55 protein-coding genes (1 of these 55 running past the window's edge) are annotated in these 56252 nt (G+C 52.9%); 28 read left to right on the top strand and 27 right to left on the bottom strand.

Annotation, left to right across the window (positions count from 1 at the left end):
• The 4 genes from ACT3R7_RS13350 to ACT3R7_RS13365 form a co-directional block, all read right to left on the bottom strand.
• Complete coding sequence (locus tag ACT3R7_RS13350; RefSeq protein ID WP_441675022.1) at positions 1-744, bottom strand: class I SAM-dependent DNA methyltransferase; 744 nt, start codon at positions 742-744, stop codon at positions 1-3.
• A 105-nt stretch (positions 745-849) separates the two neighbouring features.
• Positions 850-1038, bottom strand: coding sequence for a YrhK family protein (locus tag ACT3R7_RS13355; RefSeq protein WP_192539693.1), 189 nt, complete (start codon positions 1036-1038; stop codon positions 850-852).
• Positions 1038-1490 carry a carboxymuconolactone decarboxylase family protein gene (locus ACT3R7_RS13360; RefSeq protein WP_193092843.1) on the bottom strand — a complete coding sequence of 151 codons (453 nt, stop codon included), beginning with the start codon at positions 1488-1490 and terminating at the stop codon, positions 1038-1040. The genes ACT3R7_RS13355 and ACT3R7_RS13360 overlap by 1 nt, the downstream gene beginning before the upstream one ends.
• Before the next feature lie 51 nt (positions 1491-1541).
• Entirely contained in the window at positions 1542-2345 is an 804-nt protein-coding gene (locus ACT3R7_RS13365; protein WP_441675024.1) for a helix-turn-helix domain-containing protein, read from the bottom strand.
• A 152-nt stretch (positions 2346-2497) separates the two neighbouring features.
• Here ACT3R7_RS13365 and ACT3R7_RS13370 point away from each other — a divergent pair, with 152 nt between their 5' ends.
• Positions 2498-2920 carry an MAPEG family protein gene (locus tag ACT3R7_RS13370; RefSeq protein WP_193092841.1) on the top strand — a complete coding sequence of 141 codons (423 nt, stop codon included), beginning with the start codon at positions 2498-2500 and terminating at the stop codon, positions 2918-2920.
• Between the two features lie 26 nt (positions 2921-2946).
• Here the strand turns inward: ACT3R7_RS13370 and ACT3R7_RS13375 are convergent, their stop codons facing one another.
• Both ACT3R7_RS13375 and ACT3R7_RS13380 read right to left on the bottom strand, forming a co-directional pair.
• Positions 2947-3930 (bottom strand): GlxA family transcriptional regulator, encoded by a 984-nt coding sequence (locus ACT3R7_RS13375; protein WP_193092840.1) that lies wholly within the window; start codon positions 3928-3930, stop codon positions 2947-2949.
• Positions 3905-4471: an isochorismatase family protein gene (locus ACT3R7_RS13380; RefSeq protein ID WP_193092839.1), complete on the bottom strand. Its 567-nt coding sequence runs from the start codon at positions 4469-4471 to the stop codon at positions 3905-3907. Before ACT3R7_RS13380 ends, ACT3R7_RS13375 begins: the two co-directional genes overlap by 26 nt.
• A 186-nt stretch (positions 4472-4657) precedes the next feature.
• On the opposite strand from ACT3R7_RS13380, the gene ACT3R7_RS13385 reads away from it, so the two are divergent.
• Positions 4658-4975: an antibiotic biosynthesis monooxygenase family protein gene (locus ACT3R7_RS13385; RefSeq protein ID WP_193092838.1), complete on the top strand. Its 318-nt coding sequence runs from the start codon at positions 4658-4660 to the stop codon at positions 4973-4975.
• A gap of 38 nt (positions 4976-5013) precedes the next feature.
• Here the strand turns inward: ACT3R7_RS13385 and ACT3R7_RS13390 are convergent, their stop codons facing one another.
• Both ACT3R7_RS13390 and ACT3R7_RS13395 read right to left on the bottom strand, forming a co-directional pair.
• Positions 5014-5619 (bottom strand): YqaA family protein, encoded by a 606-nt coding sequence (locus ACT3R7_RS13390; protein ID WP_226940285.1) that lies wholly within the window; start codon positions 5617-5619, stop codon positions 5014-5016.
• Between the two features lie 9 nt (positions 5620-5628).
• The gene (locus ACT3R7_RS13395; RefSeq protein ID WP_192539686.1) at positions 5629-6444 is read right to left on the bottom strand and encodes a DUF1206 domain-containing protein; all 816 of its coding nucleotides are present in this window, start codon (positions 6442-6444) and stop codon (positions 5629-5631) included.
• Positions 6445-6610: 166 nt separating this feature from the next.
• Here ACT3R7_RS13395 and ACT3R7_RS13400 point away from each other — a divergent pair, with 166 nt between their 5' ends.
• Entirely contained in the window at positions 6611-7453 is an 843-nt protein-coding gene (locus ACT3R7_RS13400) for an AraC family transcriptional regulator (protein WP_193092837.1), read from the top strand.
• On the opposite strand, the gene ACT3R7_RS13405 is transcribed toward ACT3R7_RS13400, so the two are convergent.
• Positions 7442-8035: a LysE family translocator gene (locus tag ACT3R7_RS13405; RefSeq protein WP_193092836.1), complete on the bottom strand. Its 594-nt coding sequence runs from the start codon at positions 8033-8035 to the stop codon at positions 7442-7444. The two genes, ACT3R7_RS13400 and ACT3R7_RS13405, sit on opposite strands and share 12 nt — an antisense overlap.
• A 175-nt stretch (positions 8036-8210) precedes the next feature.
• Here ACT3R7_RS13405 and ACT3R7_RS13410 point away from each other — a divergent pair, with 175 nt between their 5' ends.
• On the top strand, positions 8211-9074 hold the full coding sequence (locus tag ACT3R7_RS13410) for a bifunctional transcriptional activator/DNA repair enzyme AdaA (RefSeq protein ID WP_192537819.1): 864 nt from the start codon (positions 8211-8213) through the stop codon (positions 9072-9074).
• Positions 9075-9107: 33 nt separating this feature from the next.
• Entirely contained in the window at positions 9108-9623 is a 516-nt protein-coding gene (locus ACT3R7_RS13415) for an O-acetyl-ADP-ribose deacetylase (protein WP_192537820.1), read from the top strand.
• A gap of 7 nt (positions 9624-9630) precedes the next feature.
• Here the strand turns inward: ACT3R7_RS13415 and ACT3R7_RS13420 are convergent, their stop codons facing one another.
• Positions 9631-10551 (bottom strand): glutaminase, encoded by a 921-nt coding sequence (locus ACT3R7_RS13420; protein ID WP_193092834.1) that lies wholly within the window; start codon positions 10549-10551, stop codon positions 9631-9633.
• A gap of 578 nt (positions 10552-11129) precedes the next feature.
• Between ACT3R7_RS13420 and ACT3R7_RS13425 the strand changes: the two genes are divergently transcribed.
• The 3 genes from ACT3R7_RS13425 (at position 11130) to ACT3R7_RS13435 (ending at position 16626) form a co-directional block, all read left to right on the top strand.
• On the top strand, positions 11130-13343 hold the full coding sequence (locus ACT3R7_RS13425) for a S8 family serine peptidase (RefSeq protein ID WP_226940284.1): 2214 nt from the start codon (positions 11130-11132) through the stop codon (positions 13341-13343).
• Between the two features lie 228 nt (positions 13344-13571).
• The gene (locus tag ACT3R7_RS13430) at positions 13572-14948 is read left to right on the top strand and encodes a cytochrome P450 (protein WP_441675026.1); all 1377 of its coding nucleotides are present in this window, start codon (positions 13572-13574) and stop codon (positions 14946-14948) included.
• Positions 14949-15177: 229 nt separating this feature from the next.
• A complete protein-coding gene (locus tag ACT3R7_RS13435; protein ID WP_193092131.1) occupies positions 15178-16626 on the top strand; it encodes a cobyric acid synthase in 1449 nt (482 codons plus the stop codon).
• Between the two features lie 5 nt (positions 16627-16631).
• On the opposite strand, the gene ACT3R7_RS13440 is transcribed toward ACT3R7_RS13435, so the two are convergent.
• Positions 16632-17024, bottom strand: coding sequence for a RidA family protein (locus tag ACT3R7_RS13440; protein ID WP_193092130.1), 393 nt, complete (start codon positions 17022-17024; stop codon positions 16632-16634).
• A gap of 111 nt (positions 17025-17135) precedes the next feature.
• On the opposite strand from ACT3R7_RS13440, the gene ACT3R7_RS13445 reads away from it, so the two are divergent.
• On the top strand, positions 17136-17699 hold the full coding sequence (locus tag ACT3R7_RS13445) for a hypothetical protein (protein WP_193092129.1): 564 nt from the start codon (positions 17136-17138) through the stop codon (positions 17697-17699).
• 30 nt (positions 17700-17729) lie between these two features.
• Here ACT3R7_RS13445 and ACT3R7_RS13450 read toward each other — a convergent pair whose 3' ends face one another.
• The 3 genes from ACT3R7_RS13450 to ACT3R7_RS13460 all read right to left on the bottom strand — a co-directional run bounded on the left by ACT3R7_RS13450 (position 17730) and on the right by ACT3R7_RS13460 (position 21852).
• Positions 17730-18911, bottom strand: a complete 1182-nt coding sequence (locus tag ACT3R7_RS13450; RefSeq protein WP_193092128.1) for a vWA domain-containing protein — start codon at positions 18909-18911, stop codon at positions 17730-17732.
• Between the two features lie 3 nt (positions 18912-18914).
• Positions 18915-19769, bottom strand: coding sequence for an AAA family ATPase (locus ACT3R7_RS13455; protein WP_193092127.1), 855 nt, complete (start codon positions 19767-19769; stop codon positions 18915-18917).
• A 100-nt stretch (positions 19770-19869) separates the two neighbouring features.
• Positions 19870-21852: a sigma-54-dependent Fis family transcriptional regulator gene (locus ACT3R7_RS13460; RefSeq protein ID WP_193092136.1), complete on the bottom strand. Its 1983-nt coding sequence runs from the start codon at positions 21850-21852 to the stop codon at positions 19870-19872.
• Between the two features lie 358 nt (positions 21853-22210).
• Between ACT3R7_RS13460 and ACT3R7_RS13465 the strand changes: the two genes are divergently transcribed.
• The 3 genes from ACT3R7_RS13465 (at position 22211) to ACT3R7_RS13475 (ending at position 25981) form a co-directional block, all read left to right on the top strand.
• Positions 22211-24007 (top strand): NAD(P)/FAD-dependent oxidoreductase, encoded by a 1797-nt coding sequence (locus ACT3R7_RS13465; protein WP_193092126.1) that lies wholly within the window; start codon positions 22211-22213, stop codon positions 24005-24007.
• A 472-nt stretch (positions 24008-24479) separates the two neighbouring features.
• A complete protein-coding gene (locus ACT3R7_RS13470) occupies positions 24480-25088 on the top strand; it encodes an OmpW/AlkL family protein (protein ID WP_192537829.1) in 609 nt (202 codons plus the stop codon).
• Positions 25089-25204: 116 nt separating this feature from the next.
• Positions 25205-25981, top strand: a complete 777-nt coding sequence (locus ACT3R7_RS13475) for a TatD family hydrolase (protein WP_193092125.1) — start codon at positions 25205-25207, stop codon at positions 25979-25981.
• A 51-nt stretch (positions 25982-26032) separates the two neighbouring features.
• Here ACT3R7_RS13475 and pepQ read toward each other — a convergent pair whose 3' ends face one another.
• From pepQ to ACT3R7_RS13510, 7 genes are all read right to left on the bottom strand, one after another.
• The gene (pepQ, locus tag ACT3R7_RS13480) at positions 26033-27331 is read right to left on the bottom strand and encodes a Xaa-Pro dipeptidase (protein WP_193092124.1); all 1299 of its coding nucleotides are present in this window, start codon (positions 27329-27331) and stop codon (positions 26033-26035) included.
• A 14-nt stretch (positions 27332-27345) separates the two neighbouring features.
• Positions 27346-28257, bottom strand: coding sequence for a LysR family transcriptional regulator (locus ACT3R7_RS13485; RefSeq protein ID WP_193092123.1), 912 nt, complete (start codon positions 28255-28257; stop codon positions 27346-27348).
• A gap of 46 nt (positions 28258-28303) precedes the next feature.
• The gene (locus ACT3R7_RS13490) at positions 28304-29350 is read right to left on the bottom strand and encodes an ABC transporter ATP-binding protein (protein ID WP_193092135.1); all 1047 of its coding nucleotides are present in this window, start codon (positions 29348-29350) and stop codon (positions 28304-28306) included.
• Between the two features lie 17 nt (positions 29351-29367).
• A complete protein-coding gene (locus tag ACT3R7_RS13495) occupies positions 29368-30384 on the bottom strand; it encodes an ABC transporter ATP-binding protein (RefSeq protein ID WP_192537832.1) in 1017 nt (338 codons plus the stop codon).
• A 7-nt stretch (positions 30385-30391) separates the two neighbouring features.
• A complete protein-coding gene (locus ACT3R7_RS13500; protein ID WP_192537833.1) occupies positions 30392-31339 on the bottom strand; it encodes an ABC transporter permease in 948 nt (315 codons plus the stop codon).
• Complete coding sequence (locus ACT3R7_RS13505) at positions 31336-32385, bottom strand: ABC transporter permease (protein ID WP_193092122.1); 1050 nt, start codon at positions 32383-32385, stop codon at positions 31336-31338. Before ACT3R7_RS13505 ends, ACT3R7_RS13500 begins: the two co-directional genes overlap by 4 nt.
• A 156-nt stretch (positions 32386-32541) precedes the next feature.
• Positions 32542-34113 (bottom strand): ABC transporter substrate-binding protein, encoded by a 1572-nt coding sequence (locus tag ACT3R7_RS13510; RefSeq protein WP_441675030.1) that lies wholly within the window; start codon positions 34111-34113, stop codon positions 32542-32544.
• A 294-nt stretch (positions 34114-34407) separates the two neighbouring features.
• On the opposite strand from ACT3R7_RS13510, the gene ACT3R7_RS13515 reads away from it, so the two are divergent.
• A complete protein-coding gene (locus tag ACT3R7_RS13515) occupies positions 34408-34905 on the top strand; it encodes a hypothetical protein (RefSeq protein ID WP_192537836.1) in 498 nt (165 codons plus the stop codon).
• A gap of 13 nt (positions 34906-34918) precedes the next feature.
• Here ACT3R7_RS13515 and ACT3R7_RS13520 read toward each other — a convergent pair whose 3' ends face one another.
• Positions 34919-35308, bottom strand: coding sequence for a glutaredoxin family protein (locus tag ACT3R7_RS13520; protein ID WP_441675032.1), 390 nt, complete (start codon positions 35306-35308; stop codon positions 34919-34921).
• Positions 35309-35579: 271 nt separating this feature from the next.
• On the opposite strand from ACT3R7_RS13520, the gene mpl reads away from it, so the two are divergent.
• Genes mpl through ACT3R7_RS13535 form a run of 3 tightly spaced genes read left to right on the top strand, consistent with a single transcriptional unit; the run spans position 35580 to position 38238 of the window.
• Positions 35580-36965, top strand: coding sequence for a UDP-N-acetylmuramate:L-alanyl-gamma-D-glutamyl-meso-diaminopimelate ligase (mpl, locus tag ACT3R7_RS13525; RefSeq protein WP_193092119.1), 1386 nt, complete (start codon positions 35580-35582; stop codon positions 36963-36965).
• Positions 36962-37621 carry a flavin prenyltransferase UbiX gene (locus tag ACT3R7_RS13530; protein ID WP_319643930.1) on the top strand — a complete coding sequence of 220 codons (660 nt, stop codon included), beginning with the start codon at positions 36962-36964 and terminating at the stop codon, positions 37619-37621. Before mpl ends, ACT3R7_RS13530 begins: the two co-directional genes overlap by 4 nt.
• Positions 37618-38238, top strand: coding sequence for a LysE family translocator (locus ACT3R7_RS13535; RefSeq protein WP_193092118.1), 621 nt, complete (start codon positions 37618-37620; stop codon positions 38236-38238). The genes ACT3R7_RS13530 and ACT3R7_RS13535 overlap by 4 nt, the downstream gene beginning before the upstream one ends.
• 22 nt (positions 38239-38260) lie before the next feature.
• On the opposite strand, the gene ACT3R7_RS13540 is transcribed toward ACT3R7_RS13535, so the two are convergent.
• The 3 genes from ACT3R7_RS13540 to ACT3R7_RS13550 are packed head-to-tail and all read right to left on the bottom strand — an operon-like array spanning position 38261 to position 41460.
• Positions 38261-39658: a bifunctional DedA family/phosphatase PAP2 family protein gene (locus ACT3R7_RS13540; protein WP_496199240.1), complete on the bottom strand. Its 1398-nt coding sequence runs from the start codon at positions 39656-39658 to the stop codon at positions 38261-38263.
• A 27-nt stretch (positions 39659-39685) separates the two neighbouring features.
• Positions 39686-40615 (bottom strand): GGDEF domain-containing protein, encoded by a 930-nt coding sequence (locus ACT3R7_RS13545; RefSeq protein WP_192537842.1) that lies wholly within the window; start codon positions 40613-40615, stop codon positions 39686-39688.
• Positions 40612-41460, bottom strand: coding sequence for a hypothetical protein (locus ACT3R7_RS13550; RefSeq protein WP_193092116.1), 849 nt, complete (start codon positions 41458-41460; stop codon positions 40612-40614). The genes ACT3R7_RS13545 and ACT3R7_RS13550 overlap by 4 nt, the downstream gene beginning before the upstream one ends.
• 196 nt (positions 41461-41656) lie before the next feature.
• Between ACT3R7_RS13550 and ACT3R7_RS13555 the strand changes: the two genes are divergently transcribed.
• From ACT3R7_RS13555 to lipB, 11 genes are all read left to right on the top strand, one after another.
• On the top strand, positions 41657-42964 hold the full coding sequence (locus ACT3R7_RS13555) for a glutamate-5-semialdehyde dehydrogenase (protein ID WP_193092115.1): 1308 nt from the start codon (positions 41657-41659) through the stop codon (positions 42962-42964).
• A gap of 13 nt (positions 42965-42977) precedes the next feature.
• A complete protein-coding gene (gene nadD / locus ACT3R7_RS13560) occupies positions 42978-43649 on the top strand; it encodes a nicotinate-nucleotide adenylyltransferase (protein WP_192537845.1) in 672 nt (223 codons plus the stop codon).
• A 78-nt stretch (positions 43650-43727) separates the two neighbouring features.
• Positions 43728-44114: a ribosome silencing factor gene (gene rsfS / locus ACT3R7_RS13565; RefSeq protein ID WP_192537846.1), complete on the top strand. Its 387-nt coding sequence runs from the start codon at positions 43728-43730 to the stop codon at positions 44112-44114.
• Positions 44111-44578: a 23S rRNA (pseudouridine(1915)-N(3))-methyltransferase RlmH gene (gene rlmH / locus ACT3R7_RS13570; protein ID WP_018917311.1), complete on the top strand. Its 468-nt coding sequence runs from the start codon at positions 44111-44113 to the stop codon at positions 44576-44578. The genes rsfS and rlmH overlap by 4 nt, the downstream gene beginning before the upstream one ends.
• A gap of 71 nt (positions 44579-44649) precedes the next feature.
• Positions 44650-46557, top strand: a complete 1908-nt coding sequence (gene mrdA / locus ACT3R7_RS13575) for a penicillin-binding protein 2 (protein ID WP_192537847.1) — start codon at positions 44650-44652, stop codon at positions 46555-46557.
• A gap of 3 nt (positions 46558-46560) precedes the next feature.
• On the top strand, positions 46561-47721 hold the full coding sequence (gene rodA, locus ACT3R7_RS13580) for a rod shape-determining protein RodA (RefSeq protein WP_192537848.1): 1161 nt from the start codon (positions 46561-46563) through the stop codon (positions 47719-47721).
• Between the two features lie 43 nt (positions 47722-47764).
• Positions 47765-48793 carry a lytic murein transglycosylase B gene (gene mltB, locus ACT3R7_RS13585; RefSeq protein ID WP_193092114.1) on the top strand — a complete coding sequence of 343 codons (1029 nt, stop codon included), beginning with the start codon at positions 47765-47767 and terminating at the stop codon, positions 48791-48793.
• A complete protein-coding gene (locus ACT3R7_RS13590; RefSeq protein ID WP_193092113.1) occupies positions 48790-49818 on the top strand; it encodes a septal ring lytic transglycosylase RlpA family protein in 1029 nt (342 codons plus the stop codon). The genes mltB and ACT3R7_RS13590 overlap by 4 nt, the downstream gene beginning before the upstream one ends.
• 61 nt (positions 49819-49879) lie before the next feature.
• Complete coding sequence (locus ACT3R7_RS13595) at positions 49880-51079, top strand: D-alanyl-D-alanine carboxypeptidase family protein (RefSeq protein WP_193092133.1); 1200 nt, start codon at positions 49880-49882, stop codon at positions 51077-51079.
• Between the two features lie 56 nt (positions 51080-51135).
• Positions 51136-51447, top strand: coding sequence for an HP0495 family protein (locus ACT3R7_RS13600; protein WP_018917305.1), 312 nt, complete (start codon positions 51136-51138; stop codon positions 51445-51447).
• Entirely contained in the window at positions 51448-52098 is a 651-nt protein-coding gene (gene lipB, locus ACT3R7_RS13605) for a lipoyl(octanoyl) transferase LipB (RefSeq protein ID WP_193092112.1), read from the top strand.
• Positions 52099-52224: 126 nt separating this feature from the next.
• On the opposite strand, the gene lipA is transcribed toward lipB, so the two are convergent.
• A complete protein-coding gene (gene lipA / locus ACT3R7_RS13610) occupies positions 52225-53277 on the bottom strand; it encodes a lipoyl synthase (protein WP_018917303.1) in 1053 nt (350 codons plus the stop codon).
• A gap of 181 nt (positions 53278-53458) precedes the next feature.
• A complete protein-coding gene (locus ACT3R7_RS13615) occupies positions 53459-54445 on the bottom strand; it encodes a LysR family transcriptional regulator (RefSeq protein ID WP_192537853.1) in 987 nt (328 codons plus the stop codon).
• Between the two features lie 228 nt (positions 54446-54673).
• Here ACT3R7_RS13615 and ACT3R7_RS13620 point away from each other — a divergent pair, with 228 nt between their 5' ends.
• Positions 54674-56252: the 5' portion of a DUF3141 domain-containing protein gene (locus ACT3R7_RS13620; RefSeq protein WP_193092111.1), read on the top strand. Its footprint extends 1109 nt past the window's final position; 1579 of the gene's 2688 nt are visible here — the first part of the coding sequence; its start codon is at positions 54674-54676; its stop codon lies beyond the right edge, outside the window.

Genomic DNA, 56252 nt, shown 5'->3' on the forward strand with positions numbered 1-56252 from the left:
CTAGGCTTTTACGCAGACAAAAATAGCGTTCCCCGAGGTAGTGCTCCACGGCGTGATAGCTTCAAAGTTGTGCTCGAACACATGAACTTCAAAGTAAGGCTCAAGCAGGCTGATTAACTCGGCAAAGCTAACCGCGACCATGGGATGTTCGTCATTCCATATTTGGGTGTCGCGTGCATTGGTTTTTTCAATGCTGAGCTTGAGAGCCTGTTTTTCGCCGCTACCGCTGTAATACCACCCCGAGCGAAATGTGAATGCATCGTCGGCTTTTTTAGCGGTGTGTTTCACAAACAGATCGTTATCGATTTTATGTTTATCGACTGCGTTAAAGCAGAAAACCCCGCCGCGTTTTAAGGCGCTATGCGCACTTGAAATACACGCCTTGAGCTTTTCAATCCCGTCGCTGTAGTGAATCGAATACAGGAAGCAGGTAATCAGATCCTGCGGCTCGTTTACCTGAAAGCTACCCATATCCTGGCATGTAAACTGGGCTTCGGGGCAGCGCGTGGTGGCGATATCCAGCATGGGCTGGTTGATATCCAGGCCGCTACTCAGGTAGCCATGATCAATAAAATGACGAACGTGGGGGCCGGTGCCGCAGGCAAGATCAAGATGAGCATTGCCGCCGTTACCGAAAATTTGATGAAGCCTGCGAACCGCGTCACTTTGCGCCGGGTAGTCGATGTCCTCGCACATTAAATCGTAATAGCCAGAAAGATCGGTATAGAGTGCATTAAAGGACATGGCGGCCTGGGTAGCTTGGAATTGAGGGTGGCGCATAGTAAACGAGTGGGGTGGGTTTGAGAAGTAACGCGCCCTATTGGCTAGGCGCGTTATATGTGAGCGAGGTTACTGCCCGCTTTTTATGTTTATGAAATAGATAATAAACATAATTAGTGACCCCACCACAAAGCACCAGACACCGATGGTTGCGTAGGTTGCAAAGGTGGGTAGAAACATAAAGCTGCCAAAGAAAAAGCACAGGCTGGAGAAAATGCCCAGTAGGTTAGGCAGCTGTTGACGCAGCGTCATTACCATCAGCTTATCTCCGGTGTGAACTGAAAGCTCACTGCTATGCGGTTCCAGCTGTTGATCTCCAGAATAACGCTGGTGAGTTCCATCAGGCCTTGTTCGCCAAACGCGGTGACGGCGTTTTGATAATCATCATCGCTGACCATTGCCTGGCTGATGAGGGTAAGAGCTTCTGCCCAGGCAAGCGCAGCACGCTCTTCAGCAGAAAAGCAGGGCGCTTCTCGCCAGGCGGGCAATACATCCAGACGCGCCTGGCGCTCGCCATCATCGCGCGCCTCTTGGCTGTGCATATGCTGACAGTAACAGCAGTGATTAATTTGTGAGACGCGTAGGTGAACCAAATGAATTATCGTTTGATTAATGACTGAATCAGCCTCGACCTTGCCCAAGGCAATAAGATGCTTCGGCAGGCGAGGGCATAGACTATAAACGGCTTCAGGTGATAGGCGTTGCAGCATGGAAATGCTCCGGTTAATAAGTTGAAATACGAGCTTAAAACCGGAAGACTTCTACGCCTTGTAAATTTGCGACAATTTACGCTTTCGATAGGCCGCTGGGGTTTCATAGGTGAATTTATGAAAGGCATGAGAAAAATGCGCTTGGTCGAAGTAGCCGCACTGTAGGGCTATCTCCGCAAGGGGAAGGTGGCTAGTGGTTAACAGCTGTCGGGCATTATACATCCGTGCATAGCTCACTAAATGGCCGGGTGAAACGCCTACTTCCTGCTTTAATTTGCGCTCCAGCGTGCGCCGAGTAAATCCCAGGTTGGCCATTAGCTGCTGCAAAGGCAGTTGCAGCCGGCTAATTTCGTAAGCCAGGTTTTGAGTGCGGCTATTGCTGGGCGATTGGCATTCCAGCCGGCTCATCAGCCAAGCCTCTAACAGGGCAAGCCCTTCTACTGTATTAACCTGGTACAGGCGTTCGACAACCGGCATCAGGCTATCCAGCCATGGCGGTTTATCATCAATGCCTAGTGAATGATGGATATCTGAAAACTGCTGTGGCTCCAGGCCCAATAGAGCGTAGGCGCCTGCCGCCTTGAATCGAATGCTTAAGCGAGTTTCTGACGGATTAAACGTTTCAAGCAGGGTGCTTTTATTAAAGCAAAACGTGATGGTTGGCTGGGAACTGGCAAGTCTGATCGTAAGGCTGGAACCGGCATCAGGGTAAAGTTTTTCGGTTCTAGGTGGAACAACACTGCCTTGCCCGGCCATTGACCAAAGACATTGTACCCATGGGCGAAGACGCGGGTCAGGCAGGCGCTGTTGTAAATTCAAACAGGTGGCGTTGCTGGGCAATATAAATAGGGCCATGGCGTCACCCCTTTGTCGTTGATGAACGGGCCTCATCGCATGACCAGTATTAAACCGCAAACACATGGGCTCGGAAAGTGGCTATGCTTGAGCAGTGAGGCTTTCACTACGCAATCATGCGTTAACCTGGATTGAATATTACCGGAGGCATTATGGATGAGGCCGTTTATTGGTATGCGCTAGCGACGGTGCTGCTGTTTGCGAAGATGTTTGCCACGTCGTTATATCAAGGCTTTCACCGCATCACGAAAATGACCTTTAAAACGCCGGAGGATGCGGCAATGGCGGGCAAGTCGCCTGCGCAAGAGGAGTTGCCGCAGGTACAAAAGGCCAGCAAAGCCTGGTCGAATGATCTTGAGAACATTCCCATTTTTCTGGGGCTGGGCGCAGCTTACGTTCTGGTGGGCGCCTCTTCAGGGCTTACCATGTGGCTCTTCATGCTATTTACCGCTTCGCGCTACTGCCATACGCTGTGTTATCTGAACTCGCTACAGCCTTGGCGAACGATTTCCTATGGTGTGGGGATCCTGTGCATGATCGTCATGTGCATTCAAATCCTGGTTACGCTGTTCTAGCCATTGGCGCTGCTGCTATAGGCGAATTAAATCGGTAGGGATCGCTGGGAGCGGCGCCATGCGCTTGGCGGCATACTTTCCTGGCGCGACCAGGTTCTGCGCAGCTGGCGCTCGTCACCAAACCCGGATTCAGCGGCAATACGGGCGAGTGTCCAGGTGGTTTCGGTCATTAACGCTTTGGCGCGCTGAAGTCTTAAACCCACGATGTAATCGCCTACCAGCATGCCGGTGAGATGTTTAAACCGTCGTCGAAAGTGACGTTCGCTCATGGCGGCTTGTGCGGCGAGCGTTTCCATCCGCCAGGGTTGTGAGGGGGCCGCACAAAGAGAGTCTTGCACCCGGTGAATTCGTTCATCCACGTGGTTGCGCCCCTCAAGCCAGGCGCCCAGTTGGGGTTCCTGCCCGCTGCGGCGAAGGTAAAGCACCATCTCCCGGGCAACGCTCAGGGCCAACTGATGGCCGCATGTGCGGGTAAGCCAGTAGAGCATGGTATCCACGCCGGTCGAGATACCCGCACTGGTTAAATAGTGCCCGTCTTCGATAAAGATGCAGTCGCGCTGTACCTTGGCCAGAGGCGCGTTAGCACGTAGCTGGTCAAGCAGCGTGTGGTGCGTGGTGCAGCATCGCCCGTTCAACAGGCCCGTTTCAGCAAGCAGCAGGGTGCCTGAACAAACTGTCATCAGCGTATCGGCATGCTGGGCATTCGCTTTGAGCCAGCCGACACAGGTTTGCTGTACCAATGGCTCAATGCTGTTGCGATACTGCCCTGGGATTAGAAGCAAATGCTGATGGGGTAGCTGCTCTGGCAGTGGGTCTATGCCACTAAGCGATAGCGGCCCGAGCCATTGCAAGGCGTCCTGCGGGCCGATATAGCGTACGTCAATCTCGATTGACAGGCGGCATGCGCATTGCAGTACCTGAAGCGGACCAATCAAATCGAGCGGCACTTGCCCTGGCATCATCAATACTGCAATTCGTAACGGTTCACTCACGCTGGGTTTGCCACTCATTGATTAAATCCAAGGTGCTGACGATACGCGCAAAGCGCTCTTCAAGTACCAGCTCCGTGCGTGCCTTGATATCTTCCGCCGACCAGGTGATGCCTTGGCGCGTCATGGGGAAGGTCAGCGTTGCATCGCTGACGAAATCGACGCTAAAGCCCAGGTCTGACCCAACCCGCGCCGTTGTTTCACAGCACTGTTCGGTTCGAATGCCGCTAATCACGAGATGGGTAATCCCGCGTTCACGCAGCCAGCTTTCAAGTGACGTATCGCTAAAGGCGTTATGGACACGTTTGTTAAACGTGATCGCCACCGCATCGTTAAAATCTTCAAGCGGACAAACCAGGCCCTGTTCCGGGTCAAATGCGCCTTGGCTGCCGGGCGCTTCATGCAGTATTCGCACCACGGGGATCTGATGGGCCTTGGCTGCGTTTAATAGGGCGCGCTGGTTTGGCCGCCACGCTTCAGCTAGCGATTCTACCCAATACTCACGCGCGGGAAAGGAAGATTGCACGTCGATCATGAGTAGCGCGGTGTTTAAGAGTGACATGGTAGGCCTCAGTTGCATGAAAGTGAGGCCATAGCGTAGAGGGTTCAGGTAGTGCTAACGATACGCTCAGCGGTCATGAAGCGGACAATATCGGACATTGATGCAAACTAGATTATTGCGCTAGACAAGGCTCATCAAGCCATTAAGATACGTGTACCGATATAGCTTTAGCCCAAGAGAGATTCCATGCCCCTTATCGCTACTACCCCTGAGCCGCCTTACTACGCAGTGATTTTTACCTCTGTGCGTACGGATATCGAAGATGGCTACGATGACATGGCGGTACGCATGGTGGAGCTGGCCGCCCAGCAGCCAGGGTTTCTAGGCGTGGAATCGGCACGCAATGAGGTGGGAGTCACCGTTTCCTATTGGGCGGATCTGGACTCGATAAAAGCGTGGAAGGCACATGCCGAGCATAAAGAAGCGCAACGGCTTGGCCATCAGCAGTGGTATCAGCATTTTAAAACCCGGATTGCCAAAGTGGAGCGGGATTACGGCATATAGCAATATGCCGCTTATTTAATCTCCCTATTCCCGCCTATCTACATCACCAAGCTGGCTAATGCTTGTAGGCCCAGTACAAACAACAGCACTATCACACCGCCTACCAGGCTGGTTAGTAACGCGTGGCGCTTCCAAAGCACCAGCACACTATGGCCAAAGCGATAAACCAGCCAGGCTAGCCCATAGTAACGAAGACCGCGGGCAATGAATGCGGCCAGCACGAACAGCAATATCGGATAGCCTGAAAGCCCAGCGGTGATCATGGCCACTTGAAAGGGAATCGGCACAATACCGATAACTAAAATTGCCGCAAAGCCGTACTGATTGAAAAACGTTTGGAAGGCTTGGTAGCTCTCCTGCATGCCCATGAATTCGATAAACCAGTTGCCTATTGATTGGAATAGCAACATGCCTACGCCATAACCCACCAGCGAGGCGATCAGACAACCCGCTGTGGTAACCGTCGCCAGCAGCCAAATACGCTGCCTGTTAGCCGCCATCAGAGGGATGAGTATTAGCTCAAGGGGAATGGGCAGGATGATGGTTTCTAGAAAGGAAAGCGTGCCGAGTAGCCATAGCATATTCTTTGAGCCGTTAATGCGCTCGAACCACGCTTTAGTGCTTTTTGAGATAATAGCTATCATGGCTCAGGTCTACATCGCCGGGTTGATGCGGCGATAAATAGACGCCAATACACTATAGGCGCCAAACGCGAATAGCCCTATAGCGACAAAAACCAATAACCACTGGCCATAGGCCTGGCTTCGCAGCGTACTGAATACCTCTTCTGTGCCGCCTGCTTCGCTAGGGCTTATCTGATAGGCAGCGATAAGAAAGAAGCTGCCGACAATAATAAATACCAGACCACGAATCGCTAGGCCAAAACGGCAAACCGGGTAAGCCCAGCGCTGGGTTTGATGCGGCATGTCGAAGTTTTTGTCGAATTTAGCTTTTAAGCCCTTGAGGCCATGGGCTATGCCCGCACCAATAATGACGAGCCCTACAGCACCTACCAGCCAGCGTCCAAAAGGCTGTTGCAGCAACCAACTGACGATGCCCTCAGATCCACCTGAATCACCAGAAGAGCCACCCAGGCGAAAGATCAGGCTAGCAGCGTAGAAGGCCAGCAGTGTATGAGTGACGGCACTGACCATTAAGCCTGTTCGAATGGCGAGCCCTTTCGCATTTGTGCCGTGATGATCAGCATCTTTAACCGCCTGGATGGTGCGCCACATCGCGTAGCCAATAAGGCCCAGGGCTATGATCGCCAGCATAATCTTGCCAAAAGGCGCGGTTAATACGCTTTCCAGAGCGCCCCGGCTGCCTTCGGTCTGGCCACCTTCGCCCAGTGCTGCAAGCGCGGCAAGGCCGCCGACCAGCAAATAGACAACGCCGCGAGCCGCGTAACCCATACGGGCAAACAGAGTAATAGCATCCCGATGATCACGTACAGGTGTTCGCTTGGCCATGGTGTCCTCCTGACTGAATGGCTTAATTCAATATCCGTATTAATGCGGCTGTCCATACTGGGCCGATCGCATGTTATTGTCTAGCGTGAGTAATGAGGTAGCTGATATCTAGGTGTTAACGGCCATTTGTTATTCATCATTTCACTTATTGGCTTGGATATAACCTATGCCCCCGCGCTCTTCTTCATTAGCGGCCCCTGTTTTTTGGCGTGACCCTGGGATGCCGCATATTGAGCTTCGCAAAATCAGCGATGCCCGCCAGGTATGTTATGCGCCGCATAGCCATACTCATTGGTCGTTTGGGGCAGTCACCGCCGGTAAAAGTACTTTTCGCTATCGCGATTCGTTTTATCAAATTAGCGCGGGCGATTTAGTGTTAATGAACCCACATTGGGTGCATGCATGTAATCCAATTGAAAATGAGCCTTGGGCTTATCTGATGCTGTATGTGGATACCCTCTGGCTTACCGACTTGCGTTATCAGGCAGGGCTGCTGGCTTCATCCCACTGGGAGGATATTGAAACGGCGGTGATATCGCAGCCAAGGTTCTATCACGCTTACCGGGCGATGGCCGCTTGTCTGCTGGATAATCAGCGCAGCTCGCTTGAGAAGCAAACGGTAGTAGTCGATTATTTGCTGGAAGTATTGCAGTGGCTTTCCCGAAAGCCCCATCAGCCCCTCCAAAAAGCGCCAAATGAGCTTTTGGCAGTAGCCGCGTATCTGAATGCACATGCAACAGAAGAGTTATCTCTAATGGATCTTTGCAACTTCTCTGGGTATAGCGCTGGGCATCTTATTCGTACGTTTAAGCAACACTTTGGTTTAACGCCCCATGCGTATCTGGTTAACCGGCGAATCCAGCTAGGCCAGCGTGAGCTCAAGCTCGGCAAGCCCATCGTTGAAACCGCCTTGAAGGTAGGCTTTAACGACCAGCCCCATTTTCAAAGAACCTTCAAGCAGTTGGTTGCAGCTACTCCCAACCAGTATCGACACTCGCTAAGTGAATAATAAATATAGGCAGCTTATCGCCAATAACACTGCGAGCAGCCGATTAATGGCGACTAGTAGCCGGGGCGTTTGAATATAGCGCTTTAAAAAAGCACCCGCATAAACCCAGCTTGCAAGCGATAGCCAACAAATGGGTAGGTACAGCGCGGCGAACATAGAAATTTGTGTCAGGTCATTACCGCTTGTATAAGCGCCAATACCTGAGACAGAGGCAATCCATGCTTTAGGGTTTAGCCACTGCATAAGCGCGCCCGTCATAAATCCAGGCGGTTTGGGCGTTGTTTGCTCAGGCAGCATGCCGTCATCCATTGCTAACTTAATACTTAGATAAAGCAAAAATGCTATCCCTGCCCACCGGAGTAGCTCTTCAAGTAAAGGCACTGTGGTAAGCAAAGAGTAAAGACCAGCGCCAACGCCTATAAACAACGCTATAAAGCCCAGCGTGGCGCCGGTCACAAAGATTAACCCTTTAGCGATAGGGTAGTGCGTACCGCTACTTAGGCATACCAGATTCACCGGGCCAGGAGAAATAGACGCGGCAAGGGCAAAGGCTGACATGGGTAGTAATAGTGAAGCGCTCATGATGATCCTCCAAAACAGTAAGAGGAGTGTGCGATAACGTGAGGGCGGCGTATTGTATAAAATTGATATGCGCAAGATTCGGGTCGGCAGGCGGGCATAAAGCGCTTACGCTAGAACGTACTTTTATCTAAGTATTTAGATAAAAGTACATGGGTATCAATCTGAGGAACCGGCAATGGATGATTACGCGCGTATCGAAAAGGCGATGGCCTACATGGTGGAGCGAGCCAAACTGCAGCCCAGCCTGGATGAGGTTGCCGCCCATGTCCATTTAAGCGCCTATCATTTTCAGCGTCTGTTCTGCCGCTATGCCGGTATTTCGCCCAAGCGCTTTTTGCAGGCCCTAACCTTGGAGCGAGGTAAGCAGCTATTAAAAGAACCCCGCGCGTTACTTGATGTGGCTCACGAGCTTGGCCTAAGCGGGGGTTCGCGGCTGTACGATCACTTTGTGCAGCTGGAAGCGGTGACGCCTGGGGAGCATAAACGCCAGGGGGAGGGCGTGCATATCGAGTACGGCGTGCATGCAACGCCTCTGGGTAGCGTGCTGGTAGCAGTCACCCCACGCGGCATTTGCCGCATGGGTTTTGTGGATGCCACCAGTGCCGATGAACTGCTGGCGCGGCTTGCTAAGGAGTGGCCGCGAAGCACGCTCGATCATCGTCCTGAGGCGACGGCGTATGTGGTTGAAGCATTGTTTGCAACGTCTAAAGCTAAGCCCGGTACGCTATCGCTTCACGTGACCGGCACCAATTTCCAGGTGGCCGTATGGCGAGCGTTACTTACTATTCCGGAAGGCCAGCTGGCAAGCTATACGCATATTGCTCAGGCGCTGGGCATGCCTAAATCGTCGCGAGCTGTGGGCAATGCGGTGGGGGCCAACCCGATTGCGCTGTGGATTCCCTGCCACCGGGTGATTCAACAAAGCGGGGCGTTGGGAGGCTATCGTTGGGGCATCGCTAAAAAGCAAATGGTGCAAGCCTGGGAGCTTGCACAGCTAACGGCTCAAACATCTGAAGCAGAACCTGTCGCTATCTACTAACTTTCCACCTAATCGTTAACATGGAGGTTGTAAATGAACATCACCGTTATTCAAGCTGATATCACCACGCTAGATGTTGATGCCATCGTCAACGCTGCCAATACCTCGCTTTTGGGCGGTGGTGGCGTGGATGGCGCCATTCACCGTGCCGCAGGGCCTGAACTACTGAAAGTTTGCCGAACGCTGGGTGGATGCCCAACCGGCGATGCAAAGCTGACCAAGGGCTTTAAGCTACCGGCGCGCTACGTAATTCATACTGTTGGCCCGGTATGGCATGGTGGAACGCGCGGTGAAGCTGAGCTGTTGGCATCGTGCTATCAACGCTCCTTGGCACTAGCTGAATCGGTCAGTGCGCGCTCGGTAGCATTTCCAAGTATCAGCACAGGTGTATACCGTTATCCTATTGAAGAAGCTGCACGGATTGCTGTCTCTACTGTGGGCGAGGCACTACAACAGGGTTCGACCGTTGAGGCGGTTACGTTCTGCTGCTTTTCTGCCAAAGATTTAGCCGTGTATGAAGCGTGTCTTAGCCAATTAAAACCCCAATAGGCTAGGCTCAATGGCCAAACACCGACCAACCGGTACGCTGAACAAACATTTCAAGCGCTTTGGTGCCCAGCAGGCTATTGCCGTAGTCGTCCAGGCCCGGTGACCAGACGGCAATTGAGCCTTGGCCTGGGGCGATCGCCAGAATGCCGCCGCCAACGCCACTTTTACCCGGCAGCCCGACGCGGAAAGCGAATTCGCCGGATGCATCGTAATGCCCGCACATCATCATCAGCGAATTGATACGCCGTGCCCGTTGCGGAGAAACCACACGAATAGTGCTGGGCTGGTTGACGCCATCGGAGGCCAGGAAAAGCCCTGCATGAGCAAGCTGTTCACAGCTCATGGCGATGGCGCATTGGTGGAAATAGGTGCCCAGGATTTTATCAACGTCATGGCGCAGGCGACCAAAGGCTTTCATGAAGTGAGCAAGAGAGGCATTGCGATCGCGATGGGCCATTTCAGAAGCGGCAACCACATGGTCAAAGCAAATGCTTTCATCGTCAGCAATATAGCGTACGAAGCTTAGCAGCTCGGCAAGCGTCTCTTTGGGCTCATGGCCCATCATAATGGCATCGACCACGGCAATGGCGCCGGCATTGATAAACGGATTGCGTGGTTTGCCGCCTTCATGCTCAAGCTGCACGATAGAGTTAAACGGATCACCAGATGGCTCACGACCTACATTGGACCAGAGCGCATCACCCATTTTCCCCAGTGCAATCGTCAGCGTAAACACCTTCGAGATACTCTGAATTGAGAAGGGGGTAGTGGCGCAACCGGCTGAGTAACGCTCGCCTTTTACGGTAGCAAGCGAAATGGCAAATTGTTTGGGGTCTACGTGAGCAAGCTCGGGAATATAGTCTGCAACCTTACCCCGTTCTGTTTCGGCAGCCATCGCCTCAGCGATCTCGTTGAGTAAATCTTGCATTTATAGCCGTTGATATCAGGTAAGAGAAGCCTGCCACCGTAACCGAAAAAGGAGGGAATGTCTGCCTGCTAAAGGGCATGAGAGCTCGGGAGTGTGATGCATGTTGCCAGGCAAGTGATGGACTTCTTTTAAATTTCATAGCTACTTTTTGGTATTACAGAATTGTTAAGAATATTTTTATTCAGATACTTGGGTAACTATATATTCATTTATTTGTGAAATAAGCCATATAAATCGTATGATACGTTGTAAGTGTAACGAAAAGTAAAGCATTATTTTGTATGTGCTAATATAAAAAATGCTCTTAAAATATTGTTATTTATAGTTATATGTCATAAATAACTAATGCCTTTGCGTTTGTAGTAAAAGGTATGTTGCTAGTGAAAAGTATTATCAATTCCAACGATAGGGTTGAACTCTAATAATTTGCTTTAAACGTTAAATTTTGTTAAATGTAAACTTAGGTTGCTGACTGTAAGAAGTTATTGTTTAATGCTTGCGCATTCTCCCCGATGTCCTAACATATTAGCGAGTGTTAATTAAAATGACTCTGAAAGACTTCTTTCGGGTACCTACTCATGGGTAACCGAAATCCTCTTGTGCTGGCCATTGGAATGGCGCTAGGAACCATTTCTTTAACAGGTTGTAGCTCCGGCGGTGGTAGTAGCGATAGTGGCGTAGACCCTACACAAGGTGTTCATAACGCAACTCCCAGCCTTGCTCCCAGCAACTTATCTTCCGGTACTATTTCCTTTAATGAGGAAAGCTCTACATCACCAGCAGAAATACGCTTGGCGGTAGTTGATAGCGCTTTTGATATCAATAGCATACCTAATAACCACCTGGTGATTGATACGCTTAATATTCATACCAATACTCGTGACGTAAGTGGTGGTAATGAATGGCATGGCAACGCGGTGGCTTCGACGATTACAAGCGGCGCGTTAGGTAGTGCTCGACTTGATCTGATTAAGATTGAGCAAGATGGTGTAAACCGTAGCAGTGCGATTAACTACGCCATTGGTGAGGCCGCTTTGCGTGGTGCCCGCGTCATTAACGCCAGTTTTTCTCAGCGCTTACAGGCCAGTGACCCGCGCCTTTCCTTTAATGGTGTCACCACTCAGCAATCTTTTGCTCAAGTCGTTAATGCCAATGAAGGCAAGGGGGCTGTCTATGTCGTCAGTGCGGGTAATGAAGGTTTGGCTATCAATACAGCAGGCCGTCCTCTTTACGATAGCCAGCCAGCACTTTATGACATGACGCTGATTGCCGTTGGCACCACCAAAGATGGCAATATTCATCCATCTAGCTCATTCCCCGGTGATGATCAGCGGCTGCAGGAGCGGGCTATCGCCACCGATTATGTGTATCGGCAGGTAGGTGCCCAGGGTACGTCGTTTTCTGCTGCGCGCATTTCTGAATATGCAGCAGGTATCTTAGCGCGCTGGCCGCACATGAATGCTCAGCAGGCTAGTCAGCGGCTACTTGAAACGGCAAGCAAGGAAAGTATGCTGTTCGGGAAAAGTGATTGTGGCAGCAACGCTACTACTAACTGTGGCACTTATTATCTTGGCCAAGGTATCGCCAATATCGATGCGGCGTTAGCGCCGGAAGGTAAGTTGGTGGTTGCCCAAAGTGAGCAGGTGGCCGCAGGCGGTGAGCTAGCTGAGCGTTCTGATATTCTCTTATCTAGCGCTTTTGGTAACTCCTTCATTGAAGCGGGTACGTTGGATAACGTTACCGCGTTTGATAGTTTGGGCCGGGATTATCAGATTGATTTGGGCGCGCGTGCCCAGCCACGAACCCGCCGGGCAACCCAGCTTCGTGGGCAGATGGAGCAGCTCTCCACGTATTCGGCTGCGTCGCTGCAAACGGAGTCGGTGAGCATGGGGCCTTATCGCTTTACCTCCAGTGTTAATGGAGCCGGTGATTTGCTCAGCAGCCGGTTCGATGGCGCTATAGGCAACGCCTACTTAAGCGCTTTCAACTTTTCGGGTGCCCAGGCAAGCCCAATGAGTGCTTACGCCGAATCGGGAATTATGCCGATGATCTCTTTTCAAGGTGGGTCTGCATTGACTCAGTCGCTTGAAAGCGTCAATGGCGTAAAAGCCCATTACGGGTTAGGCGATAGCGTGAGCCTTATTGCCACGCACTGGACGGGCAATGAGTTGGACGCGGGGATCGATAGCGATTATCGAGCTAACCGCTCTGACGTTGGCTTTGAGTGGCAGCTAGCGCCTGCGTTAAGCATGACGACTCAGGTAGGCCGCTTAGAAGAGTCCAATGGCCTGTTGGGCGCCAGTGGGTCGGGTGCATTGGGTTTGGGCGATCATAACGAAATGACCTTTGCCGGTGTAGCCGTCCAAGCGGCACTGGGTAACGGGTTTAGTACGTTTGCTGAATTTGAACAAGGTCGAGGAAATGCCCAGGGCAGCGGACTATTGACCCACATCCGCGACGTTCATACGCAAAAGGCAGCGCTAGGATTGCAATGGCAGAACGAAAACGAGCGGGCAGCGTTTTCACTGCATCAACCGCTGCGTATCGAAAGCGGTATTGCCACCCTGGATGTGCCCGTAGGACGCACGCTTGATGGCAGCGTTATTCGTGAAGACCGAGAAGCCTCACTTTCGCCATCGGGTCGTCAGGTGGACATTGAGTTTGGCTACTCGTTTTCTCCCCAGCCCAACAAACAATGGCAATTCAACTTACTCCATACCCTAGAGCCAGATCACATTGCCGGTGCTCCTTCCGATACGGCGGCCATGATTAGTTATTCTGCTTTATTGTAAAAATTAACGTTATAGATCCGATTATTAGCCGGCAGAAATGCCGGTTTTTTTAGTTCATTTCACTTTGAAAAAAAATCTAAAATTTTTAATTCTTCCAACGATTTTTTTTACATAGCTCAATCTCTTAACAAATATTGGCAAGTTGTTAGCTTTTAAGAGCGAAACTTGCACTGTGTTAAGCGGCATCTAGACTTAGCTCTTAATGAAGTTGTTAAAGGGAGAGGGCTAGTGGTAAAGGAAACCGTCACTGATTCACTACCTACCGCATCATTTAGCGAGACGCTATCGTTCTTGTTTAAGGTAATGGCCCCTAATATTGCTAAGGGAGTGATCGTTCGCCGTCCAGGCGTTGTCCATTTTGCTGAGCGTTGGGCGCTGGATAAACGCTCCGTAAAACAGGTGCAGGCGTTCAGCAATAAATATGGCAAAGGCCCGCTACTTTTTAAAACACCTTTCAAACCCATGGCACTGGTATTAGACCCAGACGATGCCAATCGGGTGATGGAGGAAACGCCCGAACCGTTCGCAACGGCAGAAACTGCAAAACAGAGCGCGCTTTCCCACTTTGAACCGGATATGGCGTTGATCTCGCACGGAAAGGCCCGCAAAGAGCGGCGACGTCTAAATGATGACGTATTACAAAGCGGCTGCCCGATGCACCGCTTTTCTGCGCATTTTACCCAGGTGGCTGAGGAGGAGGTGGACGCGCTCCTAAAGACCGTTTACCACCATAATCATCAGTTGGATTGGCCATTATTTTTTGATGCCTGGAATCGTATCGTACGCCGCGTGGTGCTCGGTGACGCTGCCCGGGATGATTACCCGCTCACCCAGGAACTGATTCAACTGCGTAAGGCAGCTAACTGGGGTTTTATGCGCCCCAAGCGTAAACGTCTACGGCAAAAATTTCATGACCGTTTAGCGCATTATGTAGAGCAAGCTGAACCCAATAGCTTGGCGGCGAAACTATCGGGTTACGCGCCTCAAGGCCAGGCGAAGCCGTTGGATCAGATGCCCCAGTGGCTGTTTGCTTTTGAGCCTGCCGGCATGGCGACGTTTCGAGCGCTGGCGTTAATTTGTGCTCATCCAGCCCAAGCGGAACGGGCCCAGGCGGAGGCTAATCAAAAATCGCAGCCTCAATCCGATAACCCCGTCTTAAAAGCCTGTGTGCTGGAAGCCTTGCGGCTCTGGCCAACAACGCCTCTTATCTTGCGCGAAACAACCGAGCGGACATGCTGGTCACAAGGTGAAATGCCGACGAATACTACGCTGCTTATTCATGCACCGTATTTTCATCGGGACGATCGCCAGTTGGAAATGGCTAACCGCTTTGCGCCCGATATTTGGCTAGACCCAGAGCAGTTTAAACACTGGCCACTGTTACCCTTTAGCGGAGGTCCTGGTATTTGCCCTGGAAGACATATAGTGCTGCTGGTGACCAGTGCTGTATTGGCTGCCCTGATTAAAAATCATCGGTTCAGCCTAGATCCGCCGGACAGACTGAAGGAGGATGAGCCAATGCCCGCGCTATTGAGCAATTTCCATCTCTGCTTTCGCGTTAAACACGTGGACTCTATAACAACCCAGGAAGACTCTGCATTATAAAGATATGGTTATATAGACATTGTCATCAATACCTTGCTGTCAAGGCGCTGTTATCACAACAGCATTTTAATCGTTCATCTCGCTGTCGGTAGCGGCAAGAATGGCAAGTGGTTGCCAAAGGTTTATGACCTAGCCCGGCCTGCTTCTTCATGCATGTGCATTGCATCCTTGCATGGCGCTCGCTAAAGTTCCGTCTTCTTTGAGTTTACGAATGCACGGAGCAGGGCGCATGGCCACCTTAATGATCCAAGGCACCACCTCAGATGCGGGCAAAAGCACGGTGGTTGCAGGGCTATGCCGCGCTTTAAAACGTCGTGGCATCTCCGTTGCTCCTTTTAAACCTCAAAATATGGCGCTAAATAGTGCTGTAACCGAAGACGGCGGGGAAATCGGCCGTTCTACTGCTTTGCAGGCGCAAGCGGCAGGCGTTGCTCCGCATAGCGATATGAACCCTGTGCTGCTCAAGCCTGAAACCGACCGTGGCGCCCAGGTTATTTTGCGCGGCAAGGTCTACGGGCACATGGACGCGCTGGATTATCATGCCTTCAAACAGACCGCCAAAGAGAGCGTAATGGCGGCCTGGCAAGCGCTTGAACGCCGCTTTGATGTGATTATTGCCGAAGGGGCAGGCAGTCCTGCTGAAATTAATCTACGCAAGGGCGATATTGCCAATATGGGGTTTGCTGAAGCGGCCGATTGCCCTGTACTGCTGGTCGGTGATATTGACCGAGGGGGCGTATTTGCTCAGCTAGTCGGCACGCTTGAATTACTCAGTCAAAGCGAGCAGACCCGCACGCGGGGTTTTATTGTTAATCGTTTTCGTGGCGATATTGGCTTACTCAACCCAGGCCTTGAATGGTTGACCCAGCGGACAGGTAAACCCGTGTTCGGCACTTTGCCCTATCTGCAGGGGTTATTGCTGGATGCCGAAGATAGCGTTGGCTTAATTCAAAAAACCGCGCAGACAGCGCCATTAAAAATCATCGTGCCAGCCTTGCCGCGTATTAGTAACCATACTGATTTTGACCCGCTGCGCCTTCACCCTCAGGTGGCGCTAGCGTTTATTGGCCCGGACCAACCGATTCCGCCTGCCGATGTAATTATTTTACCGGGCAGCAAAAGTACCGCCAGCGATTTGGCGTGGCTTAAACGCCAGGGTTGGGAGTCGGCGATTCAACGTCATCTTCGTTACGGCGGCAAGCTGCTGGGTATCTGTGGCGGCTTTCAAATGCTGGGGCAATGGGTAGACGATGCAGCCGGTCTTGAAGGCGAGCCGGGGCACGTACCGGGTCTAGGTTTATTGCCGCTTACCACGCAAATGGTGCCAGGCAAGCAGCTGCGTAACGTAAGCGGCGTTTTGATAGTCGGTGGTGCTGCCGTGACCGGTTATGAGATTCATAACGGGGTAAGCGATGGGGCGGCGCTAGCAAACCCGCTATTTGAGCTAAATGGTCGGATGGAAGGGGCGGTCAGTCAGGACGAGCAAATAATGGGCACGTATCTGCATGGTCTGTTTGATCACCCAGAAGCTTGCCAAGCGCTTTTAGAGCGCTTGGGGCTGGTGCACGCCGAACCGGTTGATTACCTGGCTCATCGCGAGCGGGAATTGGATCGCTTGGCGGATTTGCTGGAGGCGCATTTGGATATGGATGCCATTTTAGGGCTTATTCAATCCTGAGATGTTTAGCCACGGCTGGCACGCTTAGCCATCAAGGTAATTTCAAGATGACTATCGCCGCAGATAGAGGGCGACTCAGTGCACGTGCGGGCCGGGTAGCAACCTGGCTCGAAGAATTCGGCATAAATAGTGTTCATCGCGCTGAGGTCTTTTAAATCAGCCAAATGGATGTCAACACGCACCACATCCGCTAAGCTGCCTTCTTCTTGGTTCAGCATGCGTTCAAGCTCGCGCATTACCAGACGCGTTTCTTTCTTGATATCGCCTTTGGCAGCGTGGCCGTTAGAAAGGTCGGCAACGGTCAGACCTGAGATAAACACATAGTGATCATCAATCACCATGTGACTTCCCGGAAAATCTGGCTTGGGTAGCGTAGGGTCGTTGATAAACTGTGGCATTTATCCTCCATAGGGCAACAAAAGTGCTCAATTTTGTGACTATTCGTATCCCGATCAGTTCACATGCATTAACGTAGCTAATACGGTTAGCAACAGCTTAAAGAGAGCGTAATGAAGGTAGTTCAGATTAAAGACGCAGGGCAGCGAGATGCCTGTTTAGCGCGGTTATGCGCTGAAGTATATGGTCAGCAGGCAGGGTTAACGCCGCTGGTGGTATTTACTGGTACGCGTAACGTCCTGTTTACCCAGGAGATCGCGCGTTTAGTGGCGGGCGTTGATGGTGCCGGTAAGCCGTTAGCGCTAGCGTTATTGGTACTGGATGAAGCGGGTGAAGGCATGACGATTACCCACGCCTGTGAGCTGGAGTCGGCTGGCGCCAAACAGCGTCTAATCAGCGAGCTGTCACTTAAAGCTCCGCTGCGAGTTGAGGTTGATAGTGCCGAGCAGGAAGCCATGTATCAAGCGAGCGGCATCAAGCGCTGGTTTGATGGGCAGGATAACAAGCGTATCGGCTTGAGTGCTCGTCATCCGGTCAGCGATCCAGGTGAGCTAGCTGCCACGGTCGCGCTGGATGAGGCGTTGATTCTGCGGCGCTTCAAGCACGATGCCAAAGCGTTTGAAAGCGCCAAGCAGGACTTTCTAAACGGTTTAAACCAGTTTCCCGCAACGCTTTAAGAACATGCTTAACCAGTGAGCTGGCCGAGGCTACTTTTTGGCCAGCTCGCGCATCGCGCTTTCCAGCCCTTCCAGCGTCATGGGGTACATACGGTCTGTGATAATTTCACGGATTAATTGCGTGGAGTATGTGTACTCCCAGACACGGGGCGGCATAGGATTAAGCCACGCCAAGTGGGGGAACGTCTCGCAGACGCGTTTAAGCCACAGGCCGCCGGACTCTTCATTAAAGTGCTCAACGCTGCCGCCCCGGTGAGTAATCTCATAGGGTGACATGGCCGCATCGCCAACAATGACTACCTGATAATCAGCGCCATAAGTGTGCAGCACATCCATGGTCGGGATGCGCTCGCTGCCGCGCCTTGAATTATGCCGCCATACGCCTTCGTATAGGCAGTTGTGAAAGTAGTAGTGTTCAAGATGCTTGAATTCCGAGCGGGCAGCCGAAAACAGCTCTTCGCAGACACGAATATGGTCATCCATTGAGCCGCCTACATCCAGAAATAGCAGCACTTTAACGGCGTTATGGCGTTCAGGGCGCATCTGGACGTTCAATAAGCCGCCATCTCGGGCCGTTTCGCGGATGGTGCTGTCGACGTCGAACTCTTCTAAAGCGCCCTGGCGAGCAAACTTTCGCAGCCGGCGCAGAGCCATCTTGATATTGCGCGTGCCAAGCTCCAGTGAATCGTCATAGTCGCGAAAACGCCGCTCATCCCATACCTTTGTTGCGCGGCGATGGCGTGAGCCTTCCTGGCCAATGCGAATGCCTTCAGGATTATAGCCATAGGCGCCAAACGGGCTGGTGCCGCCGGTACCAATCCATTTATTACCGCCTGCATGGCGCTCTTTCTGCTCTTTCAGGCGCTTTTTAAAGGTTTCGATCAGCTCTTCCAGGCCACCTAGTGATTTAATCTTGGCTTTCTCTTCTTCAGAAAGCTGTTTCTCGAATTCACGGCGCAGCCAGTCATCTGGAATCAGTGCCTCGATGGCGGCGTCCATGTCTTCAAGGCCTTTAAACCAGGCGGCAAAGGCACGATCAAAACGGTCAAAGTGGCGTTCGTCTTTTACCATTACCGTGCGGGCAACCTGGTAGAACGCTTCCATATCGGCAAATACCACGCCACGTTCAACCACCGCGTGCAGGTCCAATAACTCACGCAGCGAAACAGGCACGCCCGCACGCTTTAAAGTTTCGAACAGACCAATAAACATGGCTTAACGACCTGTGCCTTTCTGACGGCGTAACATAAACGCCAAGCGTTCAAGCAGCTGTGTATCCTGCTCGTTTTTAACCAGCGCGCCGGCCATGGGCGGCAGGGCTTTGGCCGGGTCGCGGTTGTAAAGCGCTTCCTGGGCAATTTCATCGGCCATCAGCAGTTTTAGCCAATCCACTAGTTCTGAGGTCGAAGGCTTTTTCTTTAGGCCAGGGGCATCTCTGAGTTCAAAGAATACGTTTAACGCTTCGCTCACCAGCCGGGGCGCAATATCAGGAAAATGCACATCCACAATCGCCTGCATGGTGTTGCGGTCAGGGAACTCGATGTAGTGGAAAAAGCAGCGGCGAAGAAAAGCATCGGGCAGCTCTTTCTCGTTATTGGACGTAATGATAATGATGGGGCGCTGCTCGGCGCGAATCGTTTCACCGGTCTCATAAACGTGAAACTCCATGCGATCAAGCTCTTGAAGCAGGTCGTTGGGAAACTCGATATCGGCCTTATCGATCTCATCGATCAGTAGTACCAAGCGCTCACCGGCGGTAAAGGCTTCCCATAGTTTGCCGGGCTTGATGTAGTTGGCAACGTTTTCCACGCCCTCAACACCCAGTTGAGAATCGCGCAGGCGACTAACCGCATCGTATTCATAAAGGCCTTGGGCCGCTTTGGTGCTGGATTTGATATGCCAGGTAATCAACCGAGTGCCTAGCGATTCGGCCAGCTCTTCCGCCAGTAGGGTTTTACCGGTGCCCGGCTCGCCTTTGATAAGCAGCGGACGCTCAAGAACTACCGCGGCGTTAACCGCCTGTTTAAGTGCGTCAGTGGCAATGTACGAAGAGGTGGATTCAAACGCCATGGGGGAGCCTCCGCTTGTCGAAAATCGCATTGTCAGAATTTCAAACAAGTGTACGTGAGGGTAAACGTCAAGGCTAATGGACTGTTGTTTCCGCTCTTATTTAGGTGCGCCAATTAGGTGGCACAATCCCTTGGCGTTGCATTTGTCTGTAGACCGTGGGACGCGAAATACCCAGTATCCGGGCGACTGCGCTTACATTCCAGTGGTGATCACGCAGCAGCGAGACTAACTGCTGGCTGGGCTCTGAGCTTTTAGCCTCAGCATGGTGAATAGGCTGGCGGGTAATACGTTGGCTAAGACACTGCTCGGGTAAGTCCTCAACGGTGATCTCGTTATTTTCTGCTGTGGCTAGCGCAAAGGCGAGCGCGTTTTTGAGCTGCCGAATATTACCAGGCCAGGCATAAGCTAAGAGCGCACTAATAGCATCCGCCCTTAGGCGTGGCGTTTCATTTGCCGCTCGCGCGCAGACTAAATCGTTAAATACACGACGAATCACATAAAGTTTATCGGCGCGTTCGCGTAGGGTCGGTAAACTCAGCTGTGCACCATTTAAGCGATAATAAAGGTCTTCTCTAAACTCACCGCGCTCAATCAGCGCTTCGATGTTGCGATGACTTGCTGTAATAACCCGCATATCCACGTGGATTGGGGTGCTGGCTCCTAGAGGCATTACTTCGCGCTCGGATAAAACACGCAGGAGTCGTGTTTGCAGGGACAGCGGCATATCGCCAATCTCATCCAGAAAAAGAGTGCCGCCGTTGGCCTGGGGTATCAGGCCACGCATACCTTTAACACGGCCGCCGGTAAAGGCGCCCGGTTCATAGCCAAACAGTTCACTCTCGATTAGCGATTCAGGAATAGCGGCGCAGTTTACTGCTATAAAAGGCCCTTCTGAGCGGTGTCCGCTATTGTGAAGTGCGCGGGCGACTATTTCTTTACCTGTACCTGTTTCTCCACTAATCAACACGTTAACACTAATTTCGTTGCGTAGCCGCTCGGCCAGTTTTTGTACTTTACGCATGGCGGGATCATCGCCGCCTAAATGAGCTAAAGGTTCAGATAGCGAATTGGTGGGCGCTTGTAAGCGCTCTGCAGTGCGCGGACGGCGCGGTTCTAATAGGCTAATAAAGTAAATGACACTGTCGGCCCGAGCGCGAAACGCGCGCAGCTGGTCATCGACAGCGCTATTAATATTGAGCACATCGGCAATATCACATTCAAATAATTCGCTAAGATGGGTAGTGGATATAGCCGACCAGGGGGGCCAGCGTTGATGATGGTTGGCAAGTAGCTCACGGCCTACTGCATTAGCGGCAATTATCTGGCCGTTCTCCTCAATGGCGATTAAACCGCGCCCGTTAACATGCACAAATTCCCGAGAGGTATCCAAGCGCACCATGAGACAGTCGCGGTAGCGCTGTAAAAAGTAGGCGTCCTCAATCATGCGTGCGTACAGAGTTACCAATGAAAGGCTAAAGTTTTGGCTTTCATGCTGGGTAGGAGAGTGTAAGGCTGAGATATCCAGCACGGCCATCACATTGCCTTGAGGGTCAGTAATGGGAGCTGCCGTACAGGTAAGCGCAATGTGGGAGGCATCGAAATGCTCCTCTCGGTGACAAATAATCGCTTGGCGGTCGTGAAGACAGGTGCCTACTGCGCATGTCCCTGCAAAGCGCTCATCCCAGTCGGCACCTAAATAAAGCCCAGCTTTGCGTAACTGCTGGTCTTGGTCGGTATTGCCTCGAAATTCCACCGTAATACCGCGATGGTCAGTAAGCAGTAGCACGTAGCCTAACGTGGCAATTTGACTATACAGTTGGTCGACCCCGGCTCTGGCTACGTGCAAAAGCTCGTCGACCGACTCTCGGTGTTCAATGAGCGTTTGCTGCGGCACAACTCGTGCTGGGCGCGGTTGAGTAGGGTCTAGCTGGTATTCATTTAGGCAGCGCAGCCAAGAGTTGCGAATGGTCTGTTTGGCCGGTAAATGGGGCTTATCCAACCCGTCGCCGAGCTGAAAAATATGTTCAATGTGTTGGCGCTGGACGGGCTGAAGCCGTGCGGGCAGTGGTGCATTCATCGGCATAGTGTTGCTCACCTGGCGCAGTTGTTCTTGTTCTTTCAGCCTAAGCATTGTGACGCCGGTGTCAACGCAGCTTTATTACTCCGTTAGTCGGGCGTTACACCTGTAATGCTGGGTTGTAAACAGTGTTACAGAAAATACGCCTCTAAGTAACGTCAATATCTCTATTTTTTTGTTATTTTTCAGTTGCTTATTTAATTTTTGGTTGGGTTGGCACGATGGGTGCTTAGGTATGCTGTGAAGCATTATAAAAAGCAGTTGTGAAGACTATTGTGAAACGGTTCTTAAAACGGTCTTTGAAAACAGTTCTGGCAAGACGTAAGCGTTAACACAATAACAATCGTGAATCGGAGTCCTTGTTATGACACAGCAAACCGCCACAGCTATCGCGCAAGCTTGGTTAAGTGAATTTGATAACGCCTTACAGGCTAAGGATATTCAGCGAGTGCTCGCGCTATTTGGTGATGAGTGCTACTGGCGAGACTTTGTCTCCTTCACCTGGAATTTAAAAACCTGTGAAGGCAAAGACGCTATTCAAGCCATGCTAAAGGCCACCCTGGATAACACGCGACCATCCAATTGGAAGCTAGACGGTGAAGCGGCCATGAATGGCGATATTTGCGAGGCGTGGTTTACCTTTGAAACAGCGGTGGCGACTGGTAAGGGATATTTACGCTTAAAAGAGGGTAAGTGCTGGACGCTACTAACGACAATGCAGGAGTTAAACGACTTTCCTGAACCGCGCAGACATAACCGCCCCAAAGGAGCTGAACACGGGGCCAACAAGCAGCGTGAAACTTGGCAGGAAGCTCGCGAGCGGGAAGAATTAGAGTTAGGTTATTCTCAGCAGCCCTACTGCGTGATTATCGGTGGTGGACAGGGTGGCATAGGCTTAGGCGCGCGGCTTAAGCAAATGGGGGTGCCAACAATTATCATTGAGCGAAATGAACGTGCCGGTGACTCCTGGCGTAAGCGTTATAAATCGCTCTGCCTACATGATCCAGTATGGTACGACCATCTGCCTTATATCCCTTTTCCAGAAAATTGGCCGGTATTTGCCCCGAAGGATAAAGTGGGTGACTGGCTGGAAATGTACACCAAGGTCATGGAGCTCAATTACTGGAGCTCTACCGAGTGTCAGAGCGCTCATTATGACGAGGCGGCCCGAGAGTGGGTGGTTAAGGTTAGGCGAGACGGTGTTGAGGTTACTCTGAAGCCTAAGCAATTGGTCATGGCCACAGGTATGTCAGGTATGCCCAACGTACCGAATTTTCCAGGCGCGAATGATTTTGAAGGTGAGCAGCAGCATTCAAGTCAACACTCTGGACCGGATGCCTACACAGGTAAAAAATGCGTTATTGTCGGTTCTAATAATTCCGCTCACGATATAGCCGCTGCTCTCTGGGAGCATGATGCTGACGTGACTATGCTGCAGCGCTCATCTACTCATATTGTGAAATCAGACTCGCTCATGCAAGAGGTGCTGGGGCCGCTTTACTCAGAGGAAGCCGTTGCCAGCGGTATTACTCATGACAAAGCCGACCTTCTTTTTGCCTCTATCCCTTATAAAGTACTACCGGATTTTCAGCGTCCGGCATTTAACGCGGTACGCAAGCGCGATGCCGCCTTTTATAAAAAGCTAGAAGATGCTGGCTTTATGCTTGATTTTGGCGACGACGACTCTGGTTTATTTTTAAAATATTTGCGCAGAGGTTCAGGGTATTACATTGATGTAGGAGCCTGTGACTTGATCGCCAACGGCGATATTAAGCTGCGCAGCGGCGTGGGGATTGAGTGGGTTAACAAGCGCTCCATCACGCTGAGTGATGGCAGTGAATTACCCGCCGATTTAATCGTTTACGCTACGGGCTATGGTTCTATGAATGGCTGGGCAGCGCGGCTTATATCTCAGGAGGTGGCCGATAAAGTGGGCAAATGCTGGGGACTGGGTTCTGATACCACTAAAGATCCTGGCCCGTGGGAAGGGGAGCTTCGCAATATGTGGAAGCCAACCCAACAAGATTCGCTCTGGTTTCACGGCGGGAATCTGCACCAATCGCGCCATTACTCCCACTATTTGGCGCTGCAGCTAAAAGCTCGAATGGAAGGGATGGAGACGCCAGTCTTTGGTCTGCAGCCTGTTCACCATAGTGCTTAAAAGCGCGCATTAAAGTACACATGAAGAAGGTTGTACGTTTATAAGGCAACACTACTTAAAAATGGGCTGCGCTGGTGCAGCCATAGCTTATAAAGAATTTGTTAGCCATCTGTAATTGTTATAATTTTTTATATGCTAATGATTTTTATGATTTTTTGTAAAAGTGGCACACGGTTCGCTATGTATTAGGCAAGCAGCAAATGAACAGAGTAATCAGCAATAGTCGGTTGCTTTCCCTTCTTTGCAACACCGGCGCGGTGAACATGCCGCGCGGTACACAGAGTGAGCTGGCGTGCTCCACCTAGGCCTCCTTCGGGAGGTCTTTTTTTATGTCTAATGAAAATTAAACTTGTACAAAAGTATAAAAAAATTCCACACATAATTTGGAAACACTGTTCGAATAGTATATATTGTATAGGCAAGCCGGTTGTCCGGCGCTGTTCCCAGCTAAAACGCAAAGAGGATGAACCAAATGCGCAACTTAAAATTGATTTCAGCCGCTGTGATTACTGCTGGTTTTGCCCTGGCAAGCCAGGCGGCGTTGGCATATAACGCAGGCGATGCATTTGTCCGCGGTGGTTACGCTAAAACGGATACCGGTTCAGGCAACGGTAATATCCTTGGCGATGAACTGAATGTTCAAAACGAGAGCGGCTTCACCTTCGGCGCTGGTTACCTGTTTACCGATAAAGTGGGTGTTGAGCTCAATAGCTCTGAGAAATTTGAGCACCAGCTGAACACTGCTAATGCAGGCGATATCGGCAGCATCGACCGCTTGCCCGTTAATCTGCTAGTGAACTACTACCCGCTGGGTGGAATGGATTCACGCGTACAGCCTTACGTTGGTGCGGGTCTGAACTACACGCGTTTTTCTGGCGAGCCGGAAAACGTTGATGTTAAAGCAAGCTATGGCGCTATCGGCCAGGCAGGCGTTGACCTAGCGGTAACTGAAAATATTCTGTTGAACGGTTATGTAAGCTATGCCGATGTCGACACTGATGTACGCGTTGGTGGTGACACGGTAGGTAAAGTAGACATGAACCCGGTAACGATCGGCGGTGGTGTTACTTACCGCTTCTAACGTCCTCTGATTGATCGACGTTAGTCATCTCAAAACGCTCGGCAAACGCCGGGCGTTTTTGTGTATGTTCGATTTACCCGCTTTTAAGCTATCTCTAACGGTAAAGGAGTAGCCACATGACCACATTCTTCGTTGATACCCATTGCCACTTCGATTTCCCCCCCTTCGCGGATAATGAAGCGCAGAGTCTTGCGTGGGCGAGCGAGGCCGGGGTCGAAAAAATCATTGCGGTGGGCGTAACAGCCGAGCGCTTCGGCGGGGTGATGGCGCTGGCCGAGCGCTTCGACCCGGTTTACGCCGCGCTCGGCATTCATCCGATGGCAATCGGCGAGTTCGAAGAGGCGCATCTCGACCGGCTCGAGGTATGGCTTCGCCAAAGACCTAGCAAGCTAGTGGCGATCGGGGAGATCGGGCTGGATCTTTACATCGAGGACCCGCAGTTCGAAAGGCAGGAGGCGCTGCTTCAATCGCAGCTGCGTCTGGCGCGAAAGTTCGAGCTGCCTGTGATCCTTCACTCCAGGCGCGCCCACGACAAGCTCGCGATGCACCTAAGGCGAGTCGAGCTACCAAGGACCGGGGTAGTGCACGGTTATGCCGGCAGCGAGCAGCAGGCACGGGCTTTCATCGAGGCAGGGTATTATATCGGCGTGGGCGGCACGCTAACGTACGAGCGGGCCACCAAGACCCGCCGAACGCTTTCGCGCCTCCCGCTTTCATCGCTTTTGCTCGAGACCGACTCGCCGGATATGCCGGTGCAAGGGTTTCAGGGCGAGCCCAATCGCCCTGAGCGTATTCGCCACATCTGGAATAGCCTTTGTGAGATTCGCGAAGAGTCGCCGGAGGAGATTGCCGAGGCCATTCGCGACAATACCCGCCGGCTTTTCAGGATCTGATTGGTTAAAATCGTCAGCGTCAGAGGGACGACCCCTTCGAGTCTGGGAGGCTCAAGGCGTCAGGTTCTCGAAGCTGGATTCGGTGACCAGCACGTTATCTTCAATACGGATCCCACCACAAGGCAGCAGCTGATCAACCAGCGTCCAGTTAATGGGCAACGCTTTATCACGCAACGGTTTCAAGAGCATGGGTATAAAATAGAGCCCCGGTTCGATAGTCACGACCATGCCAGGCTTGAGCGTGCGTGTTAAACGCAGCGCAGGATGCTCAGTGGGCGCAGGAGCAGGGGTGCCATCTGGATGTCGTAAGCCCGCGACGTCATGGACCTGAAGACCCAGCGAATGACCTAGCCCATGTGGACAGAAAGCACGCGTAACGCCTTCTTCAACGGCTTGCTGGGCGCTGCCTTTAAAAAGATCGTGAGCGACCAGGATATTTCCCAGAGAGTGGTGCATCTGTTTATGCAGCCCAACGTAATCAACGTTGGGCACGATGCTCTCAACCATCTCATCTTTCAGGCGATGCAGGGCGTTCACCAGTTCGCCAAAAACGGCGGGCGCATCGGGCCCGGCATAGGTACGCGTTATATCCGCGCAGTAACCTCGAAAGCGCCGCCCGGCATCCACCAGCAGGCTAAAACGCTGTTTGGGAGGCGTTAAGTCATAGTGTTGGTAGTGCAGGACACCGGCATGGTTATTCAAGCCAATAATATTTTGATAGGGAACGTTTGATTCGCGCTGTCGGCTAGCGGCAAGGTATGCCAGTTGAATATCAAGCTCACCCGAGGCACCAATAAATGCGGTTTGCGCCGCCTGATGGCCTGCAATGGCCAGCCGGTTGGCTTCTCGCAGGCAGGCTACTTCATAAGGCGTTTTGAACATACGCAGCTCATCAAGTGCCTGAACAAGCGCATTAGGAGCCACGTCCGCCTTCAGCGCCTGGCTGATATCGGTACTAACGCTTTCAATATCGCCAATTACGACGGCTTTGCCCGTAAACGTCGGAGCGGTTTTAGTGCTGCATAAATGCACATCTATGGCGGATACCCAGGGCTCTTCCGGGAGCTTTGTAGGTAGATGCCAAAAATCATCCGGCGCATAAAGATAGAGCTGAGGGCGCGTATTCGGCGCAATGACCAACCAGCTGTGCTGAATATCCGCAAGCCCCACCCAGTGCATAAAGTGGCCATAGGTCTGAAAAGAGGCGGCATGATCGTCAGCAAAATGGTAGTCAGCGTGACCGCTATAAATCGCCAAGCTGTCAAAGCCGGATTTAGTTAGCACCTGTTCATATGCGCGTTGCAAATGAGCGATATGTTCAAGCTGCAGGTTGAAAAGCGTCGTTGACATGCAAGCGTATCCTGTTAACTACGTGAAGGGGCGAGTTCGCTCCAGAATTTATCCAATTCGGCGTGGCGCTGAAGTTGATGTCGATACAAGCGCAGCTCCATGGGTACATCCCAGCGGCTATCGCCTGCTCTTACCAGGGTGCCCTGGGTAAGCTCTTTCGCGACGCTGCGCTCGGGAAGCCAGCTCATGCCGTACCCAAGCAGTACAAGCTCTTTAATACCGGCTGCGTATAGGTTTTCGCTTTGCGCATTCAGGTAGGTGCTGTGTGGCAATCTGGCCAAATGAGCCTTTATCGCAGAGCCGAGCAGGCCTCGCTTTGGATAGGCGAGCCAGGGCGAGGGATGAGCGCGTGTTCCCGGCAATGCCGCACTGGGCTCGCCTTGCGAACTTAGGCCGGTAACCGGTATCAGTCGTTCATGACCGATGACCTTGTAAGTGCTGGCGCTAGTATCGATTTCCAGATCGCAGCGCCCCACAGGCCAGTAACAAATGGCTAGGTCGCACTCCGCGCGTGCCAAGGCTTGAAAATAATCGTTGGCTACCCAGCCGGTGGCTCGCAAGTAGGGCTGTACCCGATCCTGCCAGCCGGTCGAGGCGAGCCATTCCGGCAGGAAATGGCCAAGCAGGCTCTGCGGGGCCGCCACCATAATGCGTCGCTGCTGGCCGGCATTAATTTCCCGCAGGCGATCACGCGTCAAGCGTACCCGTTCCGTTACCTGCTCGCAGAGCGTAAGAAACTCCTCGCCCGCGGGTGTTAACGAAAGTGGTAACGTCTGACGATTGATCAGCGTAACGCCCATTTCTTCTTCCAGCAGTTTAATGCGCCGAGAGAAGGTGGGCTGGGTGACATGTTGATCGTCGGCTGCGCGCGAAAAATGCCGTGTTCTGGCCAGGGCAATAAAGTCTTCTAGCCAGCGAATTTCCATGCGATACCCCGCAGTGAGATGACTTGCTTGGCCAATGAATACCTAATCATAGGCGGCCTTCCTCAACAGCGTGACACGCAACCCGCGTACCGTCATCCTGCATTTGCAACTGGGGAATTTCCTGGATGCAGCGCGCGTTAGCGTACGGGCAGCGGCCATGAAACACACAGCCGCTAGGTAGATTGACCGGGGTCGGCACTTCGCCCTTAAGGCGAATATGCTGTGGTCGGTCATCTTCAAGGCGTGGAATCGAAGAGAGCAGTGCCTGGGTATAGGGATGACGAGGTTTGGCAAACAGCGTTGCAGTAGTGGCTATTTCGCACACGGTACCTAGGTACATGACCGCGACGCGTGTACCAAAATGCTCAACAACGGCCAAGTCGTGGGTAATGAACAGGTAGGTTAAATTGCGCGCGTTTTGGGCTTCCATCAAGAGATTCAACACCTGCGCCTGAATTGACACATCCAAGGCCGAAATGGGCTCGTCGGCGACGATAAACTCAGGATCCACCGCCAGCGCACGGGCAATGGCAATACGCTGGCGCTGGCCGCCGGAAAACTCATGACCAAACCGCTTTCCCCAGTCGGGGTCGATACCCACCGAGCCCATAACGTCTTTAACTTTGTCGGCAATCTGTTGCCGATTCCAGTTTGGATGGTGCAGGCGCAGGGGTTCTTCCAGCGTTTGCTGAATGGTCATGCGCGGGTTAAGCGAGGCGTAGGGGTTTTGAAAAATCATCTGCATGCGCTTGCGATAGGGCAGCAACTGACGCGAGCTTAAATGATCGATTCGCTGGCCGTCATAATGAATTTCGCCTTCTGAAGGTGAAAGCAGCCCCATCACCGTACGGGCAACGGTGGATTTACCGCAGCCGGACTCACCCACCACGCAGAGTGCTTCGCCACGGTTGATCTCGAGGTTGACCCCGTTAATGGCGTGAACGTGCTCCTGGTGACGAATAAGCTTGCCGCCTTTAAAGCGCAGCTGGTCAAGAAAATCACCTGATAGCGAAAAGCGCTTTTTAAGATCGCGAATTTGCAACAGTGGCTGGGCTGTATCGACGTTTTCAGTGGGGATGTGGTTGGCTGCCATGGCGCTTGTCTGCGTGCTCATTGGCTTTCCTCCTTTAAACGACGATCTTCCATTAGTTCAGCCACCATATGACAGGCGACCTGGCAGTTACCCGCCTGCACAAAACCAGGTACCTGTTCAATACAGGCAGGGCGGGTTTGGCCATCGGCGCGCTTGATAAAGTCGCAGCGCGGATGAAAGGCGCAGCCGCTGGGCAAATTGGAGAGCGACGGCATGCTGCCGCGAATCTGATTCAGCTTCTCGCCTGGCGTGGCCATTTGGGGTAGGGCGTTGATCAGCCCTTGGGTGTAAGGGTGCTGCGGGTCGTTAATGATCTCGCGCGTGGGGCCTTGCTCGATCACACGCCCGGCGTACATGACCAGCATGCGCTGGGTAACCTGGCTTACCACACCCAGGTCATGGGTAATCAAAATAAGCCCGACATTGTGCTGCTCGCAAAGATCCAAGAGCAGCGCCATGATTTCCGCCTGGATGGTCACATCCAGCGCAGTGGTTGGTTCATCGGCAATGATGATATCTGGGTCAAGCAGCAGGGCAATGGCGATAATAATACGCTGGCGCATCCCGCCGGAAAGCTCGTGCGGGTACTGGTCCAGGCGCTTTTCCGGTGAGGGGATTTGCACTTGGCGCAGCTTATCCAACGCGATGGTACGGGCTTCTTTTGAAGAAATGCGGCGGTGGGCTTTCAGACACTCGACCATCTGCTCGCCAATCGACAACACCGGATTAAGGGTCATCATCGGATCTTGGAAGATCATCGAAATACGGTTGCCACGTATTTTACGCAGCCCGCGCTCCGACATGGTGTTAAGTGTTTGCCCTTCAAAGGTGATACTGCCACCCGCGATAAAACCTGGCTTGGCAATCAGGTTAAGCAGCGAAAAGGCGGCCACTGATTTACCCGCACCAGACTCGCCTACAATGCCCAAGCGTTCGCCGCGTTCAAGCGTAAAGCTTACATCGCGTATTGCCTTGACCTCGCCCTGACGCAGGGCAAAGCGTACATCTAACTGGGAAACTTCAAGTAATGCCATGATGTCCTCAGCCCTTATAGAGTCGTGGGTTCATGACATCGCGCAGCCAGTCGCCCAATAGATTGATAGACAGCACTAGCACGACCAGTACCGCACCGGGAATTAATGTGATCCACCAGGAACCCGACTGAATGTAGTCAAACCCCGCTTTGATTAACGAGCCAAGTGATGGGTGAGTTTCGGGCATGCCCAGCCCCAAAAACGACAGCGCTGCTTCAGAAATAATTGCGTTGGCAATCTGTACGGTGGATATAACAAAAATCGGGGAAAGCGTGTTGGGCAACACATGGCGGAACATAATCCGCTTGCTGCGCAGCCCCATGACACGGGCGGCGTCCACATACTCTTTGTTTTTCTCTGCCAGCACTGAGGCACGTACCGTTCGAGCGTACTGTGGCCATTCGGCCAGGCCGATAATCAACACCAGCATGAGAACCGCGTACTGGCTATAAAAGGAGCTGCCCATGGTGGCTTTCACCACGGCGCCCACCACGATAGCGACCATTAGAGTGGAAAAAGACAGCTGGATATCTGCCAGGCGCATAAAGAATGCATCAACGCGACCCCCCAGATAGCCTGCCATCAGGCCAAAGGTCACGCCTAGAAGCGCTTGCAGAATAACGGCGCCAAAGCCGATTAAAAGCGACACGCGCGTACCGTATAAAACGATCGACCAAAGATCGCGTCCTTGAGCATCGGTACCCAGGATATAGCGCTCGTCGGTACCATCAATCCAGAAAGGCGGCAGCTCAGAGGCAAGAATATCGATCTGGCGCAAATCATAGGGATCGGTCGGTGCAATCAGCGGCGCGGCAAAAGCGGCTACTACCAGACAGATAAACACGGCAAGGCATAGCTGCGCGGTACGGTCGCGCTTAAAGCTGTACCACAGAAAGGAGTCGCTAAAGCGCTGGAAGCGGCTAGGTGCCTTGGTTGGCTTGGTTGTCATCGTCATGCGGGCTTACCAGTCAGTTTTACGGTGGGGTTCACGTAGCCGTAGATCAAATCCACGATGGTGTTTGTCACCACGAAAATGACGCCGACAATCATCAGATAGGACACGATGAGCGGGATATCAGCACGGTTGATCGCATCCAGGAACATAAGGCCCATGCCTGGCCACTGGAAAACGGTTTCAGTCAGGATGGTGTACGCCACCATGGTGCCAATTTGCACGCCGCCCACGGTTATGACCGGCAGCATGGTGTTTTTAAGCGCATGAACAAAATACACGCGGCGCATGGAGATACCCTTAGCGCGGGCATATTTCACGTATTCAGACTGCAGTACTTCCATCATCTCAGCGCGAATTAAGCGAATAAACAGTGGCAGCATAATGGAGGCAAGTGAAATGGCGGGTAGCACTAAATGCTGCAAACCGCTCCAGGAAGCAAGGTTCGTATCCCAATGGCCGACCACATGCACTAAGTCGTAGCCACGCCCAAACGACGGCATGTTGCCTTGGGTAGAGAGCAAACCATTAAGCCATGCGCCCCAGCCGGTACTTTCGGGGAATATCGACACGGTGATGCCGATGGCAAATATTTGAATAAGCACGATAGCGGTTAAAAATACCGGTATCGAGATACCAATGATCGAAACGCCCATGAAAAATCGCGAAATAATCGAGCGCGGTTTAATTGCACTGTATACCCCGATAGGCACCGAAAAAATCACGATAATTAACGTTGCCGCAAACACCAGTTCAAGCGTTGCTGGCAAATGGCGGGCAATAACGCTGAGCGCCGGTTCGCGGTAGAAGTAGGAGTAGCCAAAGTCTCCCTGCACCGCATTCTTGGCAAAGCGCACATACTGCACCATGAACGAATCATTAAGGCCTAAGCGCTCGCGTAAGGCTTCGCGTTCACTTTCGGGGACCGACTGTCCAACCATTTGTTGTATCGGGTCACCCAGGTTGTCCTGAATGGCGAAGGCCAGCACGCTGATGACGAACATCACCAATACCGCGTGCATCAGCCGCTTGATTAAAAAGGCAATCATGGCGTACGCCACCTATGTAATAGTGTTTAACAAAGGAAGTAGAAACAAGTTTTAGTTAACGTTTTGCAACGGGTTTTGACACAGCACGCGCTTCGCTCTCCAGGTAGCTGGAGAGCGAAGCATCCGTGCAGGTAACTTACAAAGCGTTAATCAAACTTAGCGATTGATGACGAGATCGCCCAGGTAGGGGAAGTCGATGGCGTTAACAACAGGCTCAACGTCTACGCCCTCAGCGGCAGCGTAAGCCAGGTTCTGCCAATGCAGCATAATGAAGCCAGCATCTTCATACAGCATGGCTTCGGCTTCACGCAGCATTTCGTTACGTTTTTCAAGATCGGTGGTGCTGTCGGCTTCGGTAACTAGTGCATCAATTTCTTCATTGCAGTAGTTGCCGTAGTTGTATTGACCCGCACCCGTTTCGTCATCGATACAGAAAGACAGATACTGGAAGAAGTTAGCCGTATCTTCGGTATCTGAGTGCCAACCCAGCATTGCGATATCCGACTGGCGGGTATCATACTCAGGCCAGTATTGGGCCAGCGGCATGGTGCGCAGATTCACCTGGATGTTGATGCGCGACAGCATGTTGGCGACAGCCTGGGCAATCTGTGCGTCATTAACGTAGCGGTTGTTCGGCGCGATCATGTCAACGCTAAAGCCATCTTCATAGCCCGCTTCCGCCATCAGCTCCTGGGCGCGCTCAAGATCGTAACGCGGTACCAGGTCCGGGTTATGGCCTGAGTAGCCTTCCGGTGAGAACTGGCCGGCCGGTGTGGCAAAGCCGCGCATTAAACGGTCAGCGATGCCTTCCTGATTGATGGCAAGGTCGACGGCTTGACGAACGCGAACGTCCTGAAATGCTTCAACTTGTTCTTCGTTAAGCTGGAAACCGATAATACGGGTACCCGGTACTTCGAAAAGATTGACATCACTTGCTTCGCGCACGCGCTCCAGATCATTGGGCGGTACTGCGTCGATAAAGTCGACGCCGCCAGACAGCAGGGCGGCTACGCGTGAAGCGTTTTCAGCGATGGGGGTTAACACGATGCTGGACACATTGCCTTCACTTTCCGTGTCCCAGTAATCTTCAAAGCGCTCAAAATCAACGCGCACGCCCTGGCGGCGGTCAGTCAACACAAACGGACCGGTACCGGAGACGTTACGTGATGCAAAGGAATTGCCGGCTTTAACGATTTCCGCTTTATCACCGCCACCCTCAGCTTCACCGGTGTAGAACTGGCTATCCATCGGGAAAATATACGTTGCCAGGTTAAGCATCAGCGGATAAGGCTCGGCAGTGGTAATTTCCACCGTGTAGTCATCAATGGCTTCAGCGCTTTCGATAGGCTCAAAAATCGCCTTATAGTCTGGGCTCTCTTTTAGACGCTCAATGGTCCACACTACGTCTTTCGCTGTGAACTCATTACCTGAGTGAAAGGTAACGCCTTCACGTAGCGTCATGCGCATGTGTGTATCGTCTTTTTGCTCCCACTCGGTGGCCAAGCGTGGCTCAAAATCGAAATCTTTGGTCCAGCGCACGAGAGGGTCGAAAGCAAGGTGAGAAAAACGCAACATGCCGCCTGATAGCTGTTCGTGAATATCGAGGGTTTCGGGATCAGCCGAGTAGCCTATGCGTAAGGTTTCAGCACTGGCTGTCAGGGGTAGCATTGCACCACCTGCTACCGTGGCACCGATAATAGAAGCCAGTAACGTTTTCTTGAGCGTCATAATTGTTCCCATTTTTTGATGGTTTTATTGTTCGCTTTAACGCTTAAATGCATTACAAAAGCGAGTAAAACATACACGGTCAGCTTGTAAGCTAAGCTATTAACATAGAGAGTGACTCTTACGTCGCACAATCGAAATAATGACAGGCTCTATTCATCTACTGAATGATTACGCTTATAGCGGCGCATGACGCAACAAATGTTAGACAAAAGTCTTATCTAAAAAATAAACGAGCGTTTGGTTATTTTCCGTACGCACACCAACAAGGCGTTAAAAGGTTGTAAGAAGGTTGTGATGAAAACATGTAGCTGGAGCATATTACTGCTAGCCGGATTACTTCCGTTAACCACGCAGGCCACGAGCATTGAAGGAACGCTTGAGGGCGAGCCGCGTGAGTGGTTTATTTTAAGTGAGGGCCGGGATTCAAATGCTTCTTTTATAGAAGTAGGCGATCAACAGCAGGTGACAATTTCCGGGTTTATCGAGCCTGATAACTGGAATGCCCATGAAGCGCTCTCGATCAGTTTAAGTATCGAAGATAATCAGCTTATCGACTCCCAGGTCGTGCACTTGATCGGCAACACCGCCATGCCGCCTCTTTATACTTCAGAAGGGGGCAGTGTCACCGTCACGTTGGAGCATTTTGAACAGCAAGGCAGTCAGGTTCACGTTACCGGACATATTCAGGGCATCATGGCATTACAGAGTGATTTAGATGCAGCGCCAAGCCAGGATGAGGGGATCGACATCGATGTGCAGTTCGATGTTGAAGCCTATCGTGTCGAGTTCTAAGCCGGGTCGCGTTCTAAGCGCCGAACTGTTGATGTAGCCACTTATTAATATCATCCGACTCATACAGCCACTCTTCACGGCCATCTTCATGGTGAATTTTCAGGCAAGGCACCTTGGTTTTACCGCCTCCTTCAACCAGCGCCTGCTTGTGAGTCGGATCAAGCTGGGTATCCCGCAGCTCAATGGTGAGGCCCAGACGGGCTATTTCTTTGCGTACCTTGATGCAAAATGGGCAGGTGCGAAACTGATAAAGGGCTAAACGCTGACAGGCTTGATCGACGCGTGCCTGCTCTTCGGGAGGGCGTTCAATGGCGCTCGGCGTGGTGAGTTTTTCCGAGATAATCATTATCGGTGCCAGCACCAAACGAACACCTCGAAAAAAATAACGAATTAAAACGCGCATTGTAAGCTCCCTTGCAGGCCCTAAGCATATGGCCTGCGTTTGTCGATAGGTATGGCAGTCAATCTTAGGTATGGCAGTCAATAAGAATGGGCGCATCCTGCAACAATCGAGCGCATTTGTCACTTGGCTGACCACCTTTGACCTGCGCTTAGCATGAAGACGGCCAGTTTTGGAGTTTAAATCCAACGCTTATGGATGAGCATTCCAGCCGGGCATGCTAGTCTTTTCAGCTATTTGTTTGCTGTTTACTATGTTGTTAGGGGCGCACGCCATGCATCTTCACATTATCGGTATCTGCGGCACCTTTATGGGTAGTCTTGCGCTGTTGGCACGTGAGCAGGGCCACCAGGTCAGCGGATCGGATGCAAATGTCTATCCGCCCATGAGTACGCAGCTGGCTGAGGCAGGCATTACGCTAATGGAGGGCTATCGTGCAGAGCACCTTGAGGCGTCTGTCGACTTGGTTATCGTAGGCAATGCGTTATCGCGCGGAAACCCGGAAGTAGAGGCGCTGCTTAACTGTGGCTTGCCCTATACCTCTGGTGCCCAGTGGCTTGCCGAGCATGTTTTGCCAGGGCGGCGCGTAATTGCCATTGCCGGGACCCACGGTAAAACCACCACCGCCAGTTTATTGGCCTGGCTACTTGAGAGCGCTGGCCAAGCGCCGGGTTTTTTAATCGGCGGCGTACCGCGTAACTTTGGTGTTTCGGCGCGCCTGGGCGACCCTCAAGGCCCCTTTGTGGTTGAAGCCGATGAGTATGATACGGCTTTCTTCGATAAGCGCTCCAAGTTCGTTCACTATCGCCCAGATATTGCCGTTCTCAATAACCTTGAGTTCGACCATGCGGATATTTTTTCAGACTTAGCGGCCATTGAGCGCCAGTTCCATCATCTCGTGCGCACTGTACCAAGCCAGGGCCGCCTGCTGGTCGCCGACGAGCAGCCAGCTCTTGAGCGCGTTCTGGCAATGGGCGCCTGGACACCGGTTGAGTACTTTGGCGAGCAGGCCGAAAGCGCTTGGCAGCTCTGCCTGGAACGTCCCGATGCCAGCCGTTTCCAGGTCATTTACCGTACGCCGGAAGGTGAGGAAGACAGTGTTGTTGAATGGCCGTTAAGCGGTGCCCACAACGCGCGTAATGCGTTGGGTGCGCTGGCCGCCGCCCAACAGTGCGGCGTTGACTTGGCCCGCGCCTGTGCGGCTCTGTCACGCTTTGAGACCCCGCGGAGGCGCCAGGAGGTGCGTGGCGAGGTGAAAGGCGTTCAGGTGATTGATGACTTTGCCCATCATCCCACCGCAATCGCCGCCACCTTGGAAGGCTTGCGAGCCACCACGACCAAGGGGCGCTTGCTGGCGGTCATCGAGCCACGCTCCAACACCATGCGTCTGGGAGCGCTGCGTGATCGGCTTAAAGAAAGTATTGCCGATGCCGACCAGGTCTACTGGTATCAGCCGGAGGGGATTGACTGGTCGATGGACGAACTGGTCGCAGAGCAGGGCGCCAAGGCCCATCTGTACCGTGAGATCGATGCATTGGTAAGCGCGGTGGTTAGCCAGGCGGAGCCGCTGGATCGTATCGTTGTCATGTCTAACGGTGGTTTTGAAGGCGTACACGAACGTTTGTTGAGCGCACTAGCGGCAAAGGAATCCATGGCGTGAGTAAAGATTTGTGCTTTAAAAAACCGGTTACCGTCGCGTTAACAGGTGCATCCGGCGCGCAGTACGGCTTGCGGCTGATTGACGTGCTGGTAGAGGCTGGCCATGAAGTGTGGGTCATGATCTCCAAGGCGGCGCATATGGTCGTTGCGACAGAAACCGATATCACGCTACCCGCGCAGCCAGATAGGCTGGCCAAGGCATTGAGCGAGCGCAGCGGCGCGCAGCCGGGGCAGATCCGCTGTTTTGGTCGGGAAGACTGGATGGCCCCCGTGGCATCAGGCTCCGGTGCGGCATCCGCCATGGTCATTTGCCCCTGTTCAACCGGCACGCTTTCCGCGGTGGCAACCGGAGCCAGCAACAATCTGATAGAGCGCGCGGCGGACGTGGCGATTAAGGAGCGGCGAACGCTGGTGATGGTGCCTCGGGAAAGTCCGTTTTCGCCTATTCACCTGGAGCATATGTTGGGGTTAAGTCGATTGGGCGTGGTGATTCTACCTGCCGCGCCCGGGTTCTATCATCGTCCGCAATCAATTGAAGATCTTATCGATTTTATCGTCGCGAGAATTCTTAATCAGCTGGGAATTCAACATACTTTGATGCCCCGTTGGGGCGAGCTTGATGCTGACGCAGGCGATACTGCTAAGGATGACCAATGACCTGGGCAACGCTGTCGATATTTGTGCCAACGTTTCTATTCGTATCGCTGACGCCTGGCATGTGCATGACCCTTGCGATGGTGTTAGGCATGACCCAGGGCGTAAAGCGTACGCTTTGGATGATGATTGGTGAGCTTTTGGGCGTGGGGTTGGTGGCAGCCGCTGCGGGGGCCGGCGTCGCTGCATTAATGTTGCGTCAGCCCGAGCTTTTTATCGCCTTTAAATGGATTGGGGGCGCTTATCTAGCCTATTTGGGCGTGATGATGTGGCGCTCTCGTGGGCGGATGGCCATACCCAATGAGTTAAATGCCGGCCCGCCCGCTGGTCGTCTGCAGTTAGCCATGCAGGGATTTGTTACCGCGGTGGCTAACCCCAAGGGCTGGGCTTTCTTTATGGTGCTGCTGCCGCCTTTTCTGGACAGCAGCCGCCCTCTTGCCAGTCAGCTTAGCCTGCTTATCACGGTGATCCTGCTAATTGAATTTGCCAGCATGCTGGTTTATGCCACCGGCGGTAAAACGCTGCGTAAAACGTTGGGTAAGAGCGGCAATGTTCGGCTTCTTAACCGAATTGCCGGCTCGTTGATGATAGGCGTGGGCGCGTGGCTGGCGCTAGGCTAACGCGTTGAGCTAAAGCTCTGAGCTATACCGGTGGAAAGAAGCCAACCCGCACGCTGATCAGGATAAGTGAGGCTACGCTTAATAACTGCCATGGGCAGGGAGTTAACGGTTGGCGCGGATAGCGTTGCCAGCTTAAGCGTACCAGCGCGCACACCACCAAGCCCAGCAGCGCGCCGCCGATCAGGTCACTAAACCAGTGCACGCCGATAACTAAGCGGGATAGGGCCATGGGAACGGCTAAGGCAATTGCCGCCCAGTAAACCCAGGCGCGTTTTTGGCGCGAGAGTTCTGAGGCTACAAATGCCGCCAACAGCCCCAGAACCACCACCGATGTTGAGGTATGGGCGCTGGGGTAGGAGAGCGATCCGGTTAGATAGTCCGGCGTGTCTGGGCGGGCACGGCCAAAATATGCCTTGCCAAAAGTATTCAGAAACGCGATGCCACCGACGGCTAACCCCCAATGCAGTAGGGCATCAATCCGCTTATTAAACAGCATCCATAAGCCCCACGGCGCAAGAAGCGTGGCGATGCCCAGCTTGTCACCTATCTTGGCAAATACCGCCCCAATTTCAATTAACGTATCGTTTTCCAGCCAGGTGAACAGCCGCTGTACATAGAGGTCGAGCATTAAAGGACCGTCGTGGTGTATCACCATCAGCGTCCAGCCAGAGAGGCTGGTGAGTGCAACGATAAACAGCAAGAGTGAGGCGAGAGGAACTTCGCCAGACTGACTCATGGAAAGCCATGGGCGACGCATCAACGGGACTTTTCGCGCCAGGCGGGCCATAGCGAGATATAGGCGCCCATGACGCCCCACCTGGGCACGGCCCCAGGAGAACACAACGGCCAAGACCACAATGCTGGCTGCCATAATGAGCAGGGCTAACTTGATCCCCGGCGGCACGTTGAGGTGCTCTTGCCAAGTGCGCCCCAGTAAATAGCCCGGCAACAGATAAGCCGGTGCCCATAGAGCGGCTGAGCCAATATTAGCCCATAAAAAAGTACGCGGCGGCATGCGCATCATGCCCGCGACCAGAGGAATAATCGGCCTTACCGGGCCTACAAATCGGCCAATGAATACCGAATAAAGGCCGTAACGTTCAAAAAAACGCACGCCTCGCCCCAGCCATTCGGGATGCGCGGAAAGCGGCCAGCGTTGGGTGATTTGCGCACGTTGATGATAGCCAAGGCTAAAGCTAACGCCGTCGCCTATTACCGCCCCTATAAACGCGGCCATCATCAGCCAGGGAAGCCCTACCAGCTGATGTCCCGCAAGTGACGCCACTGCCGTAATCAGCACAACACCGGGTACCAACAGGCCAACCAAAGCCAAGGACTCAGCCAATGAAATCAAAAATACCAGCAGGATTAGCATTAACGGCGATAGCGAGAGCTGATAAAGGTTATCGGCTAAAGACACAAAAAACTCCTAAAAGGCATTAAGCCGTCACCCGTTGGCCAGTGCCTTCGCACGGGCATTCAGGCGTTGTACATAGCGCTCAAAGCTCTCTTTGTGAGGCAAGCAAGCGGCGATGCGTGATTCAAGTTGACCGGTTTCAACCAGTACACATTGGGATAGCGCATGTTGCAGGCGCTCACGCACTAATAATGCCCCACTTTCGCTGGTATCGGGTAATACTAACCAGAAGGCTGTTTCTCCCGCGCGACCTAGCAGGTCATGGTCACGGCAGCGGCCATGTACTTCATTACACAGGGTATCAAGTAGCGCATTTTTCGCTCGGTGACCAAACTGCTCTTCCGCCATGTCTAATTGCGGCAGGTGAATCACCAGGACGGCCAAGCGCTTGTTGAGCATGGCAGCACGCTGAAACTCATTTTGTAAGCGCTCTTTTAAGGTATCAATATTATAAGCATTACACTGACAGTCGTTTGGGTCGGTTGCTCGTAGGAGCGCACCGCGGCGGCCATGCTCCCAGCGGGGGAGCGCTAGCAGCAAAATAAGCGTGACATAGCCAAGTACGAAAGGGGCTTGTACAGCTGGATAGAAAATAAATAACCATATCAGTGGACCAAGTAGACCGGTTATCAGCAAAGCAGCCCATAAGGGTAGGAGTAAAAAAGCGCTAACCGTAGGTAAGCCTAACCAGATAGAAGACACATAGGGAGGATGATAAAGTGCATTGAATACCGTCAGGTAGGTAGCACTTAACAGCAGTAGCTGGGGTATATAACCTTTTATGCCTTGTCCTAGATGAATCAATAGAGCGGCTAATAACAGCAGTGTCACAAAGGTAGGTATCAGCAAATGCCGGTAGTTACCCAGCCCGTAAAGCCATGTCGCATAACCAACCATCAAGACCAGGCTAGCACCGTAAGCGAGTGACATTAGACGTCTTGAAAACGGGTATTCGGTCATGTCGGGCTCCGCTGACAAGAGGGGTGGCTAAGCTCTTCAAGCGTTAGGTTAGCGTGCTCGATATCAATTAACGGCAGCGAGTGGCTTAAGACACTATCTGGCAGTGCGGCATGTAACTGCTTGCGGCGCAGGGCCGCTTCCTGTGGTGAACGCGAAAGCATCAAGGTCGCAAGCGTGGTGCCATTAAGGCGGTAAGCATTTTCAAAGGTATAGGTTAGCGCACACAGTTTTTTGGCCATGGACCAGAGCTGGTGTCGTTTCACTTGAAAAACCACCAGCTCCGCATGGATAACTTCACGCTCCGAGCGTGTTTGTTCGCGGGGCAAATCACGTAACAACTGTTCTCCAGCCCATAGGTTAACTTTCGGAATTAAGCGCAGGCGCTGGCGGATAGCGCCATTCATATCGACCAGTTGACGTGCTCTGGATAATGCAAGCAGACTCAAGAGAATAAAAAGAAGCAGCATTAATCCCCCTTCCGGCAGGCTTAGTTGCGGCGCAATTAAGACCCAGCTAAATAGCGCTGCTATGACATTAAACGCCAGTATCCACCGCGTCTGAGGTAGCATGAACATAGCGGCCCACGCCCAGATCAACATACTATGGCGTTCTGGCGCAGCGGCAATTAAGCCCAGCAGTAGTGCGCCGGGTAATACTTGCCAGGGTAGGCCATGCGAATAACGATGACTGAAGTCCAGCAGCAGCGCGGTGATGGAAAGCCAGCCTACCGATAGCCAAAGCAGTAAGGCAGCCATTGGCGGGGCGGTTAGCGTCCAAATCGCTAATACAGCCGCAGCAGCGAATAAACTGGCCTTAAGCAGACGAATTTTGTATTTGCTTTGCATGGTGGCTTACTATTCACCTTTAATAACGCTATTTAGCAGCCAGTCGTGGATAAAGGCGGCTGACTAAGATACGAAGCCTAACGCACTTATTGTAACGTTTAATTAGCGTAATATACTGCCAACCACTGAACACAATTACCATGTTATTGCCTAGGCATTTCTCATACTGCTTGCGCGACGAAAATAGGGGGACAGCATGAGCGTTTTAACACTGTTTCAAGATGAGGCCCAGCAGCAACTCACTTCTGGTGACGTTGGCGCCTACATGCAAACGCTCGGGAAAGCGGCCCGTTTAGCAGCAAGCGAACTGCGTCGTGCCGATACCGGTATCAAAAACCGTGCTCTTGAGGCGATAGCAAGCCGGGTCGCTAACGCGCGAGCGGCTATCTTGACCGCTAATACCCAGGATATGCAGCGCGGGGAAGATAACGGTCTGGATAGCGCCCTGCTCGACCGTTTGGCATTAAATGATGCTCGGATCGACGCCATGATTGAAGGGTTGCGCCAAGTAGCTACGCTGCCAGACCCGGTAGGTGAAATTGATGATATGAGCTATCGGCCCAGCGGCATTCAGGTGGGCAAGATGCGCGTGCCGCTAGGCGTCATTGGGATCATTTATGAATCGCGTCCCAATGTCACCCTGGAAGCCGCCAGCCTGTGTTTAAAATCTGGCAATGCGTGTATTTTACGTGGCGGCTCTGAAGCGAGCGCCTCGAATGCAGTCATTGCTGAATGCATTACGCAAGGCTTGCAGGAAGTAGGTCTCTCGGCAAGCTGCGTGCAGGTAGTGGCAACGATTGATCGCGCCGCGGTAGGCGCATTGATCAGCATGCCTGACTATGTGGATGTAATTATTCCACGCGGCGGTAAATCGCTGATCGAGCGGATCTCCCGCGAAGCAAAGGTGCCGGTTATCAAGCATCTGGATGGTGTCTGCCACGTCTATATCGATACCACAGCAGACCCGGTCAAGGCGCTGGCCATTGCCGTCAATGCCAAGACGCACCGTTACGGCACCTGCAACACTATGGAAACCCTGCTGGTGGATGCACCGGTGGCGGATCTGATTTTGCCCGAGCTGGCCCGCGCGTATGCTGAACATAACGTTGAACTGCGTGGCTGCGAGCGTACCCGTGCCTTGCTGCCTCAAGCGCTGGCCGCATCGGAAGAAGACTGGCATGCCGAGTACTTGGCACCGATCCTGGCCATTAAAGTCGTCGACGGGGTGGACGAAGCGATTGCGCATATTGAGCAGTATGGCTCGCACCACACCGATGCCATCGTGACTCAGGACTACTCGCTGGCGCGCCGTTTTATGGCCGAAGTAGATTCAAGCTCAGTGATCGTGAATGCCTCGACGCGCTTTGCCGATGGCTTTGAATACGGTTTGGGCGCTGAAATTGGTATTTCAACCGATAAACTGCACGCCCGGGGCCCCGTTGGCCTGGAAGGCCTTACCACGCGTAAGTATGTCGTGTTCGGGGATGGGCAGGTTCGGCAGTGAAGGCTGGGGCAATATGAGTTCTCCACCGATAAAAATCGGCATGCTGGGCGGGACGTTCGATCCCGTCCATCATGGCCATCTGCGTAGTGCTTTGGAAGTACGTGAAGCGTTGGGGCTTGATCGGCTGCATATGATACCGGCGCCCAAGCCACCATTGCGTGGCGCGCCTCAGGTATCAGCCGAGCAACGCTTGGCGCTGCTTAACGCCGGGATTGGTGATACGCCGGGGCTGTATGCGGATGATCGTGAGCTACGCCGTGAAGGGCCATCCTACAGTATCGATACGCTCGCTCAACTGCGGGCCGAGTACGGTGAGCAGGCACGTTTGGTCATGGTGATTGGGTTTGATGCGTTTTTGCGTCTTCATCAGTGGTACCGTGCTGGCGATTTGTTTTCCCTGGCGCATGTGGTTGTTATGGCGCGCCCTGGTTATCAAATGCCCTGGACCAGTGAATTAAGGGAACTGGTTGGTGAGTGCGAAGTCGAAAGCGTGGATTCGCTGATGCAGTACCCAAACGGGGGGCTTTTAACGCTATCGTTACCGTCGATGATGGCTATTTCAGCGACCTATATTCGCCAGCGGCTTAGGGAGGGCAAAAGCATTCATTATTTGCTTCCAAATGCGGTTGAAGAGGCCATTCGAGAGAACGGCTTTTATCAACACTTTTCCCAGCACGACGAATAGCGCTGGTAGTCACGAAAGAAGCCGTTACAATGGCCCGCTTTATGGGCCGATTACCAAATGGGGTTGTCTTCAGGAGTCATGCACATCGATACACTGAAAAGCCTAGCGCTTGATGCGTTAGAAGAACTTAAAGCACGTGATATCACCCAGCTGGATGTTTCCAGCTTGACCGAGGTCACCGACCTTATGCTGATTGCCAGCGGCACGTCTACGCGACACGTGGCGGCACTTGCGCAAAACGTCGTAGAAAAAGCCAAAGCAGCAGGTCTGGCACCCCGTGGCGTTGAAGGGGGCGACAATGCAGATTGGGTACTGGTGGATCTGGGCGATATTGTGGTTCATGTAATGCTGCCAGAAGCGCGCACTCTCTATGACCTTGAGCGGTTATGGGCGGATCTTCCAAGCGACGGTTTCAAAGCAGACGAGTCGTTTGAGCAGTTTGAAGAGCGAGCCAGCATGTCATGAAGGTACGGCTGTTAGCGGTAGGTACCAAGATGCCTGCGTGGGTGGAAGAGGGCATTGAAACTTACCGTAAACGGCTCCCTCGGGATTTCAGCCTTGAAATAGAAGAGATCCCGCTTGGCCAGCGTGGCAAAAATGCCGATATTGCTAAAGCGCGAGCCCAAGAGGCGCAACGCATTCGAGATAAACTGCGGGGCGATGAATACGTGGTGGCGCTTGAAGTAAAAGGTAAGCCCTGGACAACTGAGCAGTTAGCCCAGGAGGCTGATGCCTGGCGGATGGAAGGCCGCGATATCGTGCTATTGGTCGGCGGGCCGGACGGTCTTGAACCGTCTCTGTCCGCCATGGCTGATAAAGCGTGGTCGCTTTCGCCGTTAACCCTGCCGCATCCGTTAGTTCGTATTATGCTTGCCGAGCAGCTTTATCGCGCTTGGACCTTATTGGTTGGTCACCCCTATCACCGCTAAGGCTCAAACGGGTGGTGGTGTTTGTTGACTGTTATTGCGTCAATCGTCTGATTTGAGAGTCATCTGTTGCCATGCCCCAGCGCCGTGACACGCTAAAAAATTCTGAGCAAGAGTTGCGTATTTTTCGTGTCAGAACGCTGCTTGCTGTTCTGGTGGTGGCAACGCTTACCAGCCTATTAGTGGGGCGTTTGGCCTACCTGCAGATCGTTCAACATGAAATCTATACCACTCGGTCGGAAAAGAATCGTGTGCGCGTTGAGCCACTGCCGCCCAATCGCGGTTTGATTTACGACCGCAATGGCGTGCTGCTGGCTGAAAATCGACCTACCTATAACCTGACGCTGGTGCGCGAACGCGTTGATAATCTTGATGATACCCTGGCACTGCTGGTAGAGCTTCTAGAGCTTCCCGAGGAGGATGTCGAGGCCTTCAACGTGCGTTCACGCCAGCGTCAGCGTCCCTTTCAACCTGCACTATTGATGAGTGATCTTAGCGAGGAGCAAATTGCGCGCCTCGCCGTTAATCGTCATCGCTTGCCGGGGGTTGAAGTCGAAGCGCAGCTGCTGCGTTACTATCCTGACTCCGAAGTGATGGCGCACACCCTGGGTTATGTGGGGCGGATCAATGTCGAAGAGCTTCAATCTTTGGATGCTGGCCGGTATGCCGGCACTCACTTTATTGGAAAAACCGGGGTCGAGCGCTTCTACGAAGAAGAGCTGCACGGCGAAGCGGGCCTACGCAAGGTTGAAACTAACGCTCGCGGACGCGTATTAAGAGAATTAGGGCGTACCGATCCTGTGCCCGGAGAGAACATTACCCTGACGATCGATAAGTCGCTTCAGACGCTTGCCTATGAGCTGATGGATGGTCGACGCGGCTCTATTGTAGCGATTGCGCCGGCAACAGGTGAAATTCTGGCAATGGTGTCGACGCCAGGATTTGATAGCAACCAATTCGTAACCGGGATTGACGTCGCGTCCTACCGTGGCTTGCAGGAAGACCTTGATCTACCGCTGTTTAATCGCTCGATACGTGGGCATTACCCTCCGGGCTCGACCATTAAACCTTTTTTAGCGCTTGCAGGGCTTGCTGAAGGCGTGATTACGCCTGACAGCACGATTAACGACCCCGGCTATTACCAGTTACCCAATGACTCACGCCGCTACCGTAACTGGCTGCGCTGGGGGCATGGGCGTGTGGATTTGGAGCGCTCGTTGGCGGTTTCCAACAACACCTATTATTACACCCTGGCGCATGATTTGGGCATCGACAACCTGGATAAGCGGATGAGTGGATTTGGGTTCGGGCAGCGAGTTGCCCACGATGTCCAGGGCGAAAGCAACGCCTTGATGCCATCTCGCGAGTGGAAGCGAGAGCGCTTTAATCAACCTTGGTACCCAGGTGAAACCTTGTCAGTCGGCATTGGCCAGGGGTACTGGCAAGTAACGCCGTTACAGTTAGCGAGTGCAACGGCCACCCTTGCTAACCGAGGCCACTGGGTAAAACCCCGTCTAGCACTGCAAATTGGGGGTGAGCCGCTGCCTCAAGACTTACCCGATACATTGGATGATATTCAGCTGGAAAATGATGCCTGGTGGGATCGGGTGTTTAGTGGTATGGAAAAAGTTCTTAGTGGTAGCGAGGGTACTGCGCGGCGATCCGGTGTCGGTCTTGAGTATCGTATGGGCGGCAAGTCGGGAACGGCACAGGTATTTTCGTTGGGCCAGGACCAGCGCTATAACGCCGATGAACTCGAGGAGCGACTGAGAGACCATGCCCTGTTTATGGCGTTTGCCCCGATTGAGAATCCCCAAATTGCCGTTTCGGTCATCGTGGAAAATGCGGGCGGCGGCAGTACGCATGCCGCGCATTTAGCGCGCGCAATGACCGATGCTTGGCTGTTAAAAGATGAAGCCCCTGACGCTGATGAGGTACGCGAAGTTTTGGAAGAAGATACCGCTCAAGTGGAGGGAAACTGATCTATGCCTTGGCAGACGCTGACCCGTCCATTACGGCGCCATCCAGTGCGCCCACCCGATAGCGGGATAGCCCGGCGTAAAAGTATTTGGGAACGTATCCATATTGACCCTTGGCTGTTAGGACTTTTGCTGATTTTGATGGCGGGCGGTCTGCTGGTTCTTTATAGCGCGTCGGGCCAGCGTATTGAGGCGGTAATCGCTCAGGCGATGCGGTTTGGAGTGGCGCTGGCAGGCATGGCGTTTTTGGCGCAGCTATCACCTACTACGTTTTTACGCTGGGCGCCCTTTGCTTATGGTGCAGGGGTTGTCATGTTATTGGCAGTGGAGATTGCTGGTGATATTGGAATGGGCGCCAAGCGTTGGCTTGAGATTCCCGGCGTTATTCGCTTTCAACCTTCAGAAATGATGAAGCTGGCAGTGCCTTTAATGGTGGCTGCCTATTTAAATCGTTGTCAGCTCCCACCGAGATTGAAAGACATCGTAGTGTGCGCTGTGATTATTGGCTTACCGGTCGTGTTGACTGCCATTCAGCCGGACTTGGGTACATCATTGCTGGTGGCCAGTGCAGCAGTCATTGTGGTGTTGCTTGCGGGTCTTTCATGGCGCCTGATCGGGTTTGTCGCCGCATTGCTGGCTGCGTGTGTGCCGCTATTGTGGATGAATATGCACAATTATCAGCGCCAGAGGGTGTTAACCTTCCTGGACCCAGAGAGCGACCCGCTTGGCTCCGGGTGGAATATTATTCAGTCGACTACCGCTATTGGTAGCGGTGGTTTATGGGGAAAGGGGTGGCTTGAGGGTACGCAGTCGCAGCTTGAGTTTCTGCCCGAACGGCATACCGATTTTATTATTGCCGTATTGGGTGAAGAGTTTGGCCTGGTTGGCATGCTGATTTTACTGGCTCTTTACCTAATGATTGTAGGGCGGGGTCTGTGGTTGGCGGCTTCGTCGCAGGATACTTTTGGTCGCTTGTTTGCGGGCAGTATTATCCTGACATTTTTCATTTATGTGTTTGTAAATGTCGGTATGGTCAGCGGTATTTTGCCCGTAGTGGGCGTTCCGCTACCCCTGGTTAGTTATGGTGGAACCTCTAGCGTGACCTTGTTGGCAGGGTTCGGTATTCTCATGTCTATTCATGCCCATCGTCGGCTATTGCCACGTTAATATTTCAGTCAGGGCGGTGCGTTTTCAAAGGAGTGGTGAGTTGATGAAAAGGGCCCGGAATAAAGCTGGCAGTTACCTTGTCGCCGCGCTAATTGCGTGTTCGATGCCTGCTGCATTCGCTGAGGAACACCCGGCGGAAGCGGTAGACCTGCAAAAAAATGAACGCACCCAGATATTGGTAGATGAGTTAATCGCCCAGGGCATACCAGAAGCTTGGCTCCGCGATGCTTTTTCACACGCAGTGTATTCCCAAGAAGTGCTGGATGCCATGGAGGGTGCGGCGGAGCGTCGCTTACGCTGGTATGAGTATCGCGATATATTCCTTACCCAGCAGCGCATTGAAGAAGGCGCTGCGTTTATGCAAGCGCACGCTGAGACGCTGGCGCGTGCGGAAGACGTGTACGGGGTGCCGGGTAATGTTATTACCGCTATTATCGGCGTAGAAACGTATTATGGTCGCCATAAAGGTCGCCACCGGGTACTTGATTCGCTGGCTACCCTGGCGTTTTATCATCCCAGTCGTGGGCAGTTTTTTCGCGGTGAGCTGGCGGCATTTTTACAAATCGCCTATGAGCAGCAGGTCGACCCTGCCGAGCTTTATGGCTCGTACGCAGGCGCGATGGGTTACCCGCAGTTTATCCCCACCAGCTATCAGGCATATGCGGTCGATTTTGACGATGACGGCCTGCGTGATTTGTGGGAAAACCCGGTTGATGCCATCGGCAGCGTAGCTAATTATTTTGCCGTACATGGTTGGCAGCGTGATGGCGCAATCTATCACGAAGCGAGCGGGCCGGACGAAGCGCCGGAAACTTTGACGTTTAACCAAACGTCAGCACCGAATATAACCGCCGCTGATGCCGCCGCCGAGGGCATTGAATCTCAGCAGGGACTTGATGGCTCGCTGCCGGTGATACCGCTGGTATTTGAAATGGACGACGGGCGCATGCGTTACCGGCTGGGTGAGAACAATTTTTATGTGATTACTCGCTATAACCACAGCCACCTGTATGCCATGGCAGTCACGGAGCTTGCCGAGGCCATTCAAAATCAGGCTGAGGAACAGGGATGAAAATGTTGCAAGCAGTGACCTGGCGAATGGGCGGTGCGATTGCCCTTGTTGCTTTAGTAAGTGGCTGTGCCAGTCGTGAAGCTCAGCGTGTGGATAATACGCCCGCACAGGCGCAGCCCGCAGCGCCAGCAGCCAGCAGTAGCAATAGTAGTGGCGGTGGGCGCTACGCCATGAATGGCGACGCTTATCCGGTTGAGCCACCCGATGTTTCAACCGTGCCGGATGCTGAACCGCGTATCGAAGCTCCTTCGCGGGCGGGCAATCGTTCGACCTACGAAGTATGGGGAGAAACGTATCATGTAATGCCTGATTCCAGGGGATATGCCAAGCAGGGCACCGCCTCTTGGTATGGAGAAAAATTTCATGGCTACGCGACCTCCAACGGTGAGATCTACGATATGTACAAAATGTCGGCGGCACACCGTTCGCTGCCGCTGCCTACGTTTGCGCGTGTTACCAGCCTGGATAGCGGTCAGTCAGTGATTGTGCGGGTTAATGATCGAGGCCCTTTTCATAGCGACAGGGAAATTGATCTTTCCTACGCTGCCGCTGCGCGATTAGGTATATTGGATAACGGCACCGGGCGGGTGAGGGTTGAAGCGGTTGACCCGGGGCGCTGGCTAGCCGAGCGGGGCAGAGCGCCCGCTAATGCAGTGTCAGCTGCAAGGGCACCAGCCGCAAGGGCACCAGCTGCCCAGCCAACGGCTGTAGCATCGGCAGCGCCCGTTGCTGCCCAAAGCGTTCCTGTAGCGCCTCAGTCGGCCTCCGCTGCAGCACCTTCAAGTGCTGGGTCTGAGAGCGACGCTACGGGGGCTATTTACCTGCAGATTGCCGCCTTGGGTAGTGCTGAAGGAGCGCAACAACTTCAGCAGCGATTGAAAAACGAATTGCCCCATGAAGTCCGTGTAATGAGTGATGCAAGCGTGCACCGTGTACAAGTGGGGCCCGTAAGGCCCGCTCAAGAAACACAGGCGCGTGAAGAGCTTCGCCAGGCGGGCTTCCCTCAAGTTTTTATCGTGAGATAATTCACTTTTTTATACTCTTTGGTGCCTAGCGCCATTTTTTCTTGTAAGTGAGATGTTAGTGATGAATGTATTTGAGTCGATACGCCGCTCTGCCAAGCTCTGCCTCTTTGCGGCCATGACAGCCGTTACGCTGCCGGCAGCGGCACAGGTAATTCCCCAGCCGCAGACGATTATTCCAGCCGCACCGCAGCTTGCTGCCAGCTCCTGGATTTTAATGGATGCCAATAGCGGCCGTATCCTTGCCGAGCACAACTCGGATGAGCGTTTGGCACCGGCAAGTCTTACCAAACTCATGACCGCCTATCTTGTCGAGCGTGAGTTGGATCGTGACACTATTAAATTAGATGATTTGGTCAATGTCAGTGAAAACGCTTGGCGGACTGGCGGCTCAAAGATGTTTATTGAGGTGGGCAACCAGATCCCCGTTGAGGAGCTGTTGCACGGTATCATAATTGTCTCAGGTAACGATGCCAGCGTCGCCATGGCCGAGCATCTGGCAGGCGGTGAAGCCCCTTTTGCTGACTTGATGAACCAGCATGCGGCTCGTCTTGGGATGGAGAATACCCATTTTGAGAACGCAACGGGGCTGCCCAGCGATAATCACTACTCAACCGCTCATGACTTGGCCCGGCTTTCACGCCACATCATTAATGATTACCCCGAACATTATGCGATCTACTCGCAGCGTCACTTCTCTTACGGTGGAATCGATCAGCCTAATCGTAACCGTTTACTCTGGCGTGATCCGTCGGTTGACGGTCTGAAAACCGGGTGGACAGACGCTGCAGGCTACTGCCTGGTATCCTCTGCTGAGCGCGACAGTATGCGACTCATTTCCGTGGTAATGGGCACCAATTCAGATGAGGCGCGAGCCCAGGAAACTCAGAAACTGCTGAGCTACGGCTTCCGTTTTTATGAAACCATGAAGCTTTACGAGCGTGGCGCAGTACTTGAAACACCCCGCGTATGGGGCGGTGATATTAATGAACTGCGCGTAGGGGTAAATGAAGAAGTCTATATGACGCTACCGCGCAACCGTAACGAAGAGCTGCGCGCACGTCTTAACCTGCATACCGATTTGCAGGCGCCGATTGCGGTTGGCGATGACGTAGGCACATTAGAAGTTTATCTGGGTGAAGAAATGGTGGGCGAGCGCCCTCTAGTGGCGCTTGAAAATGTCGAAGAGGGTGGCTTATTTAAGCGCTTATTCGACCAGGTTCAGCGCTTTTTCAGTGGGTTGATTTCTAAATTTACCGACTAATCTGCCCGGCCTGGGTACTGCCCAGGCCTCTTGTTTCGCTTAGTAGAAGGCAAATTATGAAAAAAGGTGCCAACGATGGGTTTCGCGATCTGCGTCAGCCGGCAGTGACCGAGCCACCCAAGATTACGTTTCCCTGCGATTATCCGTTGAAAATTGTCGGCGATGCCGCTGATGATTTTACCGCCTGTGTTTGTCAGATCGTGGTGCGCCATGCGCCGGATTTTGATGAATCTACACTAGAAGTGGTCGATAGCCGAAACGGTCGTTTTCAGTCAGTGCGCATCACGATTAATGCGACCAGCGAACAGCAGATAAGCCAGCTGTTTGATGAGCTGAAAGCTACAGGCCGTGTGCATATGGTGGTGTAAATGAGCGATGACTCGCCCATTGAGCTACACCGCTTAGGACGTAGGCCTTACCTGCCTGTGTGGGAGGCTATGCGCACGCTGACCGATACGCGTGATAGTGATACGCCCGATCAGTTCTGGCTGGTAGAGCACGACCCGGTGTTTACCCAGGGGCAGGCAGGTAAGCCTGAGCATTTGCTGATGCCGGGTGAGATTCCTGTTGTGCAAACGGATCGTGGTGGGCAAGTAACCTATCATGGCCCCGGGCAGGTCGTACTGTATCCTCTGCTTGACGTTCGCCGTGCGAAAATAGGCGTGCGGGAATTGGTGTCAGCGCTGGAGAATGCGGTGATTGCGTTACTTGCCGATTATGGCATTAGCGCCCATGCAAGGCCTGACGCCCCAGGGGTTTATGTAAAAAGCCCGATCGGTGAAGCCAAAATAGCCTCTCTGGGGTTACGCATTCGGCGTGGCTCAAGCTATCACGGCGTAGCGCTCAATGTGGATGGGGATCTTTCCGCCTTTCAACGTATCAACCCTTGTGGCTACGCGGGTATGGCCGTCACTCGTCTGGCAGATTTGGCAACGCTGCCCAAGGAGCATGACGTAGGCGAACAGCTAGCGCATGCACTAGCCATTCAGCTAAGGCGAGCGTTAGTGGTTATCGATTAGCGAAGCACTGCTTGTATAGATGCAAAGCTCATTCAGGCGTTAGATGGCGTGCCTAAAAAGAGGCCGCCGCGATAAGCAATATTCGCGGCGGCCTCTTTGTTTAAGCTTACGCTATGCTTCGCCGTATCAGCCTACATTCAGTGCAGGGATAATATTGGGGTTAGACTCCTGGCCCGGAATGGCGGCCGGAGAGGCGAGTCCTAGATTATTCTTCTCGAACACTCGGTCGGCACGGTAGCTTGAACGCACCAGTGGGCCTGAAGGCACTTCCATAAAGCCTTTTTCCAAGCCCAAGACACGATACCGATCGAACTCTTCAGGGCTTACCCAGCGCTCAACCGGCAGGTGGTTTTTTGTAGGGCGTAAATACTGGCCTAAGGTGACGATATCAACGCCAATTTCGCGAAGATCGTCGAACGTCTTGAGTATCTCTTCATCCGTTTCACCAAGCCCTAGCATGATGCTGGTTTTGGTAATCACATCCGGACGATGCTTTTTAGCATAGGCCAGCACGTCCAGCGTTTTGCGATAGCCGGCACGCGGGTCGCGTACTCGGCTCGTCAGCCGTTCAACGGTTTCAACATTCTGCGCAAACACCTCAAGACCTGAGTCTACAACGCGCTCAATGGCTGCTTGGTCACCATCGAAATCAGGTGTCAGGGCTTCAACGACGACTTCTGGCGTACGCGCTTTGATAGCACGGATACAGCTGGCATAGTGGGTGGCACCACCATCGTCGAGATCATCACGATCAACCGATGTCAAAACGATATAGCGAAGCCCCATCAGCTCAACCGACTTGGCGGTATTTTCGGGCTCTTCAAGATCCAGCCAGCCTTTGGGATTGCCCGTATCGACTGCGCAGAAACGGCATGCACGGGTACACACAGACCCCATCAACATGATGGTGGCTGTTCCATTGCTCCAGCACTCGCCCATGTTAGGGCAGTGAGACTCAGCACAAACGGTACTTAGGCGGTGCTCCGCGACGTTACGCTTAACGGCTTCAAAGCGCTCGCCACCGGGGATTTGAGCGCGCAGCCATTTGGGCTTGCGTTCAAGCGATGGGGCTTCAGCCTGCGCACTGCGCACCTTCATGCCATCTTTGATCGCCGTCGTGCCGTGTTCATTACGGAATTTCTGGCCGCTGGGAACACGCTGTGTGGGGTTATTGCTCATAGGAATAGAGCCTCTCTACTGTGCGGCAGGCAGGGCTTATCATAAACAGTAAGCGCTTGCCCCCCAATCATGCCGATTAATACGTTGCCTAATGCGTTGCTAATTAATACATGTTGCTAATTAATACATAGGTAGTAGGAGGTAATGTAACATAACTGGGGAATAACAAGACACCGCCGGGTTAGCTTGAAAGCATGGGTAAGCAGGCCACGCCATGACTTGGCAAGGGGCTTGCGGGCCCTTTGAAGTGACGCTGATACTCGGCTAAATGCTCACGCACGAAGCGTAAAAAGAGTTCGGCCACGGGCGTGGGAAAACGTTCACGCTGATAAACCATGCACCAGGCTCGACGAATGGGGAAATCAGGTAGCGACAGGGCAGACAGAAGTCCTTGCTCAAGCTCCAGCTGTACGGCTAAACGCGGTAGTACCGCCACGCCTAAATGGGCCATTACGCCTTGCTTGATGGCTTCGTTGGTACCCAGCTCAATGCAGTGGGGCAGGGCGACTTTCTGATAGGCGGCCAGCTGTTCAAAGGCGTTACGTACTCCCGAGCCCGGCTCGCGCATCAAAACATAGTGGCGGGCGAAGTCAGTCAACGTGGGCGAGAGCATATCCAGCAGCGGGTGCTCAGGCCATACCACCGCCACCAGCTCATTATCGAGAATAGGCATTACGGCCAAACGTTCATCCTCGGGTACCATCGCCATAATCACCAGGTCATCCTGCTGCTCGGCCAAACGTTCAAGCGCCTGACTGCGGTTGCAGACCTTTAAACGTACATGAATATCGGGGTAGCTTGCGCGAAAACGTGCCAGCAGGTACGGCACAATATATTGGGCTGAAGAGACCGCAGCCAAGTTAAGCTGCCCGGTAATCTTGCCGTTGATATTCGACAAATTCATTTGGAGTCGTGAGAGCTGCCCAAAGATTTCCCGCGTGGACAACGCCAGCGTGTCTGCCGCAGGCAATACGTGCAGGGTTTTACCGGCATATTTGAAAAGGGGTTGGCGCAGAGCTTGTTCCAGCTGGCGTATTTGCGCGCTGACGGCGGGCTGGGTGAGCCCTAACTGCTCGGCCGCGCGGGAATAGGAGCGCTGGCGATGTACCGCCTGAAATACTTGCAGCTGTCGAAATGTTAGGCGGTTAAGCAGCGTAGGGGATGACATAACAACCTCTGAAAAGACCGCTCTTGGGCGTCGAATAGCCCGGCTAGCGTTATATGCTAAGTGAAAATGCTACCACTGTTTAGTCAATTCTACCTGATATCCGACTAGTTTTAGGCGTTGCGCGAATACCCATCGACGTTCGGCGCCGAGTGGCCTAGACTATATTGCATTGCAGCATCATCAAGGCTTTTGGGTTGATTGCCAGTGCCTTCACCCTAGGGAGACCCTATGAATTTTCTCGCCAATCCTTTGCTTAACGCTAATCCGATAATGAACGCATGGAGAGGAACCGCTAATTCCTCTACTTCAATGCCAGGCAGTGAGGCACTGACCTCATTAATGGACCCGTTTGGGATTGGGCGCGCCGCTGTCGATTATTGGCGGGATAGCGTGGAGCGCAGCGTGCTTTACTGGGACGTTATGCGTGAGCGCGGCAATCAGTATCTGGAACATATGGAGCAAACCAAGCCGAGCGTGCTGGGTTTTAAAACCGAAGTGTTGCTGGATGGCCGTACGCTTCCCCAGCCGACCAACTACGAATTGCTGCGTGTGCTGCCTCCTGAAGGCACGGTCATTGATCCCCATAAGCGTCCCTTTGTCGTTGTCGATCCGCGTGCCGGGCATGGCCCGGGTATTGGCGGTTTTAAACCTGACAGCGAGCTTGGCGTGGCGTTAAAAGCCGGGCATCCCTGCTACTTTATCGGTTTTTTACCCTTTCCTGAGCCCGGTCAAACGGTTGAAGATGTCGTCGAGTCAGAAGTGGCTTTTTTGCGTCATGTGATTAGCCTGCACCCAGAAACCACGGAAAGGCCCATGGTCGTGGGCAACTGCCAGGCCGGTTGGCAGTTGATGATGGCGGCAGCGCTTGAGCCGGATGTTTTTGGACCTATCCTGATCGCGGGGGCGCCGCTCTCCTACTGGGCGGGCGAGCACGGCAATGCACCCATGCGCTATACCGGCGGTTTGACGGGGGGGAGCTGGATCACGGCATTTACCAGCGATATGGGTAACGGCTTATTTGATGGCGCTTGGCTAGTACAGAACTTTGAGCGCTTAAATCCTGCCAACACCTATTGGAAAAAGCAGTATCACCTCTACGCCAATGTGGATACCGAGAGCGAGCGGTATCTTGATTTTGAGCGCTGGTGGGGTGGGCATGTAGTGCTGGGCGGTGAGGAAATCCAATATATTGTCGATAATTTGTTCGTTGGCAACCGCTTATCGACGGCCCAGTTGGTAACTCGTGACGGGCGGCGGATCGATCTGCGCAATCTACGCTCCCCTGTCGTGGTGTTCTGTTCCCGCGGTGACGATATCACTCCGCCCCCTCAGGCATTGGGCTGGATTCGTGATCTATACGAAGATACCGATGATATTATCGCCAACGATCAAACCATTGTTTACTGCATGCATGATACTACCGGGCATTTGGGGATATTTGTATCTGGCAGCGTGTCGCGCAAAGAGCATTCTGAATTTACGGCGAACATGGACTATATCGACGTAATGCCGCCTGGGTTATATGAAACCAAGGTTACCCTGGCGTCAGAAAGCAGTGATGCCGCTCTTTATGAGCGTGACTATCTGCTGGAATTTCAGCCACGCAATTTTGAAGAACTTGATCGTGAAGTGCATCATAAGGCCGATGACGATCGGCGATTTGCCACGGTTGCGCGGATCTCTGAGATAAATTTAGGTCTGTATCGACTCTATGTCCAACCTTGGGTGCAAGCGCTTATAACGCCCGAAAGTGCACGTTTAATGCGCCGTATGCACCCGATTCGTCTGGGCTACAAGCTGTTGTCGG

Origin of the sequence: Halomonas sp. AOP43-A1-21 (assembly GCF_052376775.1) — a bacterium.
GTDB lineage: Bacteria > Pseudomonadota > Gammaproteobacteria > Pseudomonadales > Halomonadaceae > Vreelandella > Vreelandella colorata.

Bases quoted from the DNA above. Each gene is read 5' to 3' on its own strand.
- ACT3R7_RS13350 (WP_441675022.1), bottom strand. From the start codon at position 744: ATGTCCTTTAATGCACTCTATACCGATCTTTCTGGCTATTACGATTTA.
- ACT3R7_RS13355 (WP_192539693.1), bottom strand. From the start codon at position 1,038: ATGGTAATGACGCTGCGTCAACAGCTGCCTAACCTACTGGGCATTTTC.
- ACT3R7_RS13360 (WP_193092843.1), bottom strand. From the start codon at position 1,490: ATGCTGCAACGCCTATCACCTGAAGCCGTTTATAGTCTATGCCCTCGC.
- ACT3R7_RS13365 (WP_441675024.1), bottom strand. From the start codon at position 2,345: ATGGCCCTATTTATATTGCCCAGCAACGCCACCTGTTTGAATTTACAA.
- ACT3R7_RS13370 (WP_193092841.1), top strand. From the start codon at position 2,498: ATGGATGAGGCCGTTTATTGGTATGCGCTAGCGACGGTGCTGCTGTTT.
- ACT3R7_RS13375 (WP_193092840.1), bottom strand. From the start codon at position 3,930: ATGAGTGGCAAACCCAGCGTGAGTGAACCGTTACGAATTGCAGTATTG.
- ACT3R7_RS13380 (WP_193092839.1), bottom strand. From the start codon at position 4,471: ATGTCACTCTTAAACACCGCGCTACTCATGATCGACGTGCAATCTTCC.
- ACT3R7_RS13385 (WP_193092838.1), top strand. From the start codon at position 4,658: ATGCCCCTTATCGCTACTACCCCTGAGCCGCCTTACTACGCAGTGATT.
- ACT3R7_RS13390 (WP_226940285.1), bottom strand. From the start codon at position 5,619: ATGATAGCTATTATCTCAAAAAGCACTAAAGCGTGGTTCGAGCGCATT.
- ACT3R7_RS13395 (WP_192539686.1), bottom strand. From the start codon at position 6,444: ATGGCCAAGCGAACACCTGTACGTGATCATCGGGATGCTATTACTCTG.
- ACT3R7_RS13400 (WP_193092837.1), top strand. From the start codon at position 6,611: ATGCCCCCGCGCTCTTCTTCATTAGCGGCCCCTGTTTTTTGGCGTGAC.
- ACT3R7_RS13405 (WP_193092836.1), bottom strand. From the start codon at position 8,035: ATGAGCGCTTCACTATTACTACCCATGTCAGCCTTTGCCCTTGCCGCG.
- ACT3R7_RS13410 (WP_192537819.1), top strand. From the start codon at position 8,211: ATGGATGATTACGCGCGTATCGAAAAGGCGATGGCCTACATGGTGGAG.
- ACT3R7_RS13415 (WP_192537820.1), top strand. From the start codon at position 9,108: ATGAACATCACCGTTATTCAAGCTGATATCACCACGCTAGATGTTGAT.
- ACT3R7_RS13420 (WP_193092834.1), bottom strand. From the start codon at position 10,551: ATGCAAGATTTACTCAACGAGATCGCTGAGGCGATGGCTGCCGAAACA.
- ACT3R7_RS13425 (WP_226940284.1), top strand. From the start codon at position 11,130: ATGGGTAACCGAAATCCTCTTGTGCTGGCCATTGGAATGGCGCTAGGA.
- ACT3R7_RS13435 (WP_193092131.1), top strand. From the start codon at position 15,178: ATGGCCACCTTAATGATCCAAGGCACCACCTCAGATGCGGGCAAAAGC.
- ACT3R7_RS13440 (WP_193092130.1), bottom strand. From the start codon at position 17,024: ATGCCACAGTTTATCAACGACCCTACGCTACCCAAGCCAGATTTTCCG.
- ACT3R7_RS13445 (WP_193092129.1), top strand. From the start codon at position 17,136: ATGAAGGTAGTTCAGATTAAAGACGCAGGGCAGCGAGATGCCTGTTTA.
- ACT3R7_RS13450 (WP_193092128.1), bottom strand. From the start codon at position 18,911: ATGTTTATTGGTCTGTTCGAAACTTTAAAGCGTGCGGGCGTGCCTGTT.
- ACT3R7_RS13455 (WP_193092127.1), bottom strand. From the start codon at position 19,769: ATGGCGTTTGAATCCACCTCTTCGTACATTGCCACTGACGCACTTAAA.
- ACT3R7_RS13460 (WP_193092136.1), bottom strand. From the start codon at position 21,852: ATGCCGATGAATGCACCACTGCCCGCACGGCTTCAGCCCGTCCAGCGC.
- ACT3R7_RS13465 (WP_193092126.1), top strand. From the start codon at position 22,211: ATGACACAGCAAACCGCCACAGCTATCGCGCAAGCTTGGTTAAGTGAA.
- ACT3R7_RS13470 (WP_192537829.1), top strand. From the start codon at position 24,480: ATGCGCAACTTAAAATTGATTTCAGCCGCTGTGATTACTGCTGGTTTT.
- ACT3R7_RS13475 (WP_193092125.1), top strand. From the start codon at position 25,205: ATGACCACATTCTTCGTTGATACCCATTGCCACTTCGATTTCCCCCCC.
- pepQ (WP_193092124.1), bottom strand. From the start codon at position 27,331: ATGTCAACGACGCTTTTCAACCTGCAGCTTGAACATATCGCTCATTTG.
- ACT3R7_RS13485 (WP_193092123.1), bottom strand. From the start codon at position 28,257: ATGGAAATTCGCTGGCTAGAAGACTTTATTGCCCTGGCCAGAACACGG.
- ACT3R7_RS13490 (WP_193092135.1), bottom strand. From the start codon at position 29,350: ATGGCAGCCAACCACATCCCCACTGAAAACGTCGATACAGCCCAGCCA.
- ACT3R7_RS13495 (WP_192537832.1), bottom strand. From the start codon at position 30,384: ATGGCATTACTTGAAGTTTCCCAGTTAGATGTACGCTTTGCCCTGCGT.
- ACT3R7_RS13500 (WP_192537833.1), bottom strand. From the start codon at position 31,339: ATGACGATGACAACCAAGCCAACCAAGGCACCTAGCCGCTTCCAGCGC.
- ACT3R7_RS13505 (WP_193092122.1), bottom strand. From the start codon at position 32,385: ATGATTGCCTTTTTAATCAAGCGGCTGATGCACGCGGTATTGGTGATG.
- ACT3R7_RS13510 (WP_441675030.1), bottom strand. From the start codon at position 34,113: ATGACGCTCAAGAAAACGTTACTGGCTTCTATTATCGGTGCCACGGTA.
- ACT3R7_RS13515 (WP_192537836.1), top strand. From the start codon at position 34,408: ATGAAAACATGTAGCTGGAGCATATTACTGCTAGCCGGATTACTTCCG.
- ACT3R7_RS13520 (WP_441675032.1), bottom strand. From the start codon at position 35,308: ATGCGCGTTTTAATTCGTTATTTTTTTCGAGGTGTTCGTTTGGTGCTG.
- mpl (WP_193092119.1), top strand. From the start codon at position 35,580: ATGCATCTTCACATTATCGGTATCTGCGGCACCTTTATGGGTAGTCTT.
- ACT3R7_RS13535 (WP_193092118.1), top strand. From the start codon at position 37,618: ATGACCTGGGCAACGCTGTCGATATTTGTGCCAACGTTTCTATTCGTA.
- ACT3R7_RS13545 (WP_192537842.1), bottom strand. From the start codon at position 40,615: ATGACCGAATACCCGTTTTCAAGACGTCTAATGTCACTCGCTTACGGT.
- ACT3R7_RS13550 (WP_193092116.1), bottom strand. From the start codon at position 41,460: ATGCAAAGCAAATACAAAATTCGTCTGCTTAAGGCCAGTTTATTCGCT.
- ACT3R7_RS13555 (WP_193092115.1), top strand. From the start codon at position 41,657: ATGAGCGTTTTAACACTGTTTCAAGATGAGGCCCAGCAGCAACTCACT.
- nadD (WP_192537845.1), top strand. From the start codon at position 42,978: ATGAGTTCTCCACCGATAAAAATCGGCATGCTGGGCGGGACGTTCGAT.
- rsfS (WP_192537846.1), top strand. From the start codon at position 43,728: ATGCACATCGATACACTGAAAAGCCTAGCGCTTGATGCGTTAGAAGAA.
- rlmH (WP_018917311.1), top strand. From the start codon at position 44,111: ATGAAGGTACGGCTGTTAGCGGTAGGTACCAAGATGCCTGCGTGGGTG.
- mrdA (WP_192537847.1), top strand. From the start codon at position 44,650: ATGCCCCAGCGCCGTGACACGCTAAAAAATTCTGAGCAAGAGTTGCGT.
- rodA (WP_192537848.1), top strand. From the start codon at position 46,561: ATGCCTTGGCAGACGCTGACCCGTCCATTACGGCGCCATCCAGTGCGC.
- mltB (WP_193092114.1), top strand. From the start codon at position 47,765: ATGAAAAGGGCCCGGAATAAAGCTGGCAGTTACCTTGTCGCCGCGCTA.
- ACT3R7_RS13590 (WP_193092113.1), top strand. From the start codon at position 48,790: ATGAAAATGTTGCAAGCAGTGACCTGGCGAATGGGCGGTGCGATTGCC.
- ACT3R7_RS13595 (WP_193092133.1), top strand. From the start codon at position 49,880: ATGAATGTATTTGAGTCGATACGCCGCTCTGCCAAGCTCTGCCTCTTT.
- ACT3R7_RS13600 (WP_018917305.1), top strand. From the start codon at position 51,136: ATGAAAAAAGGTGCCAACGATGGGTTTCGCGATCTGCGTCAGCCGGCA.
- lipB (WP_193092112.1), top strand. From the start codon at position 51,448: ATGAGCGATGACTCGCCCATTGAGCTACACCGCTTAGGACGTAGGCCT.
- lipA (WP_018917303.1), bottom strand. From the start codon at position 53,277: ATGAGCAATAACCCCACACAGCGTGTTCCCAGCGGCCAGAAATTCCGT.
- ACT3R7_RS13615 (WP_192537853.1), bottom strand. From the start codon at position 54,445: ATGTCATCCCCTACGCTGCTTAACCGCCTAACATTTCGACAGCTGCAA.